Source organism: Treponema socranskii subsp. socranskii VPI DR56BR1116 = ATCC 35536, assembly GCF_000468115.1.
Lineage (GTDB): Bacteria > Spirochaetota > Spirochaetia > Treponematales > Treponemataceae > Treponema_D > Treponema_D socranskii.
On the sequence record NZ_AVQI01000056.1, the window covers coordinates 57,672 to 108,361 of the forward strand.

Annotated in this window: 50 protein-coding genes (1 of these 50 only partly in view); 22 read left to right on the forward strand and 28 right to left on the reverse strand. The window is 49.8% G+C overall.

Annotated features, from left to right (window positions below; genetic code table 11):
- From HMPREF0860_RS07500 to HMPREF0860_RS07515, 4 genes are all read right to left on the reverse strand, one after another.
- Positions 1 to 816 carry the 5' portion of a carbohydrate ABC transporter permease gene (locus HMPREF0860_RS07500; protein WP_021330980.1) on the reverse strand. Its footprint begins 51 nt before the window's first position, so 816 of the gene's 867 nt are visible here — the first part of the coding sequence; the start codon lies at positions 814 to 816; the stop codon falls past the left edge of the window.
- Positions 813 to 1,700, reverse strand: a complete 888-nt coding sequence (locus HMPREF0860_RS07505) for a carbohydrate ABC transporter permease (protein WP_021330975.1) — start codon at positions 1,698 to 1,700, stop codon at positions 813 to 815. Before HMPREF0860_RS07505 ends, HMPREF0860_RS07500 begins: the two co-directional genes overlap by 4 nt.
- Positions 1,701 to 1,832: 132 nt before the next feature.
- On the reverse strand, positions 1,833 to 3,092 hold the full coding sequence (locus HMPREF0860_RS07510) for an ABC transporter substrate-binding protein (RefSeq protein WP_021331022.1): 1,260 nt from the start codon (positions 3,090 to 3,092) through the stop codon (positions 1,833 to 1,835).
- Positions 3,093 to 3,202: 110 nt separating this feature from the next.
- Positions 3,203 to 4,936, reverse strand: coding sequence for a RecQ family ATP-dependent DNA helicase (locus HMPREF0860_RS07515; protein ID WP_021330979.1), 1,734 nt, complete (start codon positions 4,934 to 4,936; stop codon positions 3,203 to 3,205).
- Between the two features lie 539 nt (positions 4,937 to 5,475).
- Between HMPREF0860_RS07515 and HMPREF0860_RS07520 the strand changes: the two genes are divergently transcribed.
- The 11 genes from HMPREF0860_RS07520 (at position 5,476) to HMPREF0860_RS07570 (ending at position 14,106) form a co-directional block, all read left to right on the forward strand.
- The gene (locus tag HMPREF0860_RS07520) at positions 5,476 to 5,793 is read left to right on the forward strand and encodes a BrnT family toxin (protein ID WP_038081509.1); all 318 of its coding nucleotides are present in this window, start codon (positions 5,476 to 5,478) and stop codon (positions 5,791 to 5,793) included.
- A complete protein-coding gene (locus tag HMPREF0860_RS07525) occupies positions 5,765 to 6,037 on the forward strand; it encodes a BrnA antitoxin family protein (RefSeq protein ID WP_021330987.1) in 273 nt (90 codons plus the stop codon). The genes HMPREF0860_RS07520 and HMPREF0860_RS07525 overlap by 29 nt, the downstream gene beginning before the upstream one ends.
- Positions 6,038 to 6,165: 128 nt before the next feature.
- A complete protein-coding gene (locus HMPREF0860_RS07530; protein WP_038081523.1) occupies positions 6,166 to 6,414 on the forward strand; it encodes an AbrB/MazE/SpoVT family DNA-binding domain-containing protein in 249 nt (82 codons plus the stop codon).
- Between the two features lie 198 nt (positions 6,415 to 6,612).
- The gene (locus HMPREF0860_RS07535) at positions 6,613 to 7,512 is read left to right on the forward strand and encodes a hypothetical protein (RefSeq protein WP_156005605.1); all 900 of its coding nucleotides are present in this window, start codon (positions 6,613 to 6,615) and stop codon (positions 7,510 to 7,512) included.
- Positions 7,513 to 7,632: 120 nt separating this feature from the next.
- A complete protein-coding gene (locus HMPREF0860_RS07540; RefSeq protein WP_021495636.1) occupies positions 7,633 to 8,016 on the forward strand; it encodes a type II toxin-antitoxin system HicB family antitoxin in 384 nt (127 codons plus the stop codon).
- A gap of 147 nt (positions 8,017 to 8,163) precedes the next feature.
- Positions 8,164 to 8,568, forward strand: coding sequence for a hypothetical protein (locus HMPREF0860_RS07545; RefSeq protein WP_021331333.1), 405 nt, complete (start codon positions 8,164 to 8,166; stop codon positions 8,566 to 8,568).
- A 95-nt stretch (positions 8,569 to 8,663) separates the two neighbouring features.
- Positions 8,664 to 9,170 (forward strand): hypothetical protein, encoded by a 507-nt coding sequence (locus tag HMPREF0860_RS07550; protein ID WP_021331302.1) that lies wholly within the window; start codon positions 8,664 to 8,666, stop codon positions 9,168 to 9,170.
- Between the two features lie 218 nt (positions 9,171 to 9,388).
- Entirely contained in the window at positions 9,389 to 10,135 is a 747-nt protein-coding gene (locus HMPREF0860_RS07555) for a hypothetical protein (protein ID WP_021331303.1), read from the forward strand.
- A gap of 64 nt (positions 10,136 to 10,199) precedes the next feature.
- Positions 10,200 to 11,174: a TRAP transporter TatT component family protein gene (locus HMPREF0860_RS07560; protein ID WP_021331329.1), complete on the forward strand. Its 975-nt coding sequence runs from the start codon at positions 10,200 to 10,202 to the stop codon at positions 11,172 to 11,174.
- 61 nt (positions 11,175 to 11,235) lie between these two features.
- Positions 11,236 to 12,264, forward strand: a complete 1,029-nt coding sequence (gene dctP / locus HMPREF0860_RS07565) for a TRAP transporter substrate-binding protein DctP (protein WP_021331318.1) — start codon at positions 11,236 to 11,238, stop codon at positions 12,262 to 12,264.
- A 12-nt stretch (positions 12,265 to 12,276) separates the two neighbouring features.
- The gene (locus HMPREF0860_RS07570) at positions 12,277 to 14,106 is read left to right on the forward strand and encodes a TRAP transporter large permease (RefSeq protein ID WP_021331319.1); all 1,830 of its coding nucleotides are present in this window, start codon (positions 12,277 to 12,279) and stop codon (positions 14,104 to 14,106) included.
- On the opposite strand, the gene HMPREF0860_RS07575 is transcribed toward HMPREF0860_RS07570, so the two are convergent.
- From HMPREF0860_RS07575 to rsgA, 4 genes are read right to left on the reverse strand one after another with little or no spacing between them, the layout of a single operon-like run.
- On the reverse strand, positions 14,087 to 14,572 hold the full coding sequence (locus HMPREF0860_RS07575; protein WP_021331312.1) for a hypothetical protein: 486 nt from the start codon (positions 14,570 to 14,572) through the stop codon (positions 14,087 to 14,089). The two genes, HMPREF0860_RS07570 and HMPREF0860_RS07575, sit on opposite strands and share 20 nt — an antisense overlap.
- Positions 14,569 to 15,045 carry an arginine repressor gene (locus tag HMPREF0860_RS07580; protein WP_021331332.1) on the reverse strand — a complete coding sequence of 159 codons (477 nt, stop codon included), beginning with the start codon at positions 15,043 to 15,045 and terminating at the stop codon, positions 14,569 to 14,571. The genes HMPREF0860_RS07575 and HMPREF0860_RS07580 overlap by 4 nt, the downstream gene beginning before the upstream one ends.
- Positions 15,046 to 15,100: 55 nt before the next feature.
- Positions 15,101 to 17,590: an endonuclease MutS2 gene (locus HMPREF0860_RS07585; RefSeq protein WP_021331340.1), complete on the reverse strand. Its 2,490-nt coding sequence runs from the start codon at positions 17,588 to 17,590 to the stop codon at positions 15,101 to 15,103.
- A 1-nt stretch (position 17,591) separates the two neighbouring features.
- On the reverse strand, positions 17,592 to 18,551 hold the full coding sequence (gene rsgA / locus HMPREF0860_RS07590; protein WP_021331313.1) for a ribosome small subunit-dependent GTPase A: 960 nt from the start codon (positions 18,549 to 18,551) through the stop codon (positions 17,592 to 17,594).
- Between the two features lie 239 nt (positions 18,552 to 18,790).
- Between rsgA and HMPREF0860_RS07595 the strand changes: the two genes are divergently transcribed.
- Both HMPREF0860_RS07595 and HMPREF0860_RS07600 read left to right on the forward strand, forming a co-directional pair.
- Positions 18,791 to 19,420: a penicillin-binding protein activator LpoB gene (locus tag HMPREF0860_RS07595; RefSeq protein WP_021331335.1), complete on the forward strand. Its 630-nt coding sequence runs from the start codon at positions 18,791 to 18,793 to the stop codon at positions 19,418 to 19,420.
- Between the two features lies 1 nt (position 19,421).
- On the forward strand, positions 19,422 to 21,071 hold the full coding sequence (locus HMPREF0860_RS07600; RefSeq protein WP_021331339.1) for a COG3014 family protein: 1,650 nt from the start codon (positions 19,422 to 19,424) through the stop codon (positions 21,069 to 21,071).
- Between the two features lie 183 nt (positions 21,072 to 21,254).
- Here HMPREF0860_RS07600 and HMPREF0860_RS07605 read toward each other — a convergent pair whose 3' ends face one another.
- From HMPREF0860_RS07605 to HMPREF0860_RS07620, 4 genes are all read right to left on the reverse strand, one after another.
- The gene (locus HMPREF0860_RS07605) at positions 21,255 to 22,049 is read right to left on the reverse strand and encodes an SDR family NAD(P)-dependent oxidoreductase (RefSeq protein WP_021331326.1); all 795 of its coding nucleotides are present in this window, start codon (positions 22,047 to 22,049) and stop codon (positions 21,255 to 21,257) included.
- 10 nt (positions 22,050 to 22,059) lie between these two features.
- Positions 22,060 to 23,325: a TRAP transporter large permease gene (locus tag HMPREF0860_RS07610; RefSeq protein WP_021331306.1), complete on the reverse strand. Its 1,266-nt coding sequence runs from the start codon at positions 23,323 to 23,325 to the stop codon at positions 22,060 to 22,062.
- A gap of 2 nt (positions 23,326 to 23,327) precedes the next feature.
- Positions 23,328 to 23,855 carry a TRAP transporter small permease gene (locus HMPREF0860_RS07615; protein ID WP_021331338.1) on the reverse strand — a complete coding sequence of 176 codons (528 nt, stop codon included), beginning with the start codon at positions 23,853 to 23,855 and terminating at the stop codon, positions 23,328 to 23,330.
- Positions 23,856 to 23,976: 121 nt separating this feature from the next.
- Positions 23,977 to 24,966 (reverse strand): DctP family TRAP transporter solute-binding subunit, encoded by a 990-nt coding sequence (locus HMPREF0860_RS07620; RefSeq protein ID WP_021331309.1) that lies wholly within the window; start codon positions 24,964 to 24,966, stop codon positions 23,977 to 23,979.
- Positions 24,967 to 25,118: 152 nt separating this feature from the next.
- On the opposite strand from HMPREF0860_RS07620, the gene HMPREF0860_RS13280 reads away from it, so the two are divergent.
- The 9 genes from HMPREF0860_RS13280 (at position 25,119) to queA (ending at position 35,124) form a co-directional block, all read left to right on the forward strand.
- Positions 25,119 to 25,793, forward strand: a complete 675-nt coding sequence (locus HMPREF0860_RS13280) for a GntR family transcriptional regulator (protein WP_021331325.1) — start codon at positions 25,119 to 25,121, stop codon at positions 25,791 to 25,793.
- A gap of 4 nt (positions 25,794 to 25,797) precedes the next feature.
- The gene (locus HMPREF0860_RS07630) at positions 25,798 to 26,685 is read left to right on the forward strand and encodes an N-acetylneuraminate lyase (protein WP_021331337.1); all 888 of its coding nucleotides are present in this window, start codon (positions 25,798 to 25,800) and stop codon (positions 26,683 to 26,685) included.
- Positions 26,686 to 26,823: 138 nt separating this feature from the next.
- Positions 26,824 to 29,319: a bifunctional aspartate kinase/homoserine dehydrogenase I gene (gene thrA / locus HMPREF0860_RS07635; RefSeq protein ID WP_021331305.1), complete on the forward strand. Its 2,496-nt coding sequence runs from the start codon at positions 26,824 to 26,826 to the stop codon at positions 29,317 to 29,319.
- Positions 29,320 to 29,352: 33 nt separating this feature from the next.
- A complete protein-coding gene (aroF, locus tag HMPREF0860_RS07640; protein ID WP_021331327.1) occupies positions 29,353 to 31,326 on the forward strand; it encodes a 3-deoxy-7-phosphoheptulonate synthase in 1,974 nt (657 codons plus the stop codon).
- A 19-nt stretch (positions 31,327 to 31,345) separates the two neighbouring features.
- Positions 31,346 to 31,837, forward strand: a complete 492-nt coding sequence (gene ilvN, locus HMPREF0860_RS07645) for an acetolactate synthase small subunit (protein WP_021331315.1) — start codon at positions 31,346 to 31,348, stop codon at positions 31,835 to 31,837.
- Positions 31,838 to 31,839: 2 nt separating this feature from the next.
- Positions 31,840 to 32,382: a crossover junction endodeoxyribonuclease RuvC gene (gene ruvC, locus HMPREF0860_RS07650; protein WP_021495637.1), complete on the forward strand. Its 543-nt coding sequence runs from the start codon at positions 31,840 to 31,842 to the stop codon at positions 32,380 to 32,382.
- A 12-nt stretch (positions 32,383 to 32,394) separates the two neighbouring features.
- On the forward strand, positions 32,395 to 33,009 hold the full coding sequence (gene ruvA, locus HMPREF0860_RS07655) for a Holliday junction branch migration protein RuvA (RefSeq protein WP_021331334.1): 615 nt from the start codon (positions 32,395 to 32,397) through the stop codon (positions 33,007 to 33,009).
- 32 nt (positions 33,010 to 33,041) lie between these two features.
- Positions 33,042 to 34,115: a Holliday junction branch migration DNA helicase RuvB gene (gene ruvB / locus HMPREF0860_RS07660; protein ID WP_051169991.1), complete on the forward strand. Its 1,074-nt coding sequence runs from the start codon at positions 33,042 to 33,044 to the stop codon at positions 34,113 to 34,115.
- On the forward strand, positions 34,090 to 35,124 hold the full coding sequence (gene queA, locus HMPREF0860_RS07665; RefSeq protein WP_021331304.1) for a tRNA preQ1(34) S-adenosylmethionine ribosyltransferase-isomerase QueA: 1,035 nt from the start codon (positions 34,090 to 34,092) through the stop codon (positions 35,122 to 35,124). The genes ruvB and queA overlap by 26 nt, the downstream gene beginning before the upstream one ends.
- Before the next feature lie 4 nt (positions 35,125 to 35,128).
- Here the strand turns inward: queA and HMPREF0860_RS07670 are convergent, their stop codons facing one another.
- The 16 genes from HMPREF0860_RS07670 to rdgB form a co-directional block, all read right to left on the reverse strand.
- Positions 35,129 to 35,479, reverse strand: coding sequence for a DUF1622 domain-containing protein (locus HMPREF0860_RS07670; protein WP_021331323.1), 351 nt, complete (start codon positions 35,477 to 35,479; stop codon positions 35,129 to 35,131).
- 65 nt (positions 35,480 to 35,544) lie between these two features.
- On the reverse strand, positions 35,545 to 36,348 hold the full coding sequence (locus HMPREF0860_RS07675) for an FAD binding domain-containing protein (RefSeq protein WP_021331310.1): 804 nt from the start codon (positions 36,346 to 36,348) through the stop codon (positions 35,545 to 35,547).
- The gene (locus HMPREF0860_RS07680; protein ID WP_021331307.1) at positions 36,338 to 36,826 is read right to left on the reverse strand and encodes a (2Fe-2S)-binding protein; all 489 of its coding nucleotides are present in this window, start codon (positions 36,824 to 36,826) and stop codon (positions 36,338 to 36,340) included. Before HMPREF0860_RS07680 ends, HMPREF0860_RS07675 begins: the two co-directional genes overlap by 11 nt.
- Entirely contained in the window at positions 36,823 to 39,066 is a 2,244-nt protein-coding gene (locus tag HMPREF0860_RS07685; RefSeq protein ID WP_021331314.1) for a xanthine dehydrogenase family protein molybdopterin-binding subunit, read from the reverse strand. The genes HMPREF0860_RS07680 and HMPREF0860_RS07685 overlap by 4 nt, the downstream gene beginning before the upstream one ends.
- Positions 39,059 to 40,285 (reverse strand): DegT/DnrJ/EryC1/StrS family aminotransferase, encoded by a 1,227-nt coding sequence (locus tag HMPREF0860_RS07690; protein ID WP_021331324.1) that lies wholly within the window; start codon positions 40,283 to 40,285, stop codon positions 39,059 to 39,061. The genes HMPREF0860_RS07685 and HMPREF0860_RS07690 overlap by 8 nt, the downstream gene beginning before the upstream one ends.
- A complete protein-coding gene (locus HMPREF0860_RS07695) occupies positions 40,278 to 41,765 on the reverse strand; it encodes a polysaccharide biosynthesis protein (RefSeq protein ID WP_021331320.1) in 1,488 nt (495 codons plus the stop codon). The genes HMPREF0860_RS07690 and HMPREF0860_RS07695 overlap by 8 nt, the downstream gene beginning before the upstream one ends.
- Before the next feature lie 100 nt (positions 41,766 to 41,865).
- Positions 41,866 to 42,543, reverse strand: coding sequence for a tRNA (adenosine(37)-N6)-threonylcarbamoyltransferase complex dimerization subunit type 1 TsaB (gene tsaB, locus HMPREF0860_RS07700; protein WP_021331330.1), 678 nt, complete (start codon positions 42,541 to 42,543; stop codon positions 41,866 to 41,868).
- A gap of 29 nt (positions 42,544 to 42,572) precedes the next feature.
- The gene (gene tsaE, locus HMPREF0860_RS07705; RefSeq protein WP_021331336.1) at positions 42,573 to 43,004 is read right to left on the reverse strand and encodes a tRNA (adenosine(37)-N6)-threonylcarbamoyltransferase complex ATPase subunit type 1 TsaE; all 432 of its coding nucleotides are present in this window, start codon (positions 43,002 to 43,004) and stop codon (positions 42,573 to 42,575) included.
- Positions 43,001 to 43,264 (reverse strand): hypothetical protein, encoded by a 264-nt coding sequence (locus HMPREF0860_RS07710; protein WP_021331328.1) that lies wholly within the window; start codon positions 43,262 to 43,264, stop codon positions 43,001 to 43,003. The genes tsaE and HMPREF0860_RS07710 overlap by 4 nt, the downstream gene beginning before the upstream one ends.
- Positions 43,265 to 43,295: 31 nt before the next feature.
- Positions 43,296 to 44,390 (reverse strand): PilZ domain-containing protein, encoded by a 1,095-nt coding sequence (locus HMPREF0860_RS07715; RefSeq protein ID WP_021331331.1) that lies wholly within the window; start codon positions 44,388 to 44,390, stop codon positions 43,296 to 43,298.
- Positions 44,380 to 44,979 (reverse strand): hypothetical protein, encoded by a 600-nt coding sequence (locus tag HMPREF0860_RS07720; protein ID WP_021331321.1) that lies wholly within the window; start codon positions 44,977 to 44,979, stop codon positions 44,380 to 44,382. Before HMPREF0860_RS07720 ends, HMPREF0860_RS07715 begins: the two co-directional genes overlap by 11 nt.
- A gap of 23 nt (positions 44,980 to 45,002) precedes the next feature.
- Complete coding sequence (gene fliD, locus HMPREF0860_RS07725) at positions 45,003 to 47,063, reverse strand: flagellar filament capping protein FliD (RefSeq protein ID WP_021331316.1); 2,061 nt, start codon at positions 47,061 to 47,063, stop codon at positions 45,003 to 45,005.
- A 26-nt stretch (positions 47,064 to 47,089) separates the two neighbouring features.
- Complete coding sequence (locus tag HMPREF0860_RS13285) at positions 47,090 to 47,476, reverse strand: flagellar protein FlaG (RefSeq protein WP_021331308.1); 387 nt, start codon at positions 47,474 to 47,476, stop codon at positions 47,090 to 47,092.
- 105 nt (positions 47,477 to 47,581) lie between these two features.
- Positions 47,582 to 48,433, reverse strand: coding sequence for a flagellin N-terminal helical domain-containing protein (locus HMPREF0860_RS07735; RefSeq protein WP_021331322.1), 852 nt, complete (start codon positions 48,431 to 48,433; stop codon positions 47,582 to 47,584).
- Between the two features lie 272 nt (positions 48,434 to 48,705).
- A complete protein-coding gene (locus HMPREF0860_RS07740; protein WP_021330164.1) occupies positions 48,706 to 49,566 on the reverse strand; it encodes a flagellin N-terminal helical domain-containing protein in 861 nt (286 codons plus the stop codon).
- Positions 49,567 to 49,793: 227 nt separating this feature from the next.
- Positions 49,794 to 50,447 carry an RdgB/HAM1 family non-canonical purine NTP pyrophosphatase gene (gene rdgB, locus HMPREF0860_RS07745; RefSeq protein ID WP_038080896.1) on the reverse strand — a complete coding sequence of 218 codons (654 nt, stop codon included), beginning with the start codon at positions 50,445 to 50,447 and terminating at the stop codon, positions 49,794 to 49,796.
- Positions 50,448 to 50,690 lie beyond the last annotated feature (243 nt).

The window sequence follows — 50,690 nt, forward strand, 5'->3', positions numbered from 1 at the left end:
AAGATATAATACGATAATCGGAATCATCGCAAGCAGGGTTGACGTTAAAATCAAATCCCACTGTTTTAAGTAAGCGCCGGCAAACGAAGTTACCGCAATCGGGAGGGTTTGCACTTTCCCGTTGGAACCCAAAACCAAAAGCGGGAGCAGGTAATCGTTCCATATCCAAATGCCGTTCAAAATGAGCACTGTAACGATGATCGGCTGCAAAAGCGGAAAAACGATTTTGAAAAAAATCATACCGCGCGAACAGCCGTCTATCGTTGCCGATTCTTCAAGTTCGTACGGGATATTTTTTATAAATCCGTGAAAGATAAAAATCGAAAGCGGACAGCCGAATCCCAAATAGGCAAAAGCGATGCCGTGGACGGTTCCCAAAAGCCGTATGTGCAAAAAATCGCCTATAACCCGCAGCCAGCGTACCAAAGGATACATAAGCACTTGAAAGGGGATAACCATCGCCGCAACGAAAAGCATAAAAATAAGGGTCGACCACTTGGTTCTGTTGCGCACAAGTACCCAAGCGCACATTGACGAAAAGATCACTATAACCGTAAGCGATACGGCCGTAATAATGACGCTGTCCACAAAGGCGCCCGGATAATCGACGGTGGCATTGCCGAAAATAAGGCCGATATTCGTAAACAGCTGTTTCCAATTTTCCGGCCGGCTTAACGCATTGCTTATAATTTCTTTTGACGTTTTTGCCGAATTGAGCACAACCATTGCAAACGGTACCATAAAAAGCACAAAAAGCACGAGCGCAAAGATTTCGGCCAGAATCCGGCGCGTATATTTTTCTCCGCCGCCTATCACAGTTCCACCTCCCTGCGCTTATTCACATTTACCTGTATCAACGATACGATTACCAAAGCCAAAAATAAAATCACCGCTTTCGCCTGCGCTTCGGCCATGCGGTTTGCCGCCGCCGTATCGAAAATATTCATTGCCAAAAGCTGGCTGGCTTTAATCGGCGAACCGAGAAAGCGGGTGGCGGGTCCTCCGTTTGTAAGCGTAAAGTTCATATCGAATTGTTTAAATGACGAAGTGAGCGTTAAAAAAAACGAAATCGTAAACGCATGCGCCATCATCGGAATAAGTATGCGGAAAATCCGTGTAAAATAGCTCGCGCCGTCGACATTCGCCGCTTCCAAAAGCGAAGAAGGAATTCCCTGAATCGCCGCAACGAAAATGAGCATAATATATCCGGCATACTGCCAAGTATTTACAAAGGACATAACCCAAATAACCGTATTCGGGCGGCTCAAAAGCGACGACTGCAAAAAACCTAAAGAAAGCTTGTTGCCGAGCATTACCAGCGCATTATTTAAAATAAACTGCCAAATATAACCTAAAACGATTCCGCCTATAAGATAGGGAACGAAAAAGCCCGCCCGATAAAAATTGCGGAATCTGACTTTCGAAGTTACGAGAAGCGATAAAATAAAACCGACAATATTAACCGAAACGATGTTTATAAGCGTAAAGCCTATCGTAATCAAAAACGAATATAAAAAATCGGGAGCGGTAAAAAGATATTTAAAGTTTGCCAAACCGACAAACTGTACGCTGCTGCGAACCCCGTTCCAATCGGTCAGCGAATAATACAGCCCGAACCCGAAGGGAATGACGATTATCATTATAAAAGCAAACAGGCAGGGAGCAATAAATAAAATATTTACCGTGCGGCTCTGTTTCATCGGTATTTCCTTAAACTTAAAAATAAAATCAACGGCGGCCGTCCGAAAATTGCAACTTTCGGACAGCTCCTTAATTACATGTATGTTAATTACACGGGGCCGGAAAAACAAATTTCCGACATCCTCGTTTTTTTACATATTCGGCAGTCCCGCAACGGCCTTTTTCATATCGGCTTTAAATTGTTCGATAGCGTCGGGGTTTTGGGCAAACAAGTCGAAGATGGGGCCGAACACGTTCCGTCCCGCACCGTCGGGCAGCATGCCGAAAAATACGCCGTAGTTGCCGCCTTTGGCGTTCGCTTCCATAAGCGCGCGGCTCAACTGGCCTTCCGGCTGCAGTTTTACGGATTTAAAGGCGGGAATCAGGCCCGCTTTTTTTACCAAAAATTCGTGTCCCCGGGGAGTTCCGGCTATGGAAGCCAAAAAGGCTTTTGCGGCTTCGGCGTTGGGGCTCTTCGCGTTGACGCACCACCAGCTCGGAGCAAACAGATACAAACCTTTTTCTTCGGTATCGAGGAAGGCGTGCGGCGCATAGCCGATTTTAAAAGTAACGCCCAGCTGCTTCAGGTTCGGATCCACCCAGTTGCCCTGATGCAAAAATGCCGCCTTGCCGCGCGCGAAAGCCGACACCTGCTTGTCGTAGCTGCCGTTTTGCAAAATGTTTTTGTCGGCGTATTTAAACAAAAGCTGCAGGTATTTCGCGTATTGGTCGAAGCGTTTTTCGTCCAGCTTGCCTTTCAGCGCCATCTTGATAATCGACGTATCGTCAAAAGCAAGACCGCCGCCCCAATAGCAGGCCAAGTTGTGCTGGGCCGCGACCCACCACATACCGCCGGCAACGGAGGCCGCCATCGATACGACCGAATCAAGTCCGAGTTCCGCTTTTTTCGAATCGATAAGTTTAAAAGCGTCTTCATAGGCTTTGCGGGTCGTCAGCTTTGCAGGATCGACACCGGCTTTTTTCAAAATATCGGCATTGTAGGCTAAGCCGTATCCTTCGATCGCAACCGGAAAACCGTACACCTTTCCGTTTTGTTTAAACGCAAGGTCGGTATCCTTTACCCAGCTTTGATCGCTTAAATCGGCAATATAGTCTTTCCAAAGATCGTAGCCGCCCTGTCCTTCAATTTGAAAAATGTCGGGCATATTTCCGGACTGAGCCTTTGCCTTCAGCGTTCCGCCGTAATCGCCGCCGCCTCCGAGCGTTTCGACGCTTACCGGAATCCCCGTCGCGGCGCTGTAGTCTGCCGCATAGGAGTCGATCGCATCTTTTATTTCAACCTTCAGCTGAAACATTTTAACCGATGTTCCTTTTGCGTCCTGTGTTCCGCTCGCAAAACACAACGATGCGGCAAAAACGACAATGAAAAGTACGGTGAGTAGCTTTTTCATCACAACCTCCTGTTTTAAACTTTTGCAGGTGTTACGTAACACCTATTTATAAAAAGAATAAACCCGTTTTTCGGCTTTGTCAAGAAAATTATGTAAAATTGTGCGAAGCGCTATACGGTACTTACACATACGTGTTTATTGCCGCGCGGGATGCCGACTTTGCCTTTCCACGGAAAGGTTTTTATGCAAATGCGGCCGCTTTTTTCAAGCTGAAAGACGAGTTCGGAAACGGTATCGTGTTCCCACGTATTGAGACCGCAGATTTTTTGCGAGCGTTCGTTTAAGAGAGGCAGCAGCATTCCTTCAAGTTCGATTTTTGTGTATGCGTTCCGGTGATTTGCGATAAAACGCAAGGCGAAGTCTTCGTCGCGCGCAGCCGGGAAAAAACGATTTCGTACAAGACAGTATATTTTTTTATACGGAGGCATCGTTCGGAAAAACCTCTCTTTCGCTTCGGCTTTCTTTTGGGCATCGCAGATGTCGCAGCCGCTGCACACCGCTTGTTCCGCGCCGAGTGCGTCGAGGAGCACTTGCCTGCGGCAGTTTTTCGTTTCGGCGAATTTTTTCATCGCGTATTCGCGGCTCCCTTTCGGAAAGCGTGAAAAGCGGGCAGTGTCCGCGGGACTCCACAGCAAAATCGCGTTTGCATCTTTTCCGTCGCGTCCGCTCCGTCCCGCTTCTTGAATATATTGTTCGGCCGTGTTCGGCGCATCGATGTGAACGATCGTGCGGATGTCTTTTTTATCGACACCCATACCGTAGGCGCAGGTCGCGCAGAGGACGGCATCGGTTTTATCGTAAAACCATTTTTCGATTTCATCCTTTTCCGATTTTTCCAAACCCGCGTGATAAAATCGCGCCGCTTCTTTTCCGTAACAGAGCATAAGATCGCGCGCGATGTCTTCGGCGCGGAGTCGCGTAGGGCAAAAAATTATCATCGGCCTTTGTTCGGTGTACGCGAGCATGAGCGCCGTGTGTTTTTTACAGCAGCTGTATTCGACGCGGTAGCGGATATTCGGACGATCGCTTTCCGATCGCACGATGCGCGCGCTTCCGTCGAAAAGCACTTCCGCTATGCGGGAAAGCACTCGGGGAGAAGCCGTCGCGGTAAAAGCGGTGACGAGGGGCGAGCCGAGTTTTTTGATGATGTTTCCGAGCGTCAAATACGAAGGGCGGAAACTGTCGCCCCATTCGGAAACGCAGTGCGCTTCGTCGATGGCGACGTGCGCGATTGCGCATTCGGAAAGGCGGGCGACCAGTGCTTCGTTTTGCAGCACTTCGGGATTCGCCAAAATGATCTTCGCACCCGCTTTTATTTTATTGAAATTTTCCGCCCGCTCTTCGGCGCTTTGGCTGCCCCGAAACGTAACATTGCCGATATTCCCTTCTTCCATACGCCGCCTTTGATCGGCCATGAGTGCGAGGAGGGGATAGATGATGAGCGTCGGCCCGTCCAAAAGCAGGGCGGGAACGAGAAAACACAAGGACTTTCCGGCTCCCGTCGGAAGGAGGATTATCTGCTTGCCGTATTCGGCCGCGTCTTCACTGCCCGCATCCGAAATATCCGCCTTCGCCGCATTTGCCGCTTTCTCCGCATCGTTTGTAATGTTCTTCGCTTCGGCCGCAATGCCGTCCGCTTCCGCAGCGCCGGCGTCATTCGTTTCCGCAGCGCCGGTGTCATTCGTTTCCGTATTCCTGCTGCGATACGCGTCGATGATGTTCGCGATGACGAGGCGCTGCCACGGATAGAGGTAGCTTATGCCGAAAGCGCGTTTTGCCGCACCGAGCGCGTCGTCGTCCAAGCCCGCTTCGCCGTCGCTATAGATTTCTTTTTCGATTTGCATAGTTTCCCCTTTTATTTTTTTCCGTTGCCGTACCGGGGGAATGTCGAATTCGCCATTCCCTCCACAGTAATAATCGGTTTAAAAAGCAAATTTACGCGGAATTGCGGAGCGCTTTTCGGACAAGCCTCTTGCAAACGGTACGGAACGCGAAGTTCCTTGCTCAATTTATAACGAGCGCGAAACGCGAAATTCCCCGTGCGGCTTGCAACGAGCGCGAAGCGCGAAGTTCCTTGCGCAACTTGTGAAGATGGGTATAATAAAAAAGGTTTAATATATTGGAAAAGTCAGATATTTGGAGGCAATAAAGAAGAAGCACCGGGAAGAAATACTGTTTGTCTGCGGCTATGAAGCGGGACCGACAGGGTATGGACTTTGCAGGGGATTGCAGCAAGCAGTAGACGGTTGCCTGCGACTCCCTTTTTATGCAACTTTCGCGCCAACTTTACCTTTCTTATAAATAAAAAAGTAAATTATAAAATACTTTCTTTCAACGAATAAATATATTTGACAATATATCTTTATCAATATATATTTTACTCATGGGGAAAACAATTATAAGTAAAGATAATCGTTTTGAGTGGGATGAAGAGAAAAACCGTGCCAATATTGAAAAGCATGGAATAGCTTTTGAAGAAATATTGGAAGTATTCGATGACCCGACCTTTTTAACAGGGTATGATTTTGAGCATTCCGAAAAAGAAGATAGGTATTACGGGATCGGAAACTTGAACGGAATATTGATAGTTCTGGTCTTTTTTACTGAGAAGAAGAACAGAATACGGTTAATATCCGCACGTCAAGCAGATAAAGACTTAAAGGAGGAATATTATGATTACTTCAAAAAAATTAACGGCTGAAAGATTGGAAGAAATAAAAAATTATCCAATATCGTATGATGAGGATAGTCCAAAACTGACAAAAGAACAAATTGCAAGGCTAAGACCGGCGCATGACGCATATTGGAATGTAACGCCCGTTAAAAAAACAATTTCCATAAAAATAGATTCAGATATTCTTGCAACACTTCAATCCTTAGGTAAGGGTTATCAAACGAGAATAAATGCTATTTTGAGGAAAGCCGTTACTACAGGTGATTATTAATCTATCTCCGCTTTAAGGCTGACACTGCTTTGCAAATGCAGCTTAGGCGGATGTTCGGACGCCCGCATCGGGCCGCACATTGGATATACAATGAAAAAGCACCGCCGTTCAAAACCGACATTCTCACTATATGGAGGTGTGTTAGGCAGGCAGTAGTTCAGAAATGGGGCAACAGCCTCGGTTTTAGGATTCCTTCTTTTTGGGCAAAAGATAACAATGTAAGAAGCGGCAGTAAAATCGAAGTAATTGCTGAAAAGGGCAAAATGGTAATTCTTCCTCAGAAAAAATCGCTTGATGATATGCTGGCTTTTGTTACACCTGATAACATTCATTCGGAAATTTCAACAGGTTATGCAACGGGTAAAGAAGAATGGTAAAATCAAATTATGTTCCCGAAAAAGGCGACTAAGAACGAGCATCGCCCGTTTGCACTTTAAAACGATATTAGGCGTACACGCCGATAGTGTGAAGGTTGGGAAATGAAAAAAAATTATGTATTTTTAATTTTATTTAATATCTGTTTGTTGAATTGCAATGCTCAGCAAAATTTCAGTTCATCGTATAAATACTCGCAGATGTACTACAAAGATGATATCGAAAAAATAACGTTTACAATACCGAAAGAAAAAGCTGTTGAAGGAACGGCAAAACTTTTATTTCTCGATAAGAACAATAATGAAACCGTATGTTACGAAATGCCGGTTCAAATAAAAAACAATAAATGTAAATATGTTCTTAAGAAAATTCCGTCGGGCAGAATTGGGGGAATTACAAGAGAATTATATGAGGAATATTACGGTTCTGAATATGAATGGTTAATTCATCTAAAAATAATTTTTGAAGACGGTTCCGAATATATCTACGAGGATAATTACTTGTGTATCGGTGCGATGTTTGATGATGAAAACATCGGTTATACCGGCAATTACAATTTTGAAATTCGCGGTAAAATAAAAATAGAAGAGGATGATTTTTCATTTATTTTACCGGCCGGGTATAAGGAATTTACCGCACTCCAAAATAAACTTTTTCCTGCTCAGAAAAACTTTGCAAAAGTATATTCAACGGTCGATTATTCTTATTGGGCCGGTTTTTCACTAAAAAAACCTTTTAGGGAATTTTTTTCAATAGGCTCATTTCAACTTATTGAATTTTCGATATATCACGATACATGGACGGATTTTTTGATTGCTTTCGGGGATTTTCTAAAGGAAACACATTCGGTTAAAAAATCGGATGTTGTAAAAGTGAAAACTGCAAACGGCCTTGAGGGTGTAAAAGAGACTGTTAAAACCGGATCAAATTCATTCAGAGAAGTATATCTGTTTCCTTGTAAAGATAAAATTCTATATATTGCAATTGATAGAAAAATTAAAGATTCTGAATTGGAAAAAATAATTCCTTCAATTTTGGAAACTCTGGAAGTAAAAACTATAGAGTATCAACGCGATACGCTTGAGGCAAAATCAGACTGAAAATGAAGAACTTATAGAGCAATCTGTTCAAAAAGTAAAGTATACATATTGGCCTGATAAAAAGATTAAAGTACAGAAGATATATACTATAAACGGAAAGAGAGATAAGATAATAAATATATGAAAATGCCTTATAAACAGGAGATTGTTCCGGATTCGGCGGAATCAGGTTTTGTAGCCTCATATCCAGATCTTCCGGGCTGTATAACGTGCGGTTCAACAATTTCGGATGCGGTTAATAATGCAGAAGATGCAAAAAAGGCGTGGCTTTTGGCTGCCATTGAAGAACATATTGAAATCGCAGAACCGAAAAGTGTAGATTCTTATTCCGGTCAATTCAAACTACGTATTCCGAAATCTTTGCACAAGACTCTTGTCGAAGATTCTAAAAAGGAAGGAGTAAGTATGAACCAATATTGTATATATCTTCTTGCAAAGAATTCAGAAAAAGAACATGGTGTATTAACACAAAAAAAGCTGTATTCGTATAGCAAAGGTTCGTAGCCGACACGCGGACAAGCCGCAAATGCAGGTTAAGTAAATGTCAGGCGGACGCTCCGCGCAGGGGAGAATGTAAAATTTGCGTTGTCTTATCGTATACCATCTATAAAAATCCATATTATTCGATTAATATAATATGGATGAGGTTCTATGATTTCTATTGAAAAAACATTAACGATATTGAAAATTGTTTTTTCTGTTTTTATGGTTTTCCATATTGCTATAATAATTTCAATAATATTTTTAGATATTATACCTGTAGACTACTTATGGGGCGGACAACTGAAAACAAAAGGTGAACTTTTTATATTCGAATTAATTTCAATTTTAATACAAACAATTTGTCTTCTATATGTGCTCTTATACAAGAAATATTTCTCAGAAAAAGCAGCCGGTAAAATTATTGCGTGGATTTTGTTTATAATATTTTCTTTTAATACCGTTGGAAATATACTTGCAAAAACACTTTTTGAAAAATTAGTATTTACACCGGTAACCTTATGTTTAAGTCTGCTGATGTTACGCATAGCATTGACAAAAAAGACCGAGAAATAAATAGTGAGTATTAGAAAAGCCGTATTTAATTATCAATAACAGGTTAAGCGAATGTTATACGGACGCTCTGCCGGAGCGAAGCGCTGGGAGTACTTATGAAATTTGATATTGATGAAAGTTTGCTTTGGAAAGGAAAACCTAAACAAGGCATTGTATTTACAAAATCAGATATTTTTATGATTCCTTTTTCTGTATTATGGGCGGGATTTGTTGTTTTTTGGGAAATAAACGTATTACGAATAAAGGATGCTCCTATTTTTTTTACGTTGTGGGGCATACCTTTTATTTTAGCGGGAATTTACATTACGATAGGACGCTTTATACATGATTATCTAAATAGAAAAAATACAGAATATTTTGTTACGGATAAAAGAGTAATAATTGTAAAATACAAAAGAATCGAAAGCATACCGAAGGGGAAATGGACTACATTAAGACTGATAGAATATGCAAACGGAACAGGAACTATTCTGTTCGCCGAACAGCCGAGTTTTTTTCACCGATCCGGATTTACGTCATACGGATTATCCTCTGAATTGAGCGTTCCGGGGTTTTACAAAATAAAAGACGCCAAGAACGTAATGAAATTGTTAGAGGAATAAACCGTGCTTTAATATAAATGATAGAACCGTATTAAAATTACCGACAGAATATGACTTTATCGTTTGTTTGGGTTGTTATGAAAAAATCATCTTCGGCGAAAAACACAGGGCCGGGCTGCCGAGTGCGTAAACCCCACATGAAAATGCGATCTGTTGCCGTTTAAGTTTTTTTCGGATAAAGTAGTAAAATACATTTACTTATTATGGGAGGCGGATGCATGATTGCCGCGATTTTATTCGGATTGCTTGCAGCGATTGCGGGATTATTGTTTTGGATTTTTATCGTCATGCTGATCGTAAAAACGATAAAAAAACAGCCGAAAAAAAATACGCTCATACGTTCGGGCGTTTCCGGATTGTTGTGGATTGTCTTCTTTTCATGTTCGATCGTTATCGGAACAAAAGCTTTGATAAACGGCGATCCGCTCGTAAATAAAATCGCCGAAAGCGTCGGAGAAACGACGGCGAACATTGCGGAACATTCATACGAAGGTATAAAAAAAGGTTGGAACAAAGCACTGCTCAATAAAATTAATAAACTTTCCGTTTCCTTCGTTTCCATACGGGAAATCGATAAAGACGAACGGGACACCTTTGATTTTGCGGATACGAACGGGAAAAAAATATTCGAAATACTGTTGTCGATCGACAATCCTTTGGACGCTTCGAAAAAAATTCCGTACCGAAAAATAAATAAAGAACAGCTGATTTTCGGAAAAGACGTAAACGGAAACTACATACCCGTGTTTATCATCGACGATTCGGGGCTTTCAACCATTCCGTGGATTTTTACGTTTTTTCTTCCGACGTACAGAAAAGACGGAGCGTCGGTGAATATTCCGACGGGTAAATCCGAACTGCGCCTCAGGCTCGACGCGGTTGAAAAAGATTCGATAGAAAAAATCATCTTCGGCGAAAAAGACATACCGATTCCGAAAACTCCCGCCGATACAATCGATTTGTAGACGCGCCGCTTGCAGTCTTGCTCTTGCGGTTGAGAAAGATATCGTTTTGTTATATAGTATAAATATGAAGCTCATACAAAAAGCGGCGTTCGCATCGCTCGTTCTATCCGCATCGCTGTTGCTTTCGTGCAAAACGCTCGTCGGCAATGCAGTTTCCACGGCGCTCGCGGGTGCAAACGGCAAGGGCGTTCCGCAAAAGAAAAAAGCGTCCGCCGCCGATCCTATGCTCGCGATCACCGGCGAAACGGACGTAACGCTCGTCGGAGAATTTTTCCCGACGGTGCTCAAAAGCTATGAAATCCTGCAAGCTGCGAATCCCCGCCATATCGGTTTGATGACGATGACGGGTTCGCTCAATATCATGTATGCGAACGCGTTCGTGCAAACTCCTGCGGAAACGCTGCCGAACGAAGAATTCGATCGCCAGCACGAAGCGTTCGAGCGCGCAAAGCTGCACTACCTCCGCGGCCGCGATCTCTGCCTTAAAGCTCTCGACGGAAGACACGCGGGTTTTCGCGCCGCCGTTTTGAGCGGAGACGAAGAGGCGGTCAGAAAAGCATGCGCAAAGCTCGGCATGTACGATGTCGAAGCTTCTTATTGGGCGTGTGCGGGCTGGCTCGGTGCGTTCAGCCTCGATCCGCTCAGCGCCGATCTTCTCGGCACTATCCGTTCTCCCGCTCTGATCCTCGAACGCGCTGCTTTTCTCGCTCCCGATTACAATGCTGGTGCGATTTGGGAGCTTTTGTGTAATTTTTACATGAGCGCTCCTCCCGAATTCGGAGGAGATACGGAAAGGGGACTCCATTGTTACAACGAAGCGCTCCGCGCATCGGGCGGAAAAACGCCGGGTCCCTATGTTACCTATGCCGAGGCGATATGCGTTCCCGCGGGAGACAGGGGAGGCTTTGAAAGCTCTCTTCGTAAAGCGCTCGCGATCGATCCCGATGCGGATCCTTCGAGCCGCCTTATGACGACGATCGTGCAAAAAAAAGCGAAACGATTGCTCGAACATGCGTCGGATTATTTTCTCGAATGGTGATCGCCGCATTCGCTTCGAATTGCGGCCGGTAATTTATTAATTTTCGATTGAGGAATACGATATGAAATTACGTTTTATTATTTTTTCGATGCTGTTTGCGTGCGTCGCCGTATTGCCGGCGCAGCAGGTAAAAACGCTTAAAATAGCGACCGTCGCGCCGAGCCGTTCCGCATGGGATGTGCAGGAGCGCATCCTCGCGCAGGATTGGGCGAAAGATACCGGAGGCGCGATCCAGCTGCAGTTTATGGGAACGAACGCGATGGGCGGAGAGACGGGCGTCGTGCAAAAGCTCAACACGATCCGTCCCGGACAAAAAGCGCCGATCGACGGAGCGATCTTTACGAGCCTCGGTATCGCAACGCTCGCGCCGGAAACGCATATTTTGACGACGGCCGTTCCGTTTATGTTTCGGAATCAGGAAGAAGTCGATTTTGTGCTCGACACGTTTGCGCCGACGTTTCAAAAAGCGATTTCCGCAAAAGGTTACGTGCTGCTCGGCTGGTTTAACGTCGGCTGGGCGTATTTTTATACGAAAAAACCGGTGCATACGCCCGCCGATTTAAAGACGCAAAAACTTTCCGTCGCCGGCATCGGGCTGCCGCAGCTTTCCGATGCGTTCAAAGCGGCCGGTTTCCGCACCGAAGATATTTCGCCCGATAAACTTTTGCAAAGCGTAAAAACGCCCGGCGGCGTCGAAGGTTTTTATTCGATTCCGATGTATGCCTATGCGGGGCAGTATTATAAATCGCTGCCCTATATTCTCGATGCGCCGATATGCCCCGTTATGGCAGCCCTCATCATATCGGCTCCTGCGTGGGCGGACATTTCCCCCGCGCATAAAACGGCTATGCTGAACGGAGTCAAAAAAGCGCAGGCAAATTTTATCGCAGCTCAGCGTTCTTCCGACAAAGAATACCTCGACCGCTGCGTCGAAGGCGGCTGTACCCTCGTCAAGCTCACCGCCGCGGAGCGCAAAGTCATGGAAGAGACGCTCAACAAAGACGCCGCCGCGATGATAAAAACCGGACTCCTCGACGAAAAATTTTATGCCGATATCGAAGCGCTTTTAAAACGCCGCCGCGGTGAATAACCGGTGAATACTATGCTGCGAAAAATCGAAAACGCTTTAGCGGTCATCCTCATCGCCCTCATCGCCGCGCTCCCGCTCTTTTTTAAATTTATGCAGGGTCTGTGCCGTGTGCAAGTGCCCGGCGCCGATATCGCTTTGCTCCATTTCGTATTTTTATTCGCAAGCCTCGCAGGGCTCATAACATGGCGCGAAGAAAAGCATTTGAGTCTCGCGTCGGTGAGCGCATCTTTCGGCGAAAAGATACGCCGCTCGATCGAAGCGGTCAAAACGGGAGCTGCAAACTGTATCCTCTCGGCGCTCTTTATCGACGCGCTCTGCCAGCTTGTCAATCCCGCGCAGTTCGATGCGCGTTTTTGGGGCATGAGTACGCGGATTTTTTTCGCTTCGCTTCCGCTGTGCTATTTCGGCATCATTTTCGCGATCGCACGCAGAAAAGGCGATCTCATCGCCGCCGTCATCGGCATCGCACTCGGCATCCTTATTTCGATGGGACCCTTTACCGGCATCCTGTATTATCTTTTCGGCGTACAAAACGCACAGTCCCTGTACGCGATAAACGATGCGTGGCTTTCGTTTTCGAAAATCGCGCTTTTGCCGCTCATCGTCATTTTCGCAGCTCTCGCGTTTTGCGGTATGCCGCTTTTTCTCGTGCTCGGCGGCATCGCATACGTGCTCTTTTCCGCGAGCGGCGGATACGTCGACGTCATCCCGCTTGAAACGTACCGCATACTCACCGACCGCAATATCGCGGCGATTCCCCTCTTTACGATTGCGGGCTACATCCTCGCGCACGGCAGCGCGGGAAACCGCTATGTCGCCGTATTCAAATCGCTCATAGGTCCGTTCCGCGGCGGAACGGTTATCGCGGCCGTCATCGTGACGACGTTTTTCAGCACCTTTACCGGCGTTTCCGGCATAACGATCCTCGCGCTCGGCCCGCTGCTTGCCGTCGTACTCACGGGTTCGGGCTATTCCAAAGACAGAGCCGAATCTCTCGTAACCGCATCCGGCGCGATAGGTTTGCTTTTTCCGCCGAGCGCCGCGATCATCATGTATGCGACCGTCAATTATTTTTCCGTCGACGTGTTCGAACTTTTTAAAGGCGCGATTATCCCCGGCTGCATTATGGCGGTTTCGATGATGGTGACGGGAGCCGTATTGGACAAAAAGGGAGAGCGGCCGAAGTTTTCCGTAAAAGAAGCGCGGAATGCTCTCCTTCACTGCATCCCCGAACTGCTCATGCCGCTTTTTATCTCAGTGTTTTATTTTAAAGGCGTGTTCGATCTCTTTGAAGTTGCGGCTTTCGCCGTCATCTACGCGTTTTGTCTTTCGGTATTCGTCCGCCGCGATTTTACTTTAACAAAATCGGCCCGTATCGTCGCTTCGAGCGTTCCCGTTTCAGGCGGCGTTTTGTTTATACTCGGCGCCGCGTCCGGCATCTCCTATTTTATGCTCGATGCGAACGTCCCCGCTATCCTGACGGACTTTATCACGCAGTACGTAAAAAATCCGTACGTGTTTTTGATATTGATGAACCTCGTCCTGATCGTCGTCGGCTGCCTCATGGATATGTTTTCCGCGATCCTCATCGTTTCCCCGCTTTTGCTGCCGCTCGCGGAATCTTTCGGCGTGAGTGCGGTCAGAGCCGCTGTCATATTTTTGATGAACCTTTCGATAGGATTTTTGACGCCGCCGGTCGGCATGGATCTGTTTATTTCGTCCTATACCTTCGATAAGCCGCTTTCCCGCGTCGTGAGGGGCATCATTCCGTTTTTGATCGTACAGTTCGCAGTCCTCATGCTCGTCACTTACGTGCCGTATTTTACGGAAGCGCTTTTGTAGTGCGACGAAGTGCGTCCCGCTGTGCATTATACGCTTCGACGCGCGCTTTTATATCGCGGTAATTTTCCGGATAGTACGCATACTTACGGACGAGGCGGCGCACTCCGTCTTTTATGCCGTAAAGGCGCAGTTCGTCGAAGGGCGGGTCTGAAGCGAATACGCTCCCGTCGACGATCGACGAAAGACCGTTTATCGCTATCCAATTTTCTTTGAGCTTCCGCCCTTCGCGCATCGGAGCGTCGAGCGGCACGGCGATATAATCGCTTTCGCTTCGATAGGTTCTGTGATGCGATTTTGCGCGGTATCTTTCGAGGATGAGTTTTTCGTAGCCGAGCTTATCGAGCTTTTTTGCGCCTTCGTACGTTTGAATATCTGCACGCCACTTCCATTCCCGAACGTTGACGACGACCGAAACGACTGCGGCCGAAAAAACGAGAGAGGCGATGATGCCGAGCAGAACCGTCACGCTTCGAGTCCCGGAATCTTTTGCCTGAGCGATTTTAAAAACTGCGCGCCGCTTACCCCTTCGCGAAGACATGCAAAGAGACAATTGTCGCCTGCAACGGTGCCGAGTATATCGTCCAAGTCCATATTGTCGAGCGCGTTGCTGACCGTATTCGCGTGTCCCGGAAAAGTTTTAATGACGACGATATTGCCCGAACAGTCTATGCTGATATAACCGCGCAAAAAATCCTGAATGTAAATCTTTTCCGCTTCCGTGCGCTCTTCTTCTTTTTCGAGCGTGTAGATATAGCCGCCTTTTCCGTCGCTCATTTTGCCGACTTTGAGCAGCTTCAAATCGCGCGAAAGAGTCGCCTGCGTCACATCGTACCCCGTTTTTTGCAAGTGGGCGAGCAGCGACTCCTGGCTTTCGATCCTGTTGTTTTTAATAAGTTTTTCTATCGCGGCAAGCCGCGCACGCCTTTCTTTTACAGCCATCGTATATTGTATACCTCATTTTCGCCGAACATACAATCGGAAGTCTCGAACCCTTTCAATGCAGCTCGACGTAGGTTTTTCCCGCTCCTCCGTCTTCGGGAGGCGCAAAACAAAACGCTTTTACGCCCGCACAGTGCGAAAGATAATTTTGCACCGCCTGCTGCAGCACGCCGTTTCCCTTTCCGTGTATGACGCTGAAGCGCTTAAAATCGTGAATCGTGCAGAGGTCGAGCTGCCGTTCGAGGGCGGCGATCGCTTCGGCTTCGCGGAGTCCCAAAAGACGCAGTTCGAAAGCCGGATGTTCGCCCGCACTTTCGCGCTTCGTTTCGACGGTGACAAGCGGTGCGGATGAAAGCGAGAGCGAAGCGGCGGGCGTCAAATCTTTTTGCTTCATTTCGATTTTTATCGAACCGAACTGTACGAGAAATCTTTCCTTGCCCGTACGCGAAACGATCGTGCCGCTCATACGTTTTTCACCTGCAATGACGGCAGTCCCCGGCTCAAAGGACGGCGCTTTGCTTTTCGTTTCGTTTGCATTGCCGGCGCTTCGGAGCGCGCGGAGCGCTTCGGCGTTTTTCACGCGGCGTTTTGTCGGCTTCGCGCTTTTCGGATGCGGCATCGGAGTGATATTTTTAAATGCGTTTTGCGCATCGGAAAGTTTTTCGCCTTTTTCGTCGAGCGCTTTTTTTTGCGAGGCGACCGCTTCCGTCAATTCGTCGATGTGGCGTTTTACTGCGAGCGTTTTTTCCCTCGTGATTTCGCCCTCTCTGATGACGCGAACGAGATTTTCAAGACGCTTCCGGCTTTCCGAAAGAAAAGCTTCGGCTTTTTCGTGCGCCGCCTCTTGCAGCTCTTGCTCCTTTTGTCGGTTTTCGAGCTCTTTCGCGTCGAGAACGTATTGCCTTTCCGCGAGTTCTTCTTCTTTCCGACGGCAGTCTTGCACGAGAGCATCGGCTTCGGCGTGCTTTGCCGTAAGCCCCGCGATAAGGGCGGAAATATCGGCGGTATTTCCCGCGATATACTCTCTCGCTTTTTCGACGACGGAAGGAGGGAGACCGCTTTTTTGCGCGATGTCGAGGGCGCGGCTTTCGCCCGGAACGCCCATGAGTATGCGGTAAGTCGGCGCGAGGGTTTTCCCGTCGAACTCGGCCGACGCGTTGATGCAGCTTTCGTGCGTCCATCCGTAATTTTTGAGCACGCCCTGATGCGTCGTCACGAGCGTAAACGCTTTTTTTTCGATAAGCGCGTCGAGAACCGCCATGCCGATCGCAGCACCTTCCTGCGGATCGGTACCGCTTCCGAGTTCGTCGAGGAGGACGAGGCTTTTTTCGCCGCATTCGGCGATCGCACGTGCGATGTTTTTCATGTGAGAGCCGAACGTCGAAAGCGACGAGTCGATCGATTGTCCGTCGCCTATGTCGGCAAACACTTTATCGAAGATCGCAAGGCGCGAACCTTCCGCTGCGGGAATCGGAAAGCCGCTTTGGTTCAAAAGCGAAAAGAGCGCTATCGTTTTAAGCGTAACCGTTTTGCCGCCGGTATTCGGCCCCGTGATTATTAAAACTCTTTTTCCGCTCATAAAGCGCACGTCTATCGGTACCGCTTTTTCTCCGAGCAGGGGATGACGCGCTTGAAGCAGCGAGAGCGCATCATCCTTTCCGCAGGGAAGCGCATAGGCCGCGCGGTGTTCACCTCCCCATTTCGCCCTCGCATAAGCTTCGTCGATCGCGATCATAGAAGGAAGAGCCGCTTCGAACAGGGGCACATGAGGCGCAAGCGATGCGGTAAGCTTTTTTAAAATCGCTTTGACCGCAATTTGGAGATTCGCCTCTTCTTCGAGCAGTTCGTTTCCCGTCCGTACCGATTCTTCCGGCTCTATGTACACGGTTTGTCCCGACTGCGACACTTCGTGCACGATACCCGCAATGCGGCTTCTGTGAGAAGCTTTGACCGCGAGCACTTGATGACCCGAACGGAGAGCGGGCACCGTCGATTCGAGGGCGGAGGAAAGCTTTTGGTTTGCCGTATACGAGCGCATAATGCTTTGAATTTTTTTATTGAGGTTTGCGATTTTCGTTTTTATCTCGCGGAGTTCGGGAAGATCTTTCAGCTCTCCGTCGGAAGCTACGACGCGTGCGATCTCGGACGCGGGCTTCGTTAAATCGGGAAGGCGTCGGACGGCTTCGGAAAGCGTTTCGATCGAAAGCTCTTTTTCGGCTCCCTCGATGTGCGACGAAAGTTTTTTGACCGAAGCGCAAAAGAGCGAAAGCGCGTGAAACTCTTCGACGGAAAGAGAAGAACCCGGAACGCTTATACGAAAAAAAAGAGGAGCGACCGGAGGCCACGAAAAAAGCCCGATTCCGAACGAAGACGAGTTGTATGCGCTCCAATCGCGGCTTATATTTTTAAGCGCTTCGATTTTCGCTTCGTCCGTAAGCGGAAGCCGTTCGCAAAAACTCTTTTTCCCTTCTTCGCTTACGCAGTAGGCGGCCGCTTCGTCTCTGATACGGAAATAGTCAAGCTCGGAAAGTGCTGATGCATCCATGCTAATCTTCCCAACTTTGCGATTTCATTTCATCCTTTATGCGCATCCAGCTCGCATAGCGTTCTTCGGTGATGACGCCCGCGTACACGGCTTCGAGGATTTTGCAGCCGGGCTCCGCCGTATGCGTACAGCTCATGCCGAATGTGCAGCTGCCGACGATCGGTTTGAACTCACGGAAATAAAGCGCCAAATCTTCCGCTGCAATGTCGTGCAGCACAAAGCGGCGGATACCCGGCGTATCGATGATCGAAGCCTCATCTCCCTCTCGTCCGGTAAAGCGCTTATCGATGACGATCGTATTGAGCGAACCCTTTGTCGTCGTATGAGCGCCGCGCTCATATTTTCGGCTTAAATCCCCCGTGCGGAGCGCTTCGTTTCCCGCAAGCGCGTTTATAAGGCTCGACTTTCCGACGCCCGACTGCCCGACAAAGGCAGCAACGCGCCCTGAAAGCGTGCGCGCCAATGCATCGAGACCCGCACCCGTTTTCGCCGAAACATACAATACCGCATATCCGAGGTCTTCCCATATTTTTGTGCGCGCTTGAAAATCGATGTCGTCACCGGCTGCGAGGTCGCATTTATTACATACGATAATCGGTTCGAGATTTTGACATTCGGCTTGCGCGAGTTCGCGGTCGATAAAACGCGGACGGAACGGCGGTTCGTCGGGTGTCGTCACCAAAACGATAAAATCGAGGTTTGCCGCAAGAAGCTGCGGACATTTGCGTTTGACGTTCCAGCGTACAAACGAGTTTTTGCGCGGCACGAGCGAGAGTATCTGCCCCTTCGAAGAATCGAGCTTATCGGTTTCGACTTCCACAATGTCGCCCGGAGCGAGCGGGTTGTAAAACCGGTCTTCGCTTTTTAATATCTTTCCTTTGAGCGAACACGAGCGCGGTTTTCCGTCAGTGCAGCGCACCGTAAAAAAATTATTCGTTCCGTCGACGACCGTTCCCTGCATAAAAACATCGTAATAAAAAGGACGCGATTTTGCAAGCGGGGGCGTTTGAGCGCATTCCTGCAGAGTACGACCGGTCGCCGCTTGCAGCGGAAACCTGTAGTCAGGACGGCAGTGTCGTCTTTTCGCATTCCGCGGTTTGTCCGGTATACCATTATATTGAAGCGTTCTCTATCATAAATTCTTGTGTTATGTTATTATCGTAACCGTAACAGTGTAAATCGATTTTCAGGAGTATGAATATGAATACGAGTATGGGTGTGTATATGAAACGGAACGGTATATTCGCCGCAGTGATTCTGTGTGCGCTTGTCGTTTCGTCGTGCGGCACGACGAAAGTGAGGCGCGTCCGTGCCGATAAAGTCATCGACATGGACGGCAACTGGAACGACAACGATGTGCGCATCGTCTGTGCATCGCTCATCGCCGACTGTGCGAGTTCGCCCGCAGTCGCGCAATACCGGCGGCAAAACGGGCGGAATCCCGTCGCCATCGTCGGAAAAATCCGCAACGACAGCGACGAACACATCGACACGAGCATCGTTGAAAAGCGTTTTCAGAGCGCGATCATCAACAGCGGAACCTTGGACTTCGTCTCCGATAAAAACGAGCGGACGGAACTCCGCGATGAACGTCTCGATCAGCAGTCGAATTCGAGCAAAGAAACGATGAAGCGCTTAAAAAACGAAACGGGCGCCGACGTTATGCTACTCGGTTCGATCAAGACGATGGTGCAAAAAGAAGGACGAAAATCGGTTCGCGCGTATTTCGTGTATGCTCAGCTGCACGATATCGAAACGAATAAGATTTTGTGGAGCGGTGAAAACAGCGAAATCAAAAAAGTGATAACGCGTCCGGCAGCAAAGCTCTAGCATGAAGCGACGGAAATACCGCATACGATGTGCGCTGCAAAACGTTGTCGCTGCAGCGTGCATCTGCGTTTTTGCATCCTGCGCTTCTTCGCCGAAGGGAGAGGCGGAAGCGCTCGCTCATATCGACTCGCGGCCGCATGCAATTAAAAAGAAAAAATACAATGAAGCCCGTTTTTATAAAGCGCTCGACGAAGGTGACTTTGAAAAGTGCACGGCGTTTTTGCTCGGTCAAAAGATCACCGACAAAGAACGCATCCGCCAATACCTCGATCTCGCTTTTGCCGAGCACTTCAGCAAAGCCTACGATTCGTCGATCGAAGTATGCAATAAAACCGATGCGCTCATGGAAGACGCCGTTACGAAAAGCCTTACCCGCACCGTGCTTTCGGCGACGCTGAACGAAAACGCGTCCGAGTATTCGGGCAGGGTGTACGAATACCTCTACGTAAACGTCTTCAATGCGCTCAATTATTATCATAAAGGCGATACGGAAGGCGCCCTCGTCGAAATCAGAAAGATCGGCAACAAACAGCGCGAATACATAGCGAAGTACGGAAAAGCCGTGCTCGCAAAGGATGCTCCGCAAAAGCGCGAAATTACCGATGCCGATTATGCGGCGGCGATGTTCGGTATCAATATGCCCGCGCTCATCGCAAAGTCTCCGCCCCAAGCGACGAAGGACGACGTATTCCGCGATTCCGCCGCCGCCCGCTATGTAAGTATGCTCTTTCGGCTCATGAACGGAGACGCAGACGATGCGCGGATCGATGCGGATGTTCTTGCAAAGCTCAGTCCCCGTTTTTCCGCTGCACAAGCGCTTACGATGCCGGAGGGCAGAGGCAGACTCGACGTGCTTGCATTTTGCGGTCTGATCGGAAGGAGATACGAGCAGGCGTTTTATTTTCCGGGCGATGTCGTCAACGGGCTCGCCGGTCTCAATTTCAGCGTCATCGGTTTCGGGTCTGCTGCGATGATCGTGCTGCCGCCTTTTCCGAACGGCGTCGTCATTCCCGCCTTCCGTCTGAAGTTCGTATATCCGGCTTTCGACGCGTCGTCGGTGAGGCCTCATATCGCGGGAGTGCGGATACTCGTCTCCGATGTAAACGCATCCGGTAAACCTGCCGCAGTCCGAAATATCGTCGGTAAACACGACGGTCAGTCCGTCATCGGCACGGACGGGAAGGGCGGGGCGGCTGTTGTATACGATCTCAGTCTCCTCGAAGATTTCAACGATGCCGTCGATAAGGATGTGCGCACCCATGCGGCAAAAGCTTTTGCCAAAAGCGTCGTTCGGAGCCTCATCAAAAAGTCCGCCGCCGTCGCTGCGGGGGAAGCGACGCTCGCCGCCTTTGCCGATGCGAACGGCAATAAAAAATCGTTTGCCGATGCGCTTTTATACGAGCTTGCCTATCTCAGCGTTACGGCGGCGATCGAAGCGGTCGATTTGGCGGAGACTGCGGACGTCCGCCAAAGCGTATGCCTGCCCGCACGCGCGTATGCGGGCGGATGTGCCGTCGAACCGGGAAGCTATGACGTTACCGTGCAGTATGTCGATACGGCGTCGAATATCGTCTTTCAAGAACGCTTTTCATCCGTCAAAGTCGAATCGGGCATTCCCGTCCTCATCGAATCGTCGTATATGAAAAAGTGAACGCTCTCTCGATGAGCGAGGATGCAGAGGTTATGTCCGGTAACGTACCTTGACGCTTTTGATTTGCATTATTAACAAAAGTTCTTAAATCCGTACTAATTGTACAATCTTGTACTGCCGGTCACGCCCTAAAAGGCGGATAAGTATGCGATGTTTACAATGTAAAAAAATGCGGCGGATTTTTTAACGGCATTCCGAAAAACCGCCGTCGATGACAAGGTTATGTCCGGTAACATAACTTGACGCTTCCGATGCTAAAAATACGGCGGCGCCTTTAATATCCTTATGCAGTACTCCCATATGGCCGAGCGGTGTCAACGCCGAATATTCTTCTAAAAAGGCCGGCGACAATTCTCCTTTGTCGAATCCTCCGGGAGAAAGAGCGTTGACGCGTACATTATAGGGTGCCATAAACGCTGCAAGATCGCGGGTTAATCCGAGTATACCGCTTTTTGCGGCGGCATATTCTATAGGCTGTTCCATCTTATGCGCTCTGTGATACATCGCTCTGTTGCGCCCTACAAGCGCTGCGATGGAAGCGAGATTTATAATACATCCCGATTTTTGTTCGGCCATGTATCGTGCTGCAGTCTGACAACAATAGAGCACTCCTACAAGGTTGCTGTCTATCATAGCCTTTATAGCGGCGGGATCCCGTTTCAAAAAATTGCATTCGCCTTTTCCCGATCCGCCGCCTGCATTATTGACAAGAATATCGATTCGCCCGAATTGCCGTACGACGGTATCGGCAAGCGCTTGACAACTTGCATAATTCGTTTGATCCAATTCGTACGCATAGGCATTTCCGTCGATGAGCTTTGCGACCCGTTCCGCGCGGGAGAGTTCACGGGATGTAAAAACGACTTTTGCACCGTATTCAAGAAACGCATCGACTATGTCGCGTCCGAGTCCGGTATAGCCGCCCGTAACGACGGCGATTTTATTGTCTAACCGAAACAATGCTTCCGTGCTTCCCATCGTTCAATCCTTAACGCATTAAATTCGGCAGGAACATAACGATCTGCGGGAAGAAAATCAGCAGTAATAAAACAATCGTGAGCGGGATAAACATCGGCAATATCGATTTTGCAAGCGTTTTGAAAGGAATGCCGCTTATCTTGGAAACCACGAACAGCGATACGCCCATCGGCGGCGTCAATATGCCGATCATCATATTCATCGTTACGACGACACCGAAATGCACGGGGTCGATTCCCAATGCGATCGCAACGGGAACGAGCATCGGAATGACGAGCAATTGTATAGCCATCGTTTCGATAACGCATCCGAGTATGACTAACAATAAATCGACTGCGAGTAAAAATACGATGGGGTTGGACGTATACCGTAAAAAGAACATCGCTATTTTTTGCGGTATCTGTTCACGTGCAAGCACGTAACCCATAAGCGAAATGGCAGCCGTCAAAAACCCTATAACCGCCGCATTGCTCAACGTATCTTTCAGCACTTTCCGCATCACGCTTAATGAAAACGTTTTATATACGAAGATACCGAGAATCAGCGCATAAAACGATGTAACCGCAGCGGCTTCCGTCGGAGTAAAAATGCCCGAAAAGATACCGCCGATGATGATGATCGGTGTAAGCAATGCGGGAAAGGCTTTAACGAATGCATTCCACCGTTCGCTAAAAGTTGATTTGGGATAGGTTTTGTAATGACGCTTTTTCGCATAAAAATAGACGTATATCATAAGCGAAATGGAAACGAGGATTGCGGGAAACACGCCGCCTAAAAACAGTTTACCGACGGAGACGCTTGCAATCGCCCCGTAGATTACCAACGGAATACTCGGCGGCATAAGCGGCCCGACGACGCTCGACGCTGCAGTGATCGCACCGCTGAATCCGTCGTCAAAACCTTCTTCCCTCATCGCTTGAATTTCTATCTGTCCCAAACCGCCTGCATCCGCATGCGCAGAGCCGGACATGCCCGAAAATAGTAGACTTGCAAGCACATTTACGTGGCCGAGTCCGCCGGGAATATGTCCGACACAGGTTTTTGCAAAGGTGAAAATACGATCGGTGATACCGGTCGCGTTCATTAAATTGCCGCTGAAGATAAAAAACGGTACCGCCAAAAGCGTATATGAATCGACTCCGGCGACAAGCCGCTGCGCACAAAGCATGATACCGCCGTGTTGGAACATATATATAAGACATGCACATATAATCGCAAAAGTTATCGGCATACCGATAACGAGTAAAATGATCCATATAATAAAAAATAACGTCATAATTATCTCTCAACGGCGAGGGAATTGATTTGCTCTTTTTTTTGCAAATGCTTTAAATCGATACCTGCATTAACAAGCGAACGTATTGTCATTAAAGCAAAACCGATCGGTATGACAATATAGAGCATACCGTTGTTGACGGGAAGCGTGATAGGCGACTGCCGCCGAGCGAACGGCATATTCAAAATACCGAAATATGTTATGACGGCGCTTGAAACACCTAAGAGGATATCGACAACGAATAAAAGTATTTTCCGAACTTTTTGAGGCAAAACTCCGACGATGATATCGATTCCGATATGTTCGCGATAATGAATTGCTTGGCCGGCGCCGAAAAACACGATGTAGACATATAACCACCGTGCCAGCTCTTCCGTCCAAATAGGCGAATACCGTACATGGGATGCAATAAATTTATTTCGAAATACGATTTGAATGAGAACGGAAAAAAACATTATTAAAAAGCAAGCGTCTTCGATACATTCTTCGAATAGTACCGTTTTTTCATACCACGATTTTTTATTCTGCATAACATATCCTCTGTAAACGGGGCTGTCTCGAAAGTCGGTCGCTTTTTCGACAGCCGTCGAGTCTAAAACCGAGCCTTTGATTGTAACGACGCGGTTTTAAACACCGCGTGTACAACAAAAGTCAAAGCGCGGCAAGTTTCGCTATCAGACCTTCTACGCCGAGCTCTTTTTCCAGTGCGGCGTATTTCGGAGCCATCGCTTTACGCATCGGCGCCGTGTCGGGATACGTAACCGTTAAACCGCGCGATTTGAAAAACGCAATTATCTTTTCCGAATTTTCATTGATACGTTTAATGCTTTCGTCTTTTGCGGCTTTTCCTGCTTGCATAATCCATTCTTGCTGCTGTTTCGAAAGACTTTCCCATCGCTTTTGCGAAAAGAGGATCGACTTATCCTGTACGATGTGATTGTCGATGGCGACCGCGTTTTGCGCTTCATAAAATTTCATCGACTCGATTGTCGGAAGCGGATTTTCCTGCGCATCGACGCTATTCGTTTTCAGTGCAAGGTATACTTCGCTGAATGCAATCGACGTAGGACGGGCGCCGACGGCTTCCGCCCAATCTTTAATGCCTCGCGAATTCGGAATGCGTATTCGCAGATTTTTATAATCGTTTATAGTATGCAACGGCCGGTTCGACGATGTTTGCCTTGTACCGAAAAGCGTAGAAGAAATAACGCGCATATTGAATTCGTCTTGCATCTTTTTTTGCATACGTACTCCCCATTCGGAAGCCATAATCTTATCGAGGTGATCGAGATCGCGGACGACGTATCCGCTTTCAAGGACGGCGAGTTCGGGAATCAATGTACTGACTCCGCCCATCGGTTCCATATAGGCGTCGAGTTCATTCATCGTAATCTGCTGAATCATTTCTTTTGCATTTCCGAGTTGACCGTTCGGAAACAGTTCCGCTTTTACCGTACCGCCGGAGAGCTGTTCCAGCGTCGCAGCGAATTTCTGTGCAACGGCGTATTCTACGCTCGCAGTATTGCCGTCGACGCCGAATCGCAGCGTAACGTTTTTTGCATTTCCCGCATCACCCTGTCCCGCGGCAAATAATCCCGCCGCAATACCGGCACTCAACAATACCGTATACAGTTTTTTCATAACACCTCCTATAAAAACTCCTATGACGATTCAATTATCAATCCATTTTGCTTATATGTCAACTAAAATTTTTATTGATATTTTTACTGATATTTCAGTTGACAGCCGGTAAAAGTGCATTTATAATTTGAACAGTAAATGTACGACGGCTTATGAAAAAAACTAATACAAAGTGCGGCAGCAAAAAAAACGAAGAATCGCTTACTTCATACGTTTACAATACGTTTATCGAACGTCTTCTGCACAATAAAATCCTTCCCGGTACGCTTGTCGATCGGCAAAAGCTTGCCGCCGAACTCGGGGTCAGCATTGCGCCGGTGAGGGATGCGCTTATCCGTCTCGCGTTCGACGGGTATGTGGAAAGTTTTCCGCGCAGAGGAACGATTGTAAAGTCGATAAACCGTGACGACGTATACGGTTCCGCCGTATTACGGGAAGCCGTCGAATGTCAGGCTGCCAGAATATACTGTAAAATATTGTGTTCCGTCGATAAAACACCGTTCATAGAAGCCGCTCAAAGAGTTGATCATGCGTTTTCGGAAACGTCGGACAATTTTGTTTTGCGATGGAATTATGATGTCGATTTTCACACGATGCTGGTCACATTATCGGGATGTTCCGCATTGGTCGAATTATTTAAGAAAATTATGCGTGCCGGTACGTTTTACCAAATCAATACGTTCTTACTGCAATCCGACCGGCAGGAAAAGTTAAGTCACACGGAATTGCTTCATAACCTTTGTACCGACGATCCCGATAAAGCCGAAAAAATAATACGAACACACTTAAAAAGCGGGAAGTATAATTTTTATAAAATGGCGAGGTAGCAGTATGACAACAAAACTTCAAGGTATTTTTCCGGCGCTCTTAACTCCGTTTACCTCCGATAATAAAATCGATGAAGGGGCATTGAGGCGCGCAGTCGAGCGAAATATCGAACAAGGCGTTTCGGGATTTTATGTTTGCGGAAGTACCGGCGAAGCATTTTTGCTTACCGCGGAAGAGCGCAAACGGATATTGGAAATCGTTGCGGATCAAACAAAAGAACGAGTGAGCATCATTGCGCATATCGGCGCCATTTCAACGGACTTGACGTTGGATTTAGGCAGACACGCCGTTTCCGTAAAAGGTGTAACGGCGCTTTCATCGATACCGCCGTTTTATTACGGTTTTACGCGAAATGAAATTATTAAATATTATTCGGATATCGCAGAGGAATTGACTTTTCCGTTGATTCCCTATAATTTTCCGAAACTTTCAGGTGTAACGCTTACGCCCGAAATAGTTACGGAACTCAGAAAAAATAAAAATATCGTCGGAATAAAATTTACTTCGCAAAATTTCTATGATTTGGAACGGATAAAAACGAGCGATGCCGGACTTACCGTTTTCAACGGCTTCGACGAAATGTTTTTAGCAGGATTGAGCATGGGGGCGGACGGAGCGATAGGCAGTACATTCAATTTTATGGCGGATAAATTCATTGCAATAAAAAAAGAGTTTGCGGCAAATAATATCGCAAAAGCGCGCGAACTGCAAACGGAGGCGAATACCGTTATTCAAATACTGCTTACCGCCGACGATTTTATGGCGGCAGAAAAATATGCAATGGATATAATCGGCATTTCTTACGGCGTTCCGCGCAGACCTTTTATGCCGTTGACAGCCGATGAAAAGAAATTCTTTGACGAAAAATTACCGCCGTTGTTAAATAAATAAGATTCAATTTCGACAAAATACGGTTAGCCGCGACGGAAAAAGCCCTCGTACAATAACAAATCTCCCTATGTTAAATCCCCATATTGAGTACGCACGTCCTTTTTGTTATCATATACAATATCTTTTAAGAGGAAAATTATGATTACTTTAAAATTCGGCGGCACGTCGATGGAAAGCGCACGCCGCATCCTTTCATCCGCTGACATTATTATCTCTCGCGCGGAGAGTGAGCGTGTAAGCGTCGTCGTTTCCGCCGTCGCGGGTGTTTCGAATAAATTGCAGGAAAGCATCGACGCGTGCGTAAAAGGCATGCATGCAGAAAATTTTGTTCACGAACTGAGAAAAATTCACTCGGATATCTGCGAAGAGCTTCAGTCGAAACTTCCGGGTTTGAGTGCCGCGTCGGTTTTAAAAGAGCTTGTGCCGATTTTCGAAGAATACGAAAAATTATTAACCGGCTGCGTGTCTTTCGGCGAATGTCCCGGTACCGTTCACTGCCGCATCATGGGCATGGGAGAGCTTTTAAGCGCGCTGATCATGAAAGCGGTTTTGCTCGCAAAAGGGCAGAGCGTCATTTTGCTCGATTCGCGGAAATTCATTTTTACGACGGGCAATCACAGAGAAGGGGATCCCGACTACGCGAAGTGTGCCGAAGCGATGCTGCCGTACCGCGACGGAGAAAATCAATCGCAAACGCGCATTTTATTGTTTCCGGGCTTTATCTGCTCTTGGGTACGCGGTACCGGCTGCGCTCCCGTTCCGGGACTGCTCGGCAGAAACGGTTCCGATTTTTCAGCTTCGATCATCGCCGCATCGCTCGGTTCTTCGAAAGTGGAATTTTGGACGGACGTCGACGGCATCTATACGGCCGATCCGCGCGTCGTAAAAGACGCGATTCTCGTCGATGACATGAGCTACGAAGAAGCGCTCGAACTCGCATTTTTCGGAAGCAAAGTGCTTCACCCGAAAACGATCGCGCCGCTTGCGGCAAAGGATATCGAAGCGTGGAGCAAAAACAGTCACCGTCCCGATGCCCGCGGCACGAGGATCGGACGCGGCCCTTTTGAAAGCGAAAAAAAAGTCGGAGATGTTCGCGGCATTTCGTGTTTGAAAAATACGGCAATGCTGAGCGTGAGCGGAACGAATATGCGCGGAAGAACCGGTATGGCAAGCAGAATCTTTGCCGCCGTTTCCCGCGCATCGATTTCAATTTTGCTCATTACACAGTCGTCGTCGGAATATACGATTTCGTTTTGCATCCGCGATACGGAAGCCGACCGCGCCCTCGATGCGTTGAAAGCGGAATTCGAACTCGAAATAAGCGACGGCGTCATCAACCCGATCGAAGTGGAAAAAAACTGCGCAATCGTTTCGATCGTCGGCGACAACATGATTCAAAAGCGCGGAGTGGCATCACGTTTTTTTTCCGCGCTCGCTTCTCAAGACGTCAATATCATTGCGATCGCGCAAGGTTCGTCGGAGCGCTGTACGTCCTGCGTCGTGCTCGGCGAATACGGGGACACCGCCGTTCGCGCCGCTCACCGCTTCTTTTTCAACACGGCGCAGACTATCGAAGTGTTTGTGTTCGGTGCCGGAACGATCGGCGGCGCGCTCATCGACCAAATCCGCGACCAGAGGGAAAAGCTGCTTTCGGAAAACGTCGATATCCGCGTCATGGCGATTTCGACGGTCGACGGAATGTTCGTCGAAGCCGACGGCATAGATCTTGCGTCGTGGCGGGAAAAAATAAAAGAGATGCCGCAGAAGTCGAGCGTCGATGAAATTATTAAATTCGTCAAAGAGACGAAACCGCTCAATCCCGTGTTCGTCGACTGCACCGCTTCCTACGATTTGCCGGAACGCTACATCGATCTGTTCAAAGCCGGTCTTTCGGTCGTAACGCCGAACAAGCGGGCGAACTCGATGAAGATCGATTATTATCGCGAGCTGCGGAAAATCGCAAACGGTATGAGGCGCCGCTTTCTCTACGAAGCGAACGTCGGCGCGGGGCTTCCCATCATCGACACGCTGCAGAATTTATTTAAAAGCGGAGATAAGCTTACGGGCTTTACGGGCATCATGTCGGGATCTCTTTCGTATATTTTCGGACGGCTCGACGAAGACGTGCCGTTCAGCAAAGCGGTACAAGAAGCGAAAGAGCTTCGCTTTACCGAGCCCGATCCGCGCGACGATTTGAACGGTATGGACGTCGCACGAAAAGCGCTCATCATCGCGCGAGAGGCGGGGGCTGCGATCGAACTCGACGATGTCAAAATCAACAAAGTGTTTCCCGATTCTTTCGATTCGTCGGGTACGGTCGAAGAGTTTATGAAAAAGCTCGAAGAAGTCGACGACTATTTTCATAAAAAGATCGCCGATCTTCGAAAAGAAGGCAAAGTGCTCCGCATGGGCGCGTCGATTAAAGACGGCTCCTATACCGTCGGTATGCTCGAAGTCGGCAAAGACGATCCGCTCTACGGCGTAAAGGGCGGGGAAAACGCTTTTGTATTTCACACCGAACGCTATCAGCCGATTCCGCTCACCGTGCGCGGTTACGGAGCGGGTGCGGGCGTGACGGCGGCGGGTGTTTTCGGAGATATTTTGCGCACGGTAAGCTTTAATCCCGAAAAATAGAGAGGGCTGTCTCAAAATCGGCGGAGGCGCGCTATGGTTATCGTTTTAAAAAAGAATATTTCCGAAGACGACAGAAAAAAGCTTGCGCTCTTTCTCGCGCAAAACGATTTTAAAACGAATGAAATCGTCGGAGAAGAAGCGACGATCATCGCCGCCGTCGGCAAACTCAAAGTCGATCCGCGTGAAGTCGAAATACTTTCCGGCGTCGAACGCGTCATTCCGATTTCAAAACCGTACAAGATGGCCAGCCGCGAGTTTAAGCCCGAAAACACCGTCGTCGAAATCCTTTCAAACCGCGGTCAAGTTGTCAAAGTCGGCGGCATGCGCATCACGGCGATTGCAGGTCCCTGTGCCGTCGAATCGCGGGAGCAGATGATGTGTGCGGCCGAAAGCGTTGCAAAAAGCGGAGCGGCCATGCTGCGGGGCGGCGCCTATAAACCGCGCACTTCTCCGTATTCGTTTCAAGGCTTGGGCGAAGAAGGCTTAAAATTATTAAAAGAAGCAGGCGATGCGTACGGTATGCCGGTCGTTACCGAAGTCGTCGCGTCGGAGTACATTCCCGTTATGGAAGCTCACGGCGTCGACGTGTATCAAGTCGGCGCTCGCAATATGCAAAACTTCGAATTGTTAAAGCGGCTCGGAAAAATCGACAAGCCGGTGATTTTAAAGCGCGGGCTTTCAGCGACGATCGAAGAGTGGCTTATGTCCGCGGAATACCTCCTTTCGTCGGGCTGCAAAAACGTGATTTTGTGCGAACGCGGTATCCGCACTTACGAGCGGGCGACGCGCAATACGCTCGATCTTTCGGCGATCCCCATTTTGCGGAGTATGACGCACCTTCCGATCATCGTCGATCCGAGTCATGCCCTCGGCATCCGTGATAAAGTGTCACCTATGGCTCTCGCAGCCGTCGCCGCAGGAGCCGACGGGATCATCGTGGAAGTGCACTGCAATCCCGATAAAGCGCTTTCCGACGGAGCGCAGTCGCTGTATCCCGAACAGTTCGATAAACTCATGCGCGACATAGAAGCGCTTTCGCCCGTCGTCGGAAAATCCCTCGTGCGTGTAAGGAACGCGGAAAAAAAGAGCGAAGAGTCCGGGCAAAAAAAATCGCACGAAGGCGTCGTATGCGCGTTCAGCGGAAAGCGGGGCGCCTATGCGGAGCAGGCGATATCGCGTTATTTCGACGGAGAAGCGGCTTCTCTTTCGGTCGATTCGTTCCGCGAAATTTTTCAAAAGGTCGCAAGTGGAGAAGCGGATTACGGCATGGTGCCGATCGAAAATACGCTTGCGGGTTCGGTGTACGAAAACTACGATAACTTGACGCAGTTTGAAGATGTAAGCATCGTCGGTGCGGTGCTGCTTCGCATTCAGCATTCGCTGCTCGGCGTCAAAGGCGCGTCGCTCGATTCGATAAAAACGGTGTATTCGCATCCGCAGGCTTTAAGCCAGTGTTCGAAATTTCTTCTGCGCTATAATTGGAGTAAAATCGAATGCGTTTCTACGGCGACGGCTGCAAGCGAAGTTGCCGAGCTCGCGTCGAAAGAAAACGCTGCGATCGCAAGCGCCGTCAACGCCGATTATTATAATCTTGAAGTGCTCAAAGATTCGATCGAAGACGACGCGGCAAATTATACGCGCTTTGTCGTCATTGCCCCAAATCACTTTGTCGATTCGAACGGCGGGAAGCGGACGGCCGATAAAAATTATAAAGCGTGGAACGCAAAGCCGAATACTGCATCGTTTATGTTCAGCGTAAAAAACGAACCGGGCGCGCTGTGTACTTGTCTCGGCATATTTCGGTTGTCCCGTCTCAATTTGACGCGGCTCGAATCGCGTCCGATTCACGGCGAGCCGTGGCGTTATCGTTTTTACGCGGACGCGGAGCTTCCTGAAGACGAGCGCGATGCCGCTTCGTACGTCGACGGCGTGATGACCGCGCTCAAAGCGGAAGCCGAAGACGTGCGGCTTCTCGGCATTTACGCCGAAAGCAGAAAAAAGATATAGGCGCGGCAATGAGGTTTGTATGAAAAATTACGTGATATCGATTCTCGTGGAAAATCATGCGGGCGTTTTGAGCCGCGTATCGGGGCTTTTTTCCAGGCGCGGTTACAACATCGATTCTCTTACCGTGTGCGCGACTGAAAATCCCGAACAGTCGCGCATGACGATCGTCGTAAAGGGCGACGAATACATCCTCGATCAAATCGAAAAGCAGCTTGCAAAGCTCGTCGAAGTGATTTCGATTCAGCACTGCGATCCTGCGAAAACCTGCGAACGCGAAATGGCTCTCATCAAAGTAAAGGCCGGTGCGGAAAACAGGGCGGCGATCATCGGAACCTGCGATATCTTCCGCGCGCACATCGTCGACGTAAGCACGGGATCCGTGATCATCGAAGCGACCGGCAGCGAAGAAAAAATCGCAAGCCTTATCGCACTTCTCGAACCTTACGGCATCCTCGAATTTGCCAAAACGGGATTGAACGCGATGGGGCGCGGCGAGGACGTTTTAAAATAATCATGCACGGCTTCGAACCGCTTCCGGGAACGGAAAATGCCTGCGCAAAAAAATCCGGCAAAAAGATCCGGCGCGTGCTCGGCATCGATCCGGGACTTGCATCGACGGGATTCGGAGTGGTCGATTATAAAGACGGCCGCTACCGCATGGTAAGTTACGGCGTCATAGAAACCGCTGCCCGTACTCCGCACGGCGAACGCCTTTTGGCGCTGTACGCACGGCTCTGTTCGATCATCGAAGAATTCTCTCCCGGAGAAGCGGCGATGGAAAAACTGTATTTTGCGCGCAATACGTCTTCCGCGATGGGTGTTGCCGAAGCGCGGGGAGTGGCAACGCTGTGCATCGCTCAGCACGGTATCTCTCTCGGAGAATATACACCCAATCAAATCAAACAGGCGGTGACGGGGACGGCCGCAGCGGACAAGGCTCTTGTCGAAAAATACGTAAAACTCCTCCTGGCGCTCGAAGCCGAACCGAAGCCCGATCACGCGGCCGACGCGCTCGCGGGCGCGCTCACGCATTTGCACTATGCAAATGTTTTGTGATATAGTGATCTCATGTTCAACAGCCTTACCGGCACGATTACCGGAAAATCTCAAAATACGGTTTCGATCGATACGCACGGCATCGAGTGGATGCTCACCGTACCCGGCTCTTCGCTCGATGCGCTTCCCCGCGTCGGAGAAGAGGGCAGGATATTTACGTATCTCGTGCATACCCAAGATATCATGTCGCTTTACGGTTTTGCGTCGGACGAAGAGCGATCTCTTTTTTTCGATCTTTTAAAAGTCGACGGCATCGGCCCGAGGGCTGCGGTAAAGATTCTGACGAATATCGCGGGAAGCGATCTCGTTTCGGCTCTCGACAAAGGAGACGTTTCCGTGCTCGAGCGGATTCCGGGTATCGGAAAAAAGACCGCGGCGAAAATGCTGCTTGCACTCAAAGGCAAACTGACCATTCCGGGCGCCCCCGATACCCGCCGCGTAAGCGCAAATCCCTTTGAAGCGGTCGTCGCATCTCTCGTATCTATGGGCTATGAACGAAAGATATGCGAAGGTGCGGTCGCATCTTCGGCTTCGAGTCTTTCAAAGACGGACGGCTGGGACGCGAAAAAACAAACCGAAAAAGAGGATGCGGTGTTCCGCCGCGCCCTCACGGAGCTTGCACAATGAGCGGAAAACGCAAAATACGCACCGACGCTGAAATGCACGATGAAAATGCCGCACTTGCCCCGTCCCTTTCCGCTCCAGAGGATTTTTCCCGCATCGTCCGCGCCGATTTTTCAGGTGAAGAGGACGCACAGGAAAACAAACTCCGCCCTCAGCTTTTAAACGAATTTCTCGGACAGGAGACGACGAAAAAAAATCTTTCGGTCTTTATCGCCGCGGCGCGGAACCGGGAAGAAGCGCTCGATCACCTCTTTTTAATCGGGCCGCCGGGACTCGGCAAAACGACGCTCGCTCAGATCACCGCGCACGAACTCGGCGCGGATTTTAAGATAACCTCTGCACCCGCGCTCGACAAACCCAAAGACCTCGTCGGTATCCTTTCGACGATTACGCCGCGGACGGTATTTTTTATCGATGAAATCCATCGGCTCAAGCCCGCGATCGAAGAAATGCTCTACATCGCGATGGAAGACTTCGAACTCGACTGGGTGATCGGTCAGGGAGCGGCAGCCCGCACGGTGCGCATTCCGATTCCTCCGTTTACGCTTGTCGGAGCGACGACGCGGGCGGGCAGCGTATCGACGCCTCTTGTCAGCCGCTTCGGTATCATCGAGCACTTGAATTATTATACGGGCGAAGAGCTCGCTTCGATCATTCACCGTTCCGCGAAGCTGCTTTCCGTTTCGGTCGACGACGATGCGGCCTTTCTCATCGCATCGTGTTCGCGCGGAACCCCCCGCGTCGCAAACCGCGTGCTCAAGCGTATGCGCGATTTTGCGCAAGTGGACGGTCGCGGCAGGATCACAAAGGATATCGTCGAAGCCGGTCTTTCGCGCCTCGAAATCGACAGTCTCGGGCTTGAGCGCTACGACAGGACGATTTTGCGTTCGGTTATCGAAAATTTCGGCGGCGGGCCGGTCGGAGCGGAAACGCTTGCGATATCCGTCGGAGAATCGCTCGACACCCTCGTCGATTACTATGAACCCTATCTCATTCAATGCGGGCTTTTGCAGCGGACAAACAGGGGCCGCCTTGCGACGGAAAAAGCGTACAAACATCTCGGCATCGAAGGAGCGATTCGTCATGAAAACGACGGACTTTTATTTTGATCTGCCGGAAGAGCTTGTCGCGCAGCATCCGTCGGGTATACGGGGCGAAGATAAACTCATGCGCCTCGATAAGAAGAGCGGCAGCGTTTCGCACTTCGATATGCGCGATCTTCCCGACTTGCTTGAGCCCGGCACGCTCGCCGTCTTTAACGATTCCCGAGTCCGCCGCGCGCGTGTGTTCGGCGTAAAAGAGACGACCGGCCGCGAATGCGAGTTTATGTTTTTACATCAAATCGATGAAAAAGGCTCTCTGTGGCGTACGATGGTAAAAGGCGCAAAAAAGCAAAAGCGCGGCATGCGTTACGCGTTTCCGGACGGCTTTTTCGGCGTTATCGAGGGAGAAGATGCCGGAACGGAATTTCGAAATCTCAAGTTTGACAATCCGATTTCCGAAAGCTGGTTTGAAAAAAACGGTCACATACCGCTTCCTCCTTACATCAAGCGAGGCGATACGGCTTCCGATGCGGAGCGCTATCAAAACGTGTATGCAAAGACGACCGGAAGCGCAGCTTGTCCGACTGCCGGCCTTCACTTTACCGAAGACATGCTTTCGCGCCTGAAAGAGAAGGGAATCGATATCGCGTGGGTGACGCTCCACGTCGGGCTCGGAACTTTTTTGCCCGTACGCGAAAGCGAAATCGAAAAACACAAAATGCACGAAGAAGCGTACACTGTCCCCGATCTTACCGCGCAAAAGATCAACGATGCAAAACGGAGCGGGAGACGCGTGCTTGCCGTCGGAACGACGTCCGTGCGAACGCTCGAATCTTCATGCGATGAAAACGGTTTTGTAAAAGCGGGGGCGGGGAGTACGCATATTTTTATGTATCCCGGTTTTCGATTTAAAGTCGCGGACGAACTCTTTACGAATTTTCACACGCCCGAATCGACGCTCATCATGCTTGTGAGCGCTTTTGCCGGGCGAGAACATATTTTAAATGCGTATAAAATCGCCGTAGAAAAGCGTTACCGTTTTTTCAGCTACGGAGACGCGATGCTCATCCGCTGACGCTTCACTCGCTGAGCTCTTTTAAGCCTTTCATTTCGCGTTCGAGGAAAACCGATAAGATCGTCCGTAAAAGCACGATGCCGCCGAGCGTCAAAAGTTCGATGAGTGCGGGGTTTAAAATCGTCTTTATGATATCGGCTGCGATGAGGAGTTCGAGACCGAGCAAAAGATAGACGCCCAAATCCGAACGGATGATCATGATTGTGCGAAGTTTTTCTTTGCCGCTGAAATGCAGCACTTCTCCTTTGATGAACTGCACGACGGCGATGAGCGCACCGTAGATGACGACGGCGATGCTTATGACGCTTATAACAAATTCGATGTGTTCGAGAATCGGATATAAAATCTCTTTCATGGTTTTTACAACTCCTGTAAAAATAATTTTATTAATTTTTCTGCTGCATCCGCTTCGTAATCGCTTTATGTCAGCTGCTCGAGCGAATAGCGCGTCAAATTGACAAACTGCGTCCGTAAAATCGGATTGTACGAAATGTCTTTTGCCGCTTTGTCGAATTGCGAAGCGGCCGTGTCCGTAAAGAGCGAGATGTCTTTTGCCGCAAGCGGCAAGCGCGTTCCGATGAGGCGGTTTTCGAGTTCGATACAGCGAAACGTCACCGCACCCGAAAACGCGAGTTTGATATTCGTTATCATGTTTTTTTCGTTGTCTGCAAGAAACGCAAACGAAGCGCTTGTCTCGGTGATTTTCCGGTCGGCTCCGAGACGGCGGAATACCGTTACGTCCCAGTCGCCGAGGGGTATGCGGATGTTCGATAAAATCGAACCGTGCGGTATGCCGGTAAAATTGAGGAGCGGCACGTAGACGGAGTCGAGCGAGCTTTTTAATTCGAGCCTCGCATCGAGGGCGAGAAGCGGGGCGTAAAGCGTACGCCGTATTCCTTTTGCACAGATATTGCCGCCGAGGGTCGCGATGTTCCGCACAAAGGGGTTTGCGATGCTTTTGACCGATTCGGTAAGCGCTTCGGGAACCCGCGCGCTCGCAAGCGAGAGAATGTCCGAAAGCGTAACGGCCGGTCCGCAGTCGATATACCGTTCGTGCATCGTTATGGAAGCGAGATCGGAGATGCCGTGAACGGAAATCGCTTTTTGAGGCATACGCTCAAGGGATGTGCAGCCGCCGACGACTTCGAGAGCCGATACCGATGTGAGCTGGTAAAACAATTCGGCTGTCGTCTTTGCAAAGAAAAACGTGTGATTATTTTGCATTTTTTTGCGCTCCCATGCGCTGCACTCTAAAATCGAAAGCATAGAGGATGCCGTCGACGAGCATATCGGTGTTTGTACAGCACGGCGAAAGAAGCGACACTTGCTCCGCGATTAGCTTTCTTGCGGGCTTTACGGCGGTGTTTAAAACAGTCTGTGCCGCAAATATTTTTCCTGCGTTGCAATAGCCGCACAACCGTATGCCGGCTTTATTAAACCCCTTGGCGATGTCTCCGTAGTCTTCGGTTTTTGTAAAAGCGTCGAGCGTCACGATATCGGCATCCCGCGCGAGGGCGGCGGGAACGATGCAGCTCGGAACGGCTTTGCCGTCAAGGCAGACGGTACACGCGCCGCATACCCCTTCGCCGCAGCCGCACTTTGCCGAAAGGCGGCCGCCTCTTCTGAGCACGTTTATCAATTTTTCGTACGGCAAAGCTTCGAGTAGGGTTTTTTCACCGTCGAGCGTCACAGGTATTTTCATGCGTTTTCTCCGGAAAGATTTTGCGTTTTGGAATGCATCGTTTCGGCACTGCACGGCAGTTCGCGTATGCAAAAGCCGAGTGCCTGCGAAAGAGCGGCCGAAAAGGCTGCGGGGATAATGCTGTGTACGAGGTTCCCGATTTGAGACGGAGGAGAATCCGACTGCACAAATGAAATATGCACGCCGTCGCACGAGATCGTCTCTCCTTTGACGAGCTGTACGAGTTCCTGTTGGATCGCGATACGGATCGTATTTTCGGCTGCCCGCAGCGCGAACACTTGTCCGCAGTCGATCGTTATCCATATTCCTTTGATGCGTTCTTTGTACGTATAGGGATCGAGTTCGATTTCGACGACAGCGCATCCGAACGAACTCGTGTAAAAGGGGACGCCGGAAAAAGTTTCTTTGTTCCACAGCTTTTTGATTGCCGGCGGAAGACCTCTTTTTACGGTGATGGGAAGAACCTGTTTTGCCGCTTTCTTTTTTTCGAGTTCGGTGCAGCACTGATGCAAAAGTTGTGTCGTAATGCTCAAGCTGCCGTAGATGCTGTTCGGCGTCGGCAAATCGCTTCCGCTCTGTTCGTCCGGCGATATCGTGACGGCGGACGAAGATACTTTGAGCAGGGATGATACGAGCTTTGTCCAAATATCCGAAATCGTCGCGGACGGGACGGGAGAGTGAATCGTCACCGTTTCGTCTTCTTCGAGCGTCACCGATACCTTTTGTTTTTCCGTAACGAGATCGTTGTTCAAATAGCCCGAACCGCCGAAGGCGCAAGCCATGCCGATACCGCGTATCGGCAGCGCAAAAAAAGTATCGAGCGAATCGGACTTTTCGGCCGCGTCGATTTTAAATGCGGCGTATTTGCGGTTATAATCGCTTATTTTGACGGCATTCGCGATTGCAGCTTCCGTTTTACCCGTGCGGAACGTAAAGGGCATGGTGCTTTGTTCGGAAGCGGCACGCATATTTTTTATGCGGAATTCGGACGGCAGTATCTCGGCGCGTTCGGCTATTTGCTGCACGTGGTTTTCGATCGCAAAAAACGCCTGCGCGTCGATGATATCGGCGAACACGGATGTCGGAGAAGAAGGCGAGGTCGCGGCTTTCGCACTTATTAAAATGTTTGGGATATCGTATATGCCGCACGAAGCGATCGCGAGGCGATCGACGATTTCCTGTGCGAAGGGATTACAGTATCCGACGTCGGCTTCGATCGAAATCTTTGTCGCCAGTATATCGCCCGCTTTCGAAACGGCGCTCTCGCACGTGATAGAGGCGGCGACTCCGGGCTTCATAAAGGTTTTGTGTTCTTCGCGGGAAAGCGAAAGCTTTACCGGCTTTCCCGTCAAATATGCGGCGAGAGAAGCTTGGATGACGAGCGTCGCGTTGCGCCACATACCGTTCGCATCGTGTCCCGACGTATTCGTTCCCTTTATGACGATGCGGTCTTCGCCGATTTTGAGCGCGGCTGAAACGGCGCTTTTGAGATAGAGCGGCCACTGCGTCGGCGCAAAGATCGTGAGTGTGCCGTTTTCCATAAAGCAAAACGCGCCGTTCGTTTCCGGCCACGACGGCTGCACGGTGTTTTGCACCCATGTACCCGACACGACGTAATCGGCATTTCGAAACAGTTCTTCCGCTTTGCTTTCGGAGCGGAAGCAGCCCGTTTGTACTGTGCGTTCGGCGACGACTTCACTCGTTTTTTCGTTCGAGTCGGCACCGTCTTGCACAATCGGAACGGGCGTGTCCTCCGGCGCATCGATGTACATTGCGTGTGCGATTTTTAAAAGCTTTTTCGATTCGCTCTTTTCTTTCGGCAGCGTTACCGCAGGCAGCGCATAGCCCTTTGCAACCGAGCGCAGCGCCGATTCGACCGTCGCGCTGTCAAAGGCTATTTCGATTTTGCTCGTGAGCTCGTACACGGTCTCTTCGTCCGGCCCGACGATGATGCCGACGGGTTCTCCGAAATACGAAACACGCTCGGTACAGAATACGGGCGTGTCTGATGCGAGCGTGCGCATCGCATTTTTTCCGGGAATGTCGCGCGCGGTAAAAAACGCATAACCTTCAGGCAGTTCGGGAACGGATATGCCGACGATCGTACCCGACGACACGGGACCTCTCACGAGCGCGCCGTAGAGCATATCGGCTTTGATACAGTCGGTGTAGTATTCATACACGAGAAGCGGCTCTCTCTTTCCTTTTTTGTCGCTTTTCTTTTTCGCTTTTTCAGGCATGGTGTGCCGCTCCTATGGATCCGACCGCTTCGATGACGCTGTCCGTCATATCGCTTGTCATACCGGGCCACAGCGGGATCGAAATCGTCGATGCGAAACGTTTTTGTGCATTCGGAAAATGAAACGCACGGAATTCGGGATACAATTTTTTCCAGTACGTAAAATGAAAGAGGGGTATAAAGTGCACCGAAACGCCGATGCCGCGCGACTGCAGTTCTTTTGCAAAGTCGTCGCGGGAAATCGTGAGCGCATCCGGTTTTATACGCATGAGGTAGAGATGCCATGCGTTTCCCTCTCCGTCGGGAGGGACTTCGATAAAGTCGAGTTTTGAAAACGCATCGTCGTATTTTTTTGCAATAGCTTTCCGCGCTTCCAAAAATGCGCGGGCTTTTTTCAGCTGTTCGATGCCGAGCGCGGCGAGGATATCGGGCAAATTGAATTTATAGCCGCATTCGGCGATATCGTATTCCCACGAAGCGCGGGGGGACGTATAGCGATCCCATGCAGCTCTGTCCATGCCGTGCATACGCATGAGCGCGATGCGCTTTGCAAGCTTTTCATCGCGTACGCATACCATACCGCCTTCGCCCGTCGTTATGGTCTTTGTCGCGTAAAACGAAAATACGCCCGCATCTCCGATCGTTCCCGCGTAACCGAGCTTTGTCGGAGAAGGGAAGGAGTGCGCCGCATCTTCTATGACGCGGACATCGTACGCTTTTGCAAGGGCGCATATTTTTTCCATACGGCACACGTTTCCGGCGATGTGTACCGGCACGATTGCTTTTACTCGCTTTCCCTTTTCGCTCTGCAATATGGCTTCGATGTTTTGTACGTCGATATTGTAGGAATCTTTTTCGATGTCGGCAAAAAATACGTCCGCTCCCAAATGCCGCGCGCATGCGGCGGTCGATACGAACGTGTAGGGCGTCGTGATTACGGCACTTCCCTTTGTAACGCCGCACGCATCCATCGCGAGGATCATGCCGCTCGTATTGCTGTTTACGGCAAAGCTTTGCACGTTTTGCACATCGAGCGAAAGCGCTTCTCTTGTATCCCGTACATCGCTTTCCGCAGCATTCATCATGTCGGAAAAATCGCTTTCAAAACGCAGCGCGTATTTTCCCGTTGTAAGCCAGCCGCTTTTAAGCACTTCGAGCACCGCCCGCTCTTCTTCGATACCTATAGCGGGGCGGGAAAAGGGAACGTGTATGTCAGCCACGGTTTGCCTCCGCGTAAAAGGCTTTGAGAGAAGGGACGTCTTCGGAAAGTACGGACACGAGATATTGTTTATTGCGGTATTTTTTTTCTTCACCCGAAGTGCGGAAACATACGGGATGGAGTTTTTCAAGGAGCGAGCGCAAGTGCGCTTCGGCATACGGCGTGTTTTTCAAACGCATGATTTTTTTGTACGAAGTCTTTTGCGCTTCTTCTTCGGGAAGCCGTAAGGGTTCGATCGCCCGCTCTCCTTTTCTCGCTCCGGTAAATACGATGTCGATGTCTTTGTACGGTTCGAAACCGCTGAAACGGATAATCTGTTCGGCGAGCTCCGTTATCTTTACGGGCTGCCCCATATCGAGGAGGTAGGACGAACCGTTTTCGCCGACGCCGCCCGTACGCAAGACGAGGGAACACGCTTCGGGTATCGTCATAAAATAGCGCTCCATAGCTTTGTCGGTGACGGTAACGGGACCGCCGTTTTTAATCTGTTCCATAAAGAGCGGTAAAATGGAACCGCGCGAACCGAGTACATTGCCGAATCGGACGAACATAAACGATGTTCCGTCCCGCGCTTTATCCGCATAGGAGAGCACGAGTTTTTCGCACAGCATTTTCGATACGCCGTAGACGGAAACGGGACTGACGGCTTTGTCGGTCGAAACGAGCACGAAGCGGCGGACGCCGTGAGCGATGCACGCATCGAGAAGATTTTTCGTGCCGAATACGTTGTTTTCGATCGCGGCGACGGGATTTTCTTCCATGAGCGGAACGTGTTTATAAGCCGCACAGTGAAAGACGACGTCGCATTTCGTGTGCGAAACGATGTAGTCGACATAGTCTTTATCTTTCATGTCGCCGATGATAGGCACGACCGTCGCTTTTTCGCCGACGCCTTCTTTTTGCAAAAGGTGCAGTTCGCGGTCTATTTGATAGATGGAATTTTCGCCGTGACCGAAGAGGTACAAACGTTCGGCTCCTCCCGACAAAAGCTGACGCGAAAGCTCCGAGCCGATGGAACCTCCGGCTCCCGTGATGCACACGCGCTTTCCGCGCAAGTACGAAAGGCTTTCTTTCAGCGAAATCGTTACGGGTGTGCGTCCGAGTATGTCCAGCGGATCGATATCTCGCGCCTGCACCAAATGCGCCGTACCGTTTACGATCTGGCTCACGCTCGGAAGAATTTTAATATGCTTAAAGCCGCCCGATTTGAGCGTTTCGTAAATTTCTTTTATCCGTTCAACGCTTGCGCTCGGAATCGCGATGATCGCTTCGTCGCTGTCGGTACAGCGGATAATCTTTGCGATGTCGGCAACAGGACCGAGCACCGGAATGCCGTCGAACTCCTGCCCGATGAGCGATTTGTCATCGTCGAGAAAGGCTGCGACTTTGCCGAATATTTTTTTACGCTTGATGTCGCCGGCAATGGAAATGCCTGCAAAACCCGCGCCGATTATGTACAAATGCTTGTCGGATCTGTTCACGGTTTTTTATTATAGCACAGCCGTCCGCGTTTTACAATTCGATAAACGACTCTGTAAAATCCGTGCGGCCGCACTTCACAGACGGAACGATACGGGTATGCTACTCGCTCGAATTTCGTTTGACTTCCGCTTCGCTTGCGCGGAGGTAGAGCGGCCCGTCGAAATCGGCAAGCGGTTTTTCTCCCGTTGCGATTTTCGCTTCGGTGAGCGCAAAGAGCGAGTCGGTCGTAAGTTCCGAAAAATCGAGCGCATACAGCTTTGTGCCGATACCGTTTTGTCGGGCGGCTTCGGCAAAACACTTCGCATCGGGTCCCGTGCAGAGCGCTTCTTTCGTATCTTTTAAGGCATGCAGTATCGTTTCGATTTCATAATCTCCGGGCGGGAGCATTTCCGTTCCGCTTTCGAAAACCGCTGCGTAGAATCTGTGTTTTTTCGCATCGATTGCGGAAACGACGGGAAAGGGGAGGGCGCGGTAGGGATAGGCGTAGACTTCGAGTGTCGGGATGCCGTAGATGGGCGCGCCCGTCGCCTGTTCGACGGCTTTAAGCGCGGCAAAGGCGAGCCTGAGTCCCGTAAAAGAACCCGGTCCTCGGCAGAGCGCCGTATAGTCGAGCTCCGCTATCCGTAAGCCCGCTTTCGATACGACGGCGTCGATTGCGGGAAGCAGCGTTTCCGATTGTTTCATGCCGATATCGTAGACCGAAGATACGACGGCATCATCGTTTTTTGCCGCAACCGTAAGGCGCGTTCCGGCGGAATCTATTGCAAGCGCTTTCACATAATCCTCCCGAAAAACCTAAATGCGCCCTACCGTATCGTTTCGTGCGGCCAGTTGGAGATGCGCACGGTGCGCGTGCCGTCGTCGTTTACGCCGATGTCGATCGTAATCGCCGTATCGGGCAGTTCACTCATGATCTTTTCGCTCCATTCGATAACGCATACGCCCTCTCCGTAAAGCATATCGTCCGTTCCGAGATTGATAAAATCTTCGGCGCCATCGAGACGATAGACGTCCATGTGATAGAGCGGCATCGTTCCCGAATATTCGCTGATGAGACAAAAAGTGGGACTCGTGATTTCGTCGCGTATGTCGAGGGAACGTGCGATGCCTTTGGTGAGTGTCGTCTTCCCTGCAGCAAGCGGACCGCGCATGGCAAGTATGTCGCCTTTTTTCAGGAGCGCGCCGATTTTTTGTCCGAGCGTTTCGGTTTCTTCGGCGCTCTTCGTCGTAAAGGTCATAGGGGCAGCTTTCCTTTGGAATCCGCTGTGATGATATATGTCCTCAATGCGCTTTTAATCGGAACGACGGGATAGTTGATCGGTTCCGAAATGATTACGTCGATTTTTTTTGTACCGAGCGGATCGGTTTCTATGCTGAACTCCACAGGCGTCTCAAAATCGCCTCCGGGAAGCTCTATGATAGCCTCTCCTTTGAATTTGCGGAGATAATAAATGCTGCCTTCTTCGCGGCAGATGTTCCGAATTTCTACAACTCTCATTTCTGTACGATACCGTAATAAAGTTTAATAATCAAGACGGGATATTCCGTTCGTCGTCCGGTACGGCGCCGTATCGATACACGTATGCGAAGATGCGATTCCGCGCTTTGTCGGATATGTCCGTAAAGAGAACGCCGAGGGAAAACGTATTGTTTGCGGGGTTTTTATGAACGCCGACGATGAGTCCCGTCGCTTCGTATGTCGTTTCGGAAAGCATGATCGAAACGCGCAGACGCTGGTTTTCTTTTATCGGGAGATTCGTCACAATCGCGCAGCCGTCCCCGGAAACGTTCGCAAGGATGCCGTTGTGCGGTTTTGTTTTTTCCTGTCTGTCGTTCGCCGCAAAAAAAACGCAGGGAACGTTGATGGCGCTGCGCTTCGATTTCCGCTTTGTCTGCGGCTGCAGATCGTTTGTATGTGACAATATCATCTCAGTACCGTCGTCGAAACCGATCGAATAACGGATGACGCGTGTTTGAAAGCGGTAGGTCATACCGCTCCTCGTCATAAACACGAAATCGCTTTTTGAAAGCGGGGCGGGTTTACGTTCCGAGTTGTATAGCGTTCGCGGAATGGAAAGCGTCATATTTTCCGCCGTATTTTTTTTCAAGGTGCATCGGATCTGTACGCCCGGCAACAACAAAAATGAAAGTTTTGTCTCTTCGGGTATGCCTGCCGTCGACGTGATCCATGTATCCGCCGCATCCTGTATTTCGATTTTACGGCGGAGTCTGAAAAGAGACGTGATCTTTTTTTCGGAGCTGCCGTTTTTTACCATCGCGGCGTAGTGAGCGTTGAAGAGTTTATCGACTTCGGCCGCATTGTAGATGAGATAGCTTATATTGGGCGCTTTATTCGCGCGGCAGATCTCCCACAAAAGGGAAGCTTCGTCCTTCGAAAGCGAAAGCCGCTTTGCCGTCTTTTCGATGTCGCCGTAGGTCGTCGGCCGTTTTTTTTGCGCTTCAATCCATTCGGGAGAAGAGCGGATGCGCTTTCGTATTTGATACAACAGGTAGATGACAAAAAAGACGAGTATGATAAAGGCGGGGATGAGTAAATATGCGTAATACTTTGTCGCAAGCCGCGCTTGGAGAGGCGTGATGCCGCTCGGTACGTTATAGCGCATGGAAAACCTCCAGCGCTTTTGAGGCAAGCTTTAAACGCGGACATATTTCGTATTCGGCCAAATCGCCGACGAGCACCGTATCGTTCGCTTTGAGCGCTTCTTCGAAGTCCGAAAGTACGGGTGTAAGGTCGGCAAAAAACTCGGACACTTGTTTTCCGTCTATGACGATTGCGCTGTAGGTGTCGGGAAAAAGGGATGCCAGAGAAGCCGTCCGGCAAAAAACTTCGATATCGTCGGCAAGCTCTGCGATCGATTTCGTCGCTTCTTTTCCTTTGCCGTTTTGCAGATCGACGGGGACTCGTTCCATGCGTTCGGCAAGCGATGAAAAAAGATCGGAAAGCTTTTTAAAAGAATCGGCTATCGACTGTTTTGTCACAACTTCGAATTCTATTTTCATCGAAGGTGCAAGCGGAAGCTTTGCATATTCGTCGAACGAAGAAGCGTCGACTTTTTGCCCGTCTATGTAGATACCGATGACGGCAGCGTCGTTTTCTTCGCAGGTCGCTTCAAACGAGCGTAACACGTCTCCGATCGTTTTTTCGCCTTCAAGCGTCACGTCGATTTTTGCACCGTTGACAAATAAATCCATAACATTCCCTTAATTGATTTTTTTTATTCGTTATTTCTGTTGTTTCGCCGCATAAAATTCGAAATGGTCGTCTGTTGACTTTCGAGACTGTTCAGCGACCCTTCCATGCTCGCAAACTTTCTTCGAAGCTCTTTTTCTTTTTTATCCATCTGCGTTTCAAGCTGTGCTATCTTCGTTTCCGACGATTTGATGCGCGTGCCGAGCGCGCTTAGCTTTGTGCCGATGATACCGCCCGTTTGGACGTATGCGCCGAGTTCGCGATCCAATCGGTATGCGATGCCCGAATCGACTATGAGGTCTCCGTCGCTGTCATAACCGAACATATTTTTAATGTCTTCAAGGTGTGAGGCGAGGGCGGCATCGAGTTTTTTTTCATCGATTTCGAGATAACCGCGCAGCCGGCTCGGCGTATAGCCTCCGGTGCTCCCGCTCGCGTTCGTCGAAATGCCGATTTGCGAGAGCATTGTTATGACCGCATCTTCTTTTGCCTGATAGCGCGCGCTTTGAATCGCTTGAAAATTCGATTTCATGCTCGTAAGCGAAAAGTCGCCCATAAAAAGACCGAGCCGCTCTTTTTCTTTTTCGCGCCGGTCGTCGGAAAGGTAGGTGAGCTCGTCGACGATTTCGCTTTTGTTTTGCGAAAGGATATTGATTTGCGCGATCGATTCGTTGTATTTTCCGACGAAAGTGATGAGCGCGTCTTTTGCCGATTTGACATCAGGATCTATTTTGATCGTCGCCGTCCTTTCGGTTTTTTCATGTACGTGGAGCGTTACGTCGGGCACGACGTCGTCGATATCGTTCGTCGGCCGCTTGATCGTAATGCCTTCGTACGTGATGATCGCATCTTGCGCCGTCGATGCGGCATTGTTCGGCGTAAAACCGCCTGCGGACTTCGGATCGTAGAGCGAAACGGACGACATCGTAAAAGCGCTTCCCGTGTTCCTGTTTCGGATGACGATCGAAGCGATACCCGGGTAATCGTTCATGTCGATATCGACAGTCGTTTTGTCGCTCGTCAAAATATTCGGCGTCGCGATTTCTTTTTCGCTCCCGTCGCTCATGGCCGCGTAGACGACGCTTGCCGACGTTACGGGTAAAAGATCCGTGTTTTTCGTTTCCGTATTTTTCGGAAGCATGGTATCCGACGGATTGTTGTCGATGACGACATCCTGAAACGACGCATAGCCTGCGCTCGGAAGTTCGGGCGCAAGCGGTCTTTTATTGAGCGCTTCCGTTACGTCTTCTACCGCTTCTTTTGTGAGCGTAAACGAAATGCGCTTTCCTTCATTTCCCTGCGGCACTGCAAGGGAAAATCCGCTTCTCGGCGGAATCGTCACGCTTCCGTTTGAAACGGCGATTGCCGCATTCGTGAGGCGAGGGAGTCCTTCCTGTTCGAGGGAGGTCGTTTGCGGCGGAGCGGGGCGAAATTCCGTTTTTACCTTTCCGAACGACGCCGCATCCGATTTTACCGCTCTTATCATCCCCGTTTCGATCGCAAAGGTTTTCGCTTCGTCTTCAAACGTGAGACGGTTCGCTTCTCCCGTTTTTTTCGATTCGATGAGGATCGTTTTCGTTCCCGCCCCCGATCCGATGACGAGCGAATTGATAAGATCGCCGCCTCTCTTGTTGAGCGCTTTTGAAAAATCGGTAAGAGAGCCGCCTTTCCAGTTAAACGAAACGGATTTGTCGGCGACGCGAAACGTGTAGGTACCTTGGGGGACTTTTGTGTTATCGGGGAGTTCGGACGATAAAAAACGGTCGGCGGTCGCCGGCTGTATGACGTTGACTTTAAATGATTGATACTGCGCGCCCCGATTCGCATCCGCCGTAATCGCGTATTCGTCGGATGATGAGGCGAGCTTATTGTTGAACGGATTTTCGTAGGAATACAGCGTTTTAACGCTGTCGCGGAATTCCGTCAGCTTTCGGTTAACGTCCCGCCACGCGTTTTGCTGCGCTTGATAGGTTTTCAGCGTGTCCTGTTCCCTTGTGAGCGGGACACGCTCAACCTTCATAAGTTTTTCTACCGTGTCGTTCGTGTTGTATTTGTCGGTGACACCCGGTATGTTCAATCCTGGCATAATCCGCGTTCGTCCGAACGATTCGATTAAATCATTTCGTCAAAAAGCAAACCGATCGCTTTTTTCATGCTGACTTTCATCTTCTGTATATCTTCGGACGGTATCTCCTTGATCACCTTGTTGGTGCTCGGATCCAATACGCTGATGACGACTTGTCCGAGCTCTTCATTGACACTGAAGCGCAGGCTCCTTCGTCCCATCACCATATCGGACAGCCGTTGGAGCTGCTGTGCGTTTTCCCGTATTTCGGCGAGATTTTGTGCAATGTTTTGCGCTACTTCAGCTCCTCCCGGCACCGAGCGGGCGACTCCCGCCGTCGCCGTACCGGCACCCGGTATTTGCGGAGCGACTTTGAAGTAGTTCTGGCCATCCATTGCCAAAGCCTGCCCGATACTGCTGGTAATTGTATTCATAGGGCAATCCTCCTGAAAAAGAACGGGAAGGGGCGCATCCTTTCCGTTACGTTTATTGTCAAAAAGACGACATCCGGTTGTCTCTCGGACAATAATCCGATTTCTTTACTGCAGCAGCGCTAAAACGTTTTGCGTTTGGCTGTTTGCCTGTGCAAGCATCGCGGTTCCCGATTGTGTGAGAATCGAGTTTTTCGTGTAGTCCACGATTTCCGCAGCCATATCGGTATCTCTAATACGCGATTCGGCAGCCTGCATGTTTTCCGCAGCGACGTTTACGCCTTTTGACGCCATCTCGAAGCGGTTTTGATACGCACCGAGATCCGCCCGTTGTTTCGTTACCCGAAGCAGCGCGCTGTCTACGGCGCCGAGCGTGGCGTTTGCCAAGTCCGGCGTTGCAATCGAAATCTGCTCGTTGTCACCGTTTGCGTTTTTCAAGCCGAGCGCCGTTGCCGTCATCGTGCCGATGTATACGCGGACGTTTTGGTCGACGTTTGCACCGACATGGAACTGCATCGTCTTTGCGCCGTCCCAGCGGCCGAAACTGCCCGTAAGCATATTCATGCCGTTGAATTGCGCTTGACTTGCGACACGATCGACTTCCGACACAAGCTGAGAAACCTCAACTTGAATCTGCATGCGATCTTCATCGCTGTAGATGCCGTTCGACGCTTGAATCGCCAGTTCGCGGACGCGCTGAAGGATATCCGTTGTTTCCTGAAGATAGCCTTCCGTCGTCTGCAAAAACGATACACCGTTTTCGATGTTTCGCCCTGCCTGATTCAAACCGCGGATTTGACTCCGCAACTTTTCGGACACTGCAAGACCCGATGCATCATCTCCGGCTTTATTGATCCTTTCGCCGGAAGCGAGTTTCTCGATGTTTCCCTGTATGTTGGCATTCGAAATGCCGAGCACACGTTCCGCATAGAGCGAACTCATATTGTGATTGATAATCATAATTTGTGCCCTCCATGTTTACGTACCGCAGAACATCATGCTCTGCGACCTTGCCGTGAAGGCTGACTTTCCGGTTAGTGCGCCCCCGGAAAGCAGATTCAGACCCGTTACGGCAGGAAAAATCAGCCTTTTTGCAAGCCGATTTTTCCTGCCGCCACAACCTATGGATTGCACATTGTCAAAGAACAAAAGCATGTCCGAACGCATGCTCGATAGTTACAGTACACACGGAAATAGGGCGGAACCCGCCTTTCCTCTATAAGTGTACTACACTATCTCAGTAATGACAAGACATTTTGCGTCTGCGCGTTCGCCTGTGCGAGCATCGCCGTTCCCGCCTGTTGCAAAACGGTATTTTTCGTAAACTCGACCATCTGTTTTGCCATGTTTGTATCGCGGATGCGGCTTTCCGACGCCTGCGTATTTTCGGCTGCGATATCGAGGCCGCGGATCGCGTATTCCATGCGGTTTTGATACGCGCCCAAATCGGCTCGCTGTTTGTTGATCCGCTTGATCGCTTCGTCGAGCGTGCCGATGACGCGGTTCGCTTCTTCCGGCGTTGCAATCGAAACCTTTTCTTCCGTACCGAGCACGCGCAGTCCGAGCGCCGTCGCCGACATCGTGCCGATGTACACCTGCATCCTCTGATCCATGTTCGCTCCGATATGGAACCACATGGAACCGGTAACCGTGTTTTCTCCCGTCGGGCGGGCGAAACGTCCGGTGAGCATGTTCATGCCGTTGAATTGGGCGGAACTTGCGACGCGGTCGATTTCCTCTACGAGGGAAGAAACTTCGACTTGGATCTGCATGCGGTCTTCATCGCTGTAGATGCCGTTCGACGCTTGGATAGCCAGTTCGCGGATGCGCTGGATGATGTCCGTCGTTTCCTGCAGATAGCCTTCGGTCGTTTGGATAAAACTGATACCGTTTTGCGCGTTCGTCGACGCTTGATTCAAACCGCGGATTTGACTGCGCATCTTTTCAGATACGGCGAGTCCCGACGCATCGTCTCCCGCGCGGTTGATCCGTTCGCCCGATGAAAGCTTTTCCATATCTTTTGCAAGACTGACACCGGTAACGCCGAGCTGACGGCTGGCAAAGAATGCCGACATGTTGTGGTTGATAACCATAGGTATTCCTCCGTGGAATAGATGTACGGCAGAATCCTTTCTGCCGGTTTGCAAAAAAGTGCATCTGTTTACAAGGCTACATCTACACTTTTCTGCAAGTGAATTGTAAATTTGCAACGGTACGGCTTAACAAGTCGCGCCGCAAATTCCAATCCTTATTCACTATCGGCACGGAGAACAAAAAACTTTAGCGAATTTTTAAATTTTTTTTCGATTTTTTCAATGGATCATCGGAGCATTTCGATGATGCGCCGCATACTGCGCCCCGCCTTTCCGCGGTGGGAAATTGCATTTTTTTCTTCGTCGGAAAGTTCCGCTGCGGTTTTTCCGATTTCGGGGATAAAAAAAATCGGATCGTAGCCGAAGCCGCCGTTTCCGCGAGAATCTTCGATCGATGCGACGATTTGCCCTTCCATCGTTTCCTGCGCAGCGTACATGCGCTCGTCCCCCAAATAGAGCACCATCGAACACGTGTAATGCGCACTCCGCTCGCCGTGCAAAAAACGACAATCGCCGGTACTCCCTGAAAGCGCGTCGTTCAACTCTTCGATGAGAAAGCGGTTTTGCGCGTCCTGCGCCGTCTTTTTGCCGTCCGCTCTGCCTCGTGGAAAATCCCGTCCGCCGTAACGCGAAGAGAAAATGCCGGGTCTGCCTCCGAGCGCGTCGACCGAAATGCCCGAATCGTCGGCGATGACGGGGCAGTGCACGATGTCGTAGAGAGCGCGCGCTTTTATCAAAGCGTTTTCGAAAAAGGTCGCTCCCGTTTCTTCCGGATCAAAATCGATCCCTTCGTCCGTCGGAATGACGATTTTGTGCGGCGAAAAGATTTTAGCCGCTTCGCGCTTTTTGTGCGCATTGTTCGTAGCGAGGTAGAGCTTCATACAATCCATCATACAGCGAAAGCAAAGTTTTCGCAACGAGAACGATTTTTATTTGCGCAAAAAAAGCGTTACAGCTGTTCGACTTCCGTTTCGGAAAGACCGGTCATTGTGCAGATTTCGGCAATCGGGTAGTTGTGCGTCCGCATGAGCTTCGCCGTTTCAAGCTTAGCTTGGTATGAGCCTTCGGAAATGCCTTCCTGCAGAGCGATTTCCCGCTCTTCTTCTCGCTGTACGGCGATGTCT

Coding starts and splice junctions, on each gene's coding strand:
- HMPREF0860_RS07505 (WP_021330975.1), bottom strand. CDS start 1,700: ATGAAACAGAGCCGCACGGTAAATATTTTATTTATTGCTCCCTGCCTG.
- HMPREF0860_RS07510 (WP_021331022.1), bottom strand. CDS start 3,092: ATGAAAAAGCTACTCACCGTACTTTTCATTGTCGTTTTTGCCGCATCG.
- HMPREF0860_RS07515 (WP_021330979.1), bottom strand. CDS start 4,936: ATGCAAATCGAAAAAGAAATCTATAGCGACGGCGAAGCGGGCTTGGAC.
- HMPREF0860_RS07520 (WP_038081509.1), top strand. CDS start 5,476: ATGGGGAAAACAATTATAAGTAAAGATAATCGTTTTGAGTGGGATGAA.
- HMPREF0860_RS07525 (WP_021330987.1), top strand. CDS start 5,765: ATGATTACTTCAAAAAAATTAACGGCTGAAAGATTGGAAGAAATAAAA.
- HMPREF0860_RS07535 (WP_156005605.1), top strand. CDS start 6,613: ATGTACTACAAAGATGATATCGAAAAAATAACGTTTACAATACCGAAA.
- HMPREF0860_RS07540 (WP_021495636.1), top strand. CDS start 7,633: ATGAAAATGCCTTATAAACAGGAGATTGTTCCGGATTCGGCGGAATCA.
- HMPREF0860_RS07545 (WP_021331333.1), top strand. CDS start 8,164: ATGATTTCTATTGAAAAAACATTAACGATATTGAAAATTGTTTTTTCT.
- HMPREF0860_RS07550 (WP_021331302.1), top strand. CDS start 8,664: ATGAAATTTGATATTGATGAAAGTTTGCTTTGGAAAGGAAAACCTAAA.
- HMPREF0860_RS07555 (WP_021331303.1), top strand. CDS start 9,389: ATGATTGCCGCGATTTTATTCGGATTGCTTGCAGCGATTGCGGGATTA.
- HMPREF0860_RS07560 (WP_021331329.1), top strand. CDS start 10,200: ATGAAGCTCATACAAAAAGCGGCGTTCGCATCGCTCGTTCTATCCGCA.
- dctP (WP_021331318.1), top strand. CDS start 11,236: ATGAAATTACGTTTTATTATTTTTTCGATGCTGTTTGCGTGCGTCGCC.
- HMPREF0860_RS07570 (WP_021331319.1), top strand. CDS start 12,277: ATGCTGCGAAAAATCGAAAACGCTTTAGCGGTCATCCTCATCGCCCTC.
- HMPREF0860_RS07580 (WP_021331332.1), bottom strand. CDS start 15,045: ATGGCTGTAAAAGAAAGGCGTGCGCGGCTTGCCGCGATAGAAAAACTT.
- HMPREF0860_RS07585 (WP_021331340.1), bottom strand. CDS start 17,590: ATGGATGCATCAGCACTTTCCGAGCTTGACTATTTCCGTATCAGAGAC.
- rsgA (WP_021331313.1), bottom strand. CDS start 18,551: ATGCAGGGAACGGTCGTCGACGGAACGAATAATTTTTTTACGGTGCGC.
- HMPREF0860_RS07595 (WP_021331335.1), top strand. CDS start 18,791: ATGAATACGAGTATGGGTGTGTATATGAAACGGAACGGTATATTCGCC.
- HMPREF0860_RS07600 (WP_021331339.1), top strand. CDS start 19,422: ATGAAGCGACGGAAATACCGCATACGATGTGCGCTGCAAAACGTTGTC.
- HMPREF0860_RS07605 (WP_021331326.1), bottom strand. CDS start 22,049: ATGGGAAGCACGGAAGCATTGTTTCGGTTAGACAATAAAATCGCCGTC.
- HMPREF0860_RS07610 (WP_021331306.1), bottom strand. CDS start 23,325: ATGACGTTATTTTTTATTATATGGATCATTTTACTCGTTATCGGTATG.
- HMPREF0860_RS07615 (WP_021331338.1), bottom strand. CDS start 23,855: ATGCAGAATAAAAAATCGTGGTATGAAAAAACGGTACTATTCGAAGAA.
- HMPREF0860_RS07620 (WP_021331309.1), bottom strand. CDS start 24,966: ATGAAAAAACTGTATACGGTATTGTTGAGTGCCGGTATTGCGGCGGGA.
- HMPREF0860_RS13280 (WP_021331325.1), top strand. CDS start 25,119: ATGAAAAAAACTAATACAAAGTGCGGCAGCAAAAAAAACGAAGAATCG.
- HMPREF0860_RS07630 (WP_021331337.1), top strand. CDS start 25,798: ATGACAACAAAACTTCAAGGTATTTTTCCGGCGCTCTTAACTCCGTTT.
- thrA (WP_021331305.1), top strand. CDS start 26,824: ATGATTACTTTAAAATTCGGCGGCACGTCGATGGAAAGCGCACGCCGC.
- aroF (WP_021331327.1), top strand. CDS start 29,353: ATGGTTATCGTTTTAAAAAAGAATATTTCCGAAGACGACAGAAAAAAG.
- ilvN (WP_021331315.1), top strand. CDS start 31,346: ATGAAAAATTACGTGATATCGATTCTCGTGGAAAATCATGCGGGCGTT.
- ruvC (WP_021495637.1), top strand. CDS start 31,840: ATGCACGGCTTCGAACCGCTTCCGGGAACGGAAAATGCCTGCGCAAAA.
- ruvA (WP_021331334.1), top strand. CDS start 32,395: ATGTTCAACAGCCTTACCGGCACGATTACCGGAAAATCTCAAAATACG.
- ruvB (WP_051169991.1), top strand. CDS start 33,042: ATGCACGATGAAAATGCCGCACTTGCCCCGTCCCTTTCCGCTCCAGAG.
- queA (WP_021331304.1), top strand. CDS start 34,090: ATGAAAACGACGGACTTTTATTTTGATCTGCCGGAAGAGCTTGTCGCG.
- HMPREF0860_RS07670 (WP_021331323.1), bottom strand. CDS start 35,479: ATGAAAGAGATTTTATATCCGATTCTCGAACACATCGAATTTGTTATA.
- HMPREF0860_RS07675 (WP_021331310.1), bottom strand. CDS start 36,348: ATGCAAAATAATCACACGTTTTTCTTTGCAAAGACGACAGCCGAATTG.
- HMPREF0860_RS07680 (WP_021331307.1), bottom strand. CDS start 36,826: ATGAAAATACCTGTGACGCTCGACGGTGAAAAAACCCTACTCGAAGCT.
- HMPREF0860_RS07685 (WP_021331314.1), bottom strand. CDS start 39,066: ATGCCTGAAAAAGCGAAAAAGAAAAGCGACAAAAAAGGAAAGAGAGAG.
- tsaE (WP_021331336.1), bottom strand. CDS start 43,004: ATGACCTTTACGACGAAGAGCGCCGAAGAAACCGAAACGCTCGGACAA.
- HMPREF0860_RS07710 (WP_021331328.1), bottom strand. CDS start 43,264: ATGAGAGTTGTAGAAATTCGGAACATCTGCCGCGAAGAAGGCAGCATT.
- HMPREF0860_RS07715 (WP_021331331.1), bottom strand. CDS start 44,390: ATGCGCTATAACGTACCGAGCGGCATCACGCCTCTCCAAGCGCGGCTT.
- HMPREF0860_RS07720 (WP_021331321.1), bottom strand. CDS start 44,979: ATGGATTTATTTGTCAACGGTGCAAAAATCGACGTGACGCTTGAAGGC.
- fliD (WP_021331316.1), bottom strand. CDS start 47,063: ATGCCAGGATTGAACATACCGGGTGTCACCGACAAATACAACACGAAC.
- HMPREF0860_RS13285 (WP_021331308.1), bottom strand. CDS start 47,476: ATGAATACAATTACCAGCAGTATCGGGCAGGCTTTGGCAATGGATGGC.
- HMPREF0860_RS07735 (WP_021331322.1), bottom strand. CDS start 48,433: ATGATTATCAATCACAATATGAGTTCGCTCTATGCGGAACGTGTGCTC.
- HMPREF0860_RS07740 (WP_021330164.1), bottom strand. CDS start 49,566: ATGGTTATCAACCACAACATGTCGGCATTCTTTGCCAGCCGTCAGCTC.
- rdgB (WP_038080896.1), bottom strand. CDS start 50,447: ATGAAGCTCTACCTCGCTACGAACAATGCGCACAAAAAGCGCGAAGCG.